Genomic DNA, 40,859 nt, shown 5'->3' with positions numbered 1-40,859 from the left:
GATCGCGACCAGCATGCGTTGCGCCTGTTCACCATCCGGCAGGCCGTTGGTCGAGGTGAGCGAATCCACATGGCCCGCAGTGGTGAACGCGATCATGTAGACGATCGCGGCCACCGGTTTCCACAGCATGAATGCGATGATCCAGCCGATCAGCTTCTGGTACGACTGTTTTCCGACATTCATCCCGGAGGCGGCCGCGGCGAGCGGCAGCACACCGGCTGCGATGATCAGCAGACCCTGGCGCACGATGGCCAGCACGATCTGGGCGAGCGCGCCGAGCAGTCCGACGATCGCGATGATCAGCACCAGGCCGGGCGAAAACGCCTGCAACTTACTGGTTTTCACCATCAGCTCGGCCAGGTCCTTGGCGTTGCCGTTGGTCGAGTCGTTGATGATCCACTCGGAGAAGCGATCCGAGGCCTGGGTGCCCGCGACGATCACCGCGCCGAGCATCCAGGAACTGAACACCACCCGGGCGAACATCCGGAACGACTCGGCCGCCTCGTTCATCGTGGCCCCGCGTCTGGCCTCGGCGAGCCGGGCACCGGACAGGATCACCGAGGCTATCAAGAGCAATATCTGAGCTTGATAGGTGTAATCGTTGATCTTGGTGAACAGCGAGCCGGAGTCGCTGGCCGCCTCGTTGGGCACCTTCATCCAGAAGGTCAACGCCAGGATGATGGCCTCGCCGAGGCCGTTCATCAGCGAGTCGACCACCTTGCCGAAGGTCGAATCCCAGGCCTTGTCCTTCACGGCGGTGGCGGCCTGGCCGGGGTGCGAGGCGGCGTTGCCCGCCTTGCACGCGGCCGAGGCGGCGTCGCCGAGCGAGATGCCCGGCAGACCGACGTTGTCGAGCGTGTCGTGGATTTCGTTGCACGTCTCGTCGAAGCCGTAGGTCTGCCCGTACGCGACCGTCGGCGTCGCGACCATCACCGTGAAGATGACCGCGAAAATCGTGAGTATTCGCCTCACCATTGTGTGCACCCCTCGCTGCTGCGCTGGTCGGCCGTCAAGTGTTTCCCGCGCCTTTCTCACCGTGCTCACCATTTCGTCCACCCACCGAGCGACTCGACGTACTCGGTCTGCGGGGTGTTGGACGTCGAGGGCTTGAGCCGCCAGTCGCCGGCGTCCCAGACCATGACCAGGCGGACCGCCGCCCACAGTTGTTTGCCGTCCACCACCGGCCCGCGCGTGGCGAGCCGGACGATGGCCAGATCGTCGGCGTAGTCGTCGACCTTGAACGCGTCGGAGGCGACGAAGTACTTGGTCACCTTCTCCGGCTGCTGCTCGGGCAGCTTGTCCGCCGCGAGCGCCCGGTCGTAGGCCGCGATCTGGGCCGCCGAGACCCGCACCTGCCGCACGTACAGGTCCCGGAAGGCCGGTCTCGCGTTGAGCCGGTAGGTGATCTGCGCCGCGGCCAGCACCGCGCCCTGTGGCGTGTGCGAATAGCCCACGGCCAGATTGTCTTCGATGCGGGTCGGCCCGTCGGAGGTGGAGAACGGCACCGACGCGCCGTAGACCCGCTGCCAGCCGTGCGGGGCGGTGGTGCCCTCGGGCGCCGCGGTCAGCCAGTCGCCGTCGTCGGGTTTGCGCTGACGGGTCGGATCCTGCGGAAGTATCTGGCCCGCAGCGTTGTTCGGGACATCGACGCGCCGGCCGAGAATATCGACCTCGGGGTTGCCGAAGCCCGAGCCGCCGGCCGATTCCGCGGCCGCGGGGCCGGTCGCCGCCGCGCCGCCGTCGTCGTCGCGGCTGACATACACGATGATTCCCACGATCACGATGAGCGCCAGCACGGCGGCGGACGCTACGGCACCGAAGGAGACGCGATCGCGCGCGTACGACTCCTTCTCACTCATGACTGCGGTGCCTCCAATTTCACGGTGTCGGGGGGTAATACGTCGATCGGATCGATCGGTCTGGCCATGGTGCCCGGATCGGGCAGGCGTAACCGCCAGTCCTGGCCGAACCATTCGACGGTGGTGTGATTCACCGCCTTGGAGCTGTCGGAGTATTCGGTGTGCACATCGACGGTGCTGCGTTCGTCGGTGTAACCGGTGATCTTGTAGCCGAGCACTCTCGGCGCGTACTCGGGCGCGGCCGGGCCGGTGATCGAGAGCTGGAACCGGTTGATCGCCCACTCGTCCTTGGCCGGGCCCGGAACGAGTTCGCGCGCCGCGACTTTCGCCCATTGGCTGTCGGCGGCCACCGCGAGCCGCACCGCGTGCGTGATCGCGGCGACGCCCGCGCCGCGCGGCGAATGCTCGAAACCCGTTGCGGCGCCGTCGGCGACCGACTCTGGCCCTTGATCGGTATGCGGCAACGCCACGCCCTGGAACGGCTGCCAGCGCACACCGGTCGGCGGCGCGGACAGGTCGGGTCCGGTCTGTTCGTCACCGCCACCGCAGCCCACCGTGGCGAGCAGCAGCGCGGCGCCGAAGGCCCCCGCCGTGGTCCCCCTGCGCTCGCTCACGTCGGCAGGAACGCCAAGGCGATCCCCGACGCTGTGCTGGCCACCGTCGCTCCGAGCAGACTCATCAGCACCCCGTGCGAGGCGTCGTTCATCGCCAGATCGCTGCGAAACGCGATCCACAGCCGGCCCGCCGAGACGATCATCCACGCCAGGCACACCAGCAGGACGAACCAGAGCAGCCAGTTCAGCAGCTGCATCAGCGGTTGCAGTACCTCGGAGGGCATCTGCTTGTAGGCCAGCAGCTCGACTGCCGACGCGCGCACGGTTCCCATCGCGGACATCAGGTTCCGATGACGGCGTTCATGATGGTGCCCGCGCTGGTCGCGACGACGCCGCCGATCATGGCTCCCGCCACCATCTTCGGCGACTCCAGCCCGCCACCGGTCCACTTCTCCCACGCGAATTTGCCGCCCGCGTAGGTGATTCCGCAGATGCCGGAGAGCAGCACGAACCAGGTCAGGTAGCGCACCAACTGCAGGATCTTCTCCGAGCCCGGAGGCGCCTCGGGGGTCGGATTACCGACCTGCGCAAGGACGGTGCCGTACGTCTCCTGCACGGCGAGGAGAATCGTGCTCATCGGGTGCCTTTCTCGAAAGTAGTTGGGTCGTCGCCGATTCCATGCGTGAGGTCACTGATCGGGCGGCTTGCGGCCGCCCCGGTGCTGCGCCGGATCGTCGAGTTCCGCCTCCTCCAGTGCCGTACGTGCCGCCGCGACGATGTCGGCGCCGAGCTCTCGGACATCGAGCGGTACCTCCTCCAGCGGGTCGATCTTGCGCTTCTTCGGTGGCATCGGGTCGCCCGGCGTCCACACCGGCAACTTCTCCGGTTCTACCAGCGTCCACTCCTCGTACCACGGGACCTGCCACAACTGGCCGGCCAGCGAACCGACCACGTCGCGGTAGCGGCGGATCTCGGCGGGCAACCGGCCGGGCCGGGCCGCGACGGTGATCAGCCCGAGCACCTCGCAGGAACCCGCGAAACCCGAATGATGTTGGCGCAGTAGATCGTGCGCGCGGGTAAGCCCCGAGATGGTCTCCCTGGCCACCAGCACGACGAAGGGGGACTCGCGATCGAAGACGCCGGGCCAGCGCCGACTCGAATCCGCCGCGGGCGCAAGCACGTGCGCGAGGCTGCTGGCGCCCGCGCCGCCGTGTACGCCGAGCAGCCAGACCAGCGGTGCGCGGCCGATCCCGGGCACCGGACGGTCCCAGATCGGGGCGCGCCGCGATTCCGGCGGGGCGACGACACCGACGGGCGCGGATTCGGGTTGTTGACGTCGAAAACTCATGGCGGCGGTCATGATGCCACCCCGGCGAGCAGGCGCCCATAAGCCCGGCGCGTCTCGATGGCCAACGAGGCGTGGCGGACCAGCTCGCCTCTGGCCAGGTGCGGGTCGTAGGGAATCTCGCGGATATCGCGCACCCAGCCCGACAGATGCTCACGCAAATGCTCGGCAACGCGCGATTCGGTGCCGGGATGCTGGTGCGAGATGACGATGGTGGTGTCGCCGACGATGCCGCCGCCCTGCCCCTCCGCGGAGTCCCCGAACTGGTCGTCCAACCATTCCAGGGTGACCCGGAGTCGGTTCGCGGCGTCGGCGCGCGCCGGAATGGCAAGTACCAGAGCGACATCCGCGTCATCGAGCAGTGGCCGCAGCTGTCGTCCGGCAATCGGGCTGCCGCCGTCGTACACCGCGGTATGCCCCGAGTCGTACACCGCGCGCGCGACCGTGAGGTAGGTCGCACGCCGGCGCAGCGGCGCCGAGTCCCGCCACAGCAGACCGATGCCCGAGGTCGCCCGGGACAGGCATTCCTTCAGCGGCGCGGGTTCGTCGTCGCCGCGGCCGTATAGCCAGGACTGCAGGCTGATCGGGTGCAGGTGCTCGTCCGCGCCGCGCAGCGCGAGGTCGCTGCCCGCCTGCGTCGCGTCCACCGCGACCGTGGGGGTACCCGCCATGCCGAGCTCACCGGCGATGCCGAGCGCCGTGGTGGTGGTGCCCGCGCCCCCGCAGCCGCCGACCACCAGGATCGGACGTTGTAACGGTTGGTCCGCGCCGGAACCACCACCCTTGCCGCGCCGCAATCGCACCACCGGAGCCTTGGAGCGCCCAGGCTTGCCCGACGATTCACCCGCTTCGGGTGCCTCGTCGAGCCAGCGGCTCCAGTCCTCTCCCATCGCTTCCTGCTCTCCTCTACCCGGCCGCGATGCCCGTGATCAGGGTGCGGCCGTCGATCACCGCGGTGGTGACCGTCTGCTTGTTGTACGTGGCGGGCACGCCGCCGGGGCGATACTCGGTGACCTCCACCGAGTACCGGTTGTCCGCGATGGTCACGATCCGCACGCAGTGGGTGGTTCCGGCGGGGATCGTATCGATGCCGCGTTGGATGGTCGCGGCGGGTGACACGGTCGCGTCGTCGGCGACCGCCTGCCTGGCCCGTTCGCCGGACCGCTCGACGTAGTAGGCGTACTGGAACGCCATGATGGCGTCGGGACCCGTTGCGGTGCTGCCCTTTTCGGCACCGCGCACGATGGTCGCCGCGTGTTCGGTGGGGCAGGCGCCGTTCGGGCGGTGGGTGGACACACCCGCCTGCGACCGGCTGAGCAAGCTGTCGGTGCTCACGCCCGCCTGCACGCTGCCCGCGGTGAACTGCACCGAGGCGGCCGGCGTCGGCGTCCTGGGCGCGGCCCGGTGGCTCGCCGAATTCACCAGGAACAGCACACCCGCGGCCGCCGCGCCGAGCAGCAGCACGGCGATGACCAGGACCACGAACACCCGGGTCCGGCGCGACCCGCGCGCCCGCGCCTGCGCGCGCAGCGCACCGGACGAGCGCCGGCGCGGCTCGTCGAAGTGGTCGTAGTCGTCCTCGTCGGGCCACGGGAAGCGCACCAGGTCGGCGTCGCGCGGGGTGTAGTCGTCGTCCGGGCCGGGCGCGCGCCCCACCCAATCCGACCAGCCGCCGGTGAATTCGCTGCGCTGGGCGGCGAGTTCGGCCGGCACCTCGGGCGCGGGTTCGTCCCGGATGTAGTGCGGGTACCGGGCCGGGCCGTCGTCGTCGAGCTGTACCGGGTCCGTCTCGTCCCGGTGCACCGGGGCGGTTTCCGGCTCCAGTGCGCCGTACCATCGCGACAGATCTTTGTACGACTTCAACATTCCCCCATTCCCGCTGAGCGAGACGCATGATGCAGCATCGTCGGACCCTCTCGGCGATCAGTTCGTGGAGAACGGGTAGGTGTTGGCGGTGCCGGGTCGATCGGTGGGCGGAATCGACGTCGCGCCGCCGGATGAGGCGCCATCGGCTCCTGTCCCGAACGGAAATTGTCCCGTACCGGACGAATTCGGCGTAGTCGACGCGCCGGATTGCTCGCCGAAGAATCCCGTCGGTGGCTTATCTGCGCCACCGCGTGGACTGCCGTTCGCGCCGAATGCACCGGCGATATCGCGGGCGATCGCGGCTAACCAATCGGCCACGAATGTCGTGGGTGTGTCACCGTTCGCGGCGACCGTCGCGGTGTTGTACGCGTGATGGCGCTGCACGGTGTCCCAATATCGCACCCAGGTGGTGGTATCGAGTAATTCGCTGTTGTCGGTGATGTTCTGCACGACCGCGTCGAAGGCCTGGTTCACCAATCGAACACCCGTGGTCGGCGGCACGAGCTGAGTCAGCGCGCCCGCGAGTTTGGTTCCGAGCGAGAGCAGCGCGGCCGGCGGATCGGACAGCCCAGCGGTGGCCAACTCGCTGATGGCGGCCGGGTTGAGCACCGTCTTCACCACCGCGACGACCGCGTTCAACCCGATCGTGCCGACCTTCACCAGCGCCTGCAGCGCGGCGGGCAGGTCCAGCGGGGTCCGCGGGTCGGCGGCGTCGGCGAGCCGCTCGGAGATCGACTTCTTGGGCGAGAGCGACAGCGTGGCGAGCGAATTGCCCTGCACGTCCTCGTTGACCACCTTGGTCGCGGTCTTGATCGAGGTGTACGCCAGCGCCTGGGCGATGGAGACCAGCGAGGTGATCGGGTCGCCCCCGCTGAGCTTGGACTGACCGACGACGTTGGTGACCGCCTTCAGAATCGGCGCGCCCTGCGGTGCGTCGCACGCCAGGTCGCCCGCGGCACAGAAACTCGCCACGCGGCCGGTGAGCGCCCCGAAATTGGCCGCCCGGTCCCGGTCCGGGCCGATGCCGCCGCCGGTGGCCGGCGTCAGCGGCAGCGCAGTGAGTTCGGCCAACCGATCGCCCGCGGTGCCCGGCGCGGGATCGGGCGTCGCCTTACCCGGCGAGCCGGGGAACAGCGGGGCGCCCGCGTTGCGGGTCGGGTCGCCGAACAGGGCCACCGCGGCGACCTTGTCGGCGGGCAGCACCCCGTTCCCCTGCCCGACCTCCTGGGCGAAGACCGAAGCAACGTGCGCGCCCTGCGAGTAGCCGACCACCGCGAATCGGGTGTCGGCGCACCGGTCGGCGACGTTCTTGGCCATCGTCCGCAGCCGGACCAGGCCGCCGGTGACCGATTCCGAGTACGGCACCGCGGCGCCGGCGGTTGCGCCGCCGAAACTGGATTCGTAGGGCACATAGGCGCGATCCACCAGACCCGCGTCCGCCGCCTTGGCCAGCATCGGCCGGAAGACGGTGGACAGCATTCCGGTATCGGTGGACGGCGCGGCGTCCGGCGACGATTCGCCGGTACCTTGAATTCCCAAGGCGTACAGTGCCGGACAAGCGCTGAGCGCGATGTTCGTCGACGGGCCCGCGGGTTTCGGCGGATCGGCTACGGCGATTCCCGCGGTAGCCACGGTCACGGCGAGTGCTGTCAGCACCCCCGTGACACCTGCCGAATAGTTAGTCATAGCGATCCGCAATCAATCCGTGTTGCCGCAGCTATCATCAACGCCATGAAACGCAATAGACCGTAACAGATTCCGGCTATTGCTGTGGCATCGCCGAAAAGTTTGCATGAACTGCCGAAAGCACTCTGACACATTCCGGCGTGCCGTCAATAACCCTCCGGCAACTTTCCGATGGTCCGAAAACGAGAGCAACTGGTCGGCGACCCACCCGCGACGCGAAATGCCCACCGCGACGCCAACTTCCGGCCGCGCGAGGGTGCCGGCATTCGGACAGAAACCACCGATCCGGCAAATGGATTGCCCAAATGTTGCCAATGCCAAAGCGAATGACACGTCAAGGGGAGCTGACCAGCAACTCGGATATCAGGCGGCGGAGGTAACGCGGTAGACGTCGTAGACGCCCTCCACATTGCGGACCACGTTCAGCAGATGGCCCAGATGCTTCGGATCGCCCATCTCGAAGGTGAACTTGCTGATCGCCACCCGATCGCCGTGCGTGGCCACCGACGCGGACAGGATGTTCACCTTCTCGTCGGCGAGCACCTTCGTCACGTCGGAAAGCAACCGGGTGCGGTCGAGCGCCTCGATCTGGATGGCCACCAGGAACACCGACGACGGCGACGGCGCCCAGGCCACCTCGATGATGCGTTCGGCCTGATCCTGCAACGATCCGGCGTTGGTGCAGTCGGTGCGGTGCACGCTGACCGCGCCGCCACGCGTCACGAAGCCCATGATCTCGTCGCCCGGCACCGGCGTACAGCACTTGGCCAGCTTGGCCACCGTGCCCGGCGCGCCGGGAATCAGCACGCCCGCGTCGCCGGTGGTCCGCTGCCGCGCCGGGGTGGTCGACGGGGTGGACCGCTCGGCCAGCTCGTTCTCCACGTCACCGATGCCGCCCAGCTGCGCCATCAGGCGCTGCACCACGTGATGCGCGGAGACCTGGTGTTCCCCGACCGCGGTGTACAGCGTGGAGATATCGGTGTAGTGCAGTTCGTGCGCGACCGCGGTCATCGCGTCGACGCTCATCAACCGCTGCAGCGGCAGACCGACCCGGCGGACCTCCTTGGAGATCTGCTCCTTGCCGTTCTCCAGGGCCTCCTCGCGGCGCTCCTTGGCGAACCACTGCCGGATCTTGGCCTTGGCGCGCGGCGAGACCACGAAGTTCTGCCAGTCCCGGCTCGGCCCGGCGTTCTGCGCCTTCGAGGTGAACACCTCGACGACCTCACCGTTCTCCAGCTGTCGCTCCAGCGCGACCAACCTGCCGTTCACCCGGGCGCCGATACACTTGTGCCCGACCTCGGTATGCACCGCGTACGCGAAATCGACCGGGGTCGACTTCTGCGGCAGCGTGATCACGTCGCCCTTCGGGGTGAACACGAAGATCTCCGGCGACTTCAGGTCGAACCGCAGCGACTCCAGGAACTCGGCCGGGTCGGCCGCCTCCCGCTGCCAGTCGAGCAGCTGACGCATCCACGCCATGTCGTCGACTTCGGTGCTGTCGTTGGAGTGCTTGCCGCGGGTCTCCTTGTAGCGCCAGTGCGCGGCGATGCCGAACTCCGCGGTGCGGTGCATGTCCTGGGTGCGGATCTGCACCTCCAGCGGCTTGCCGTCCGGACCGACCACGGTGGTGTGCAGCGACTGGTAGACGCCGTAGCGCGGCTGGGCGATGTAGTCCTTGAACCGGCCCGCCATCGGCTGCCACAGCGAGTGCACCACGCCGACCGCGGCGTAGCAGTCACGGACCTCGTCGCAGAGGATGCGGATGCCGACCAGGTCGTGGATGTCGTCGAAGTCCTTCCCCTTGACGATCATCTTCTGGTAGATCGACCAGTAGTGCTTCGGGCGGCCCTCGACGATCGCGTTGATCCGGGAGGCCGCGAGGGTATTGACGATCTCGGCGCGCACCTTGGCCAGGTAGGTGTCGCGCGAGGGCGCCCGGTCGGCGACCAGACGCACGATCTCGTCGTACTTCTTCGGGTGCAGGATGGCGAACGCGAGGTCCTCCAGCTCCCACTTGACCGTCGCCATACCGAGGCGATGGGCAAGCGGCGCAATGACTTCGAGCGTTTCCTTGGCCTTCTTCGCCTGCTTCTCCGGCGGCAGGAAGCGCATGGTGCGCATGTTGTGCAGCCGGTCGGCGACCTTGATCACCAGCACGCGCGGATCGCGCGCCATCGCGATGATCATCTTGCGGATCGTCTCGGCCTCGGCGGCCGCGCCGAGATTGACCTTGTCCAGCTTGGTGACGCCGTCCACCAGGTGCGCGACCTCGGGACCGAAGTCCAGGGTCAGCTGCTCGAGCGAGTAGCCGGTGTCCTCGACCGTGTCGTGCAGCAGCGCGGCCACCAGCGTGGTGGTGTCCATGCCCAGCTCGGCCAGGATGTTGGCCACCGCGAGCGGGTGCGTGATGTACGGATCGCCGGATTTGCGGAACTGATGCTTGTGCCGCTCGTCGGCCACGTCGAAGGCGCGCTGCAACAGCGTCAGGTTCGCCTTCGGATACAGCTCACGATGCACGCTGGCCAACGGTTCCAGCACCGGCTTCACCGCGGCGATACCGCGCTGACCGGTCATCCGGCGGGCGAGCCTGGCGCGCACCCGGCGCGAGGCCGAGGTCGGCACCGCCGCGGTCGCGCCGGCCTGCCGGGCGGGGGTACCGGGTTTGGGCGGTTCTCCCCCGGTGGCGGCACCGTTCGACTGCGGGGCTCCTGCCGATTGCTCGACATTCGCCTCGCCCAAGTGCTGAGTCATGCCACCACCTCTCAGTGCCCACTGGCGGCGCGCACGGACCCTCCGTGGTTACGCAGGCTGCCGCCTCCGGGCCTGTCGTTCGCGCCGCGTGCCTCGATCGGACCACCCTATCCGACCGCTGCAACCGCCCAGACCACCAACTTTAGTCCCGACGGCGCAGTGCTGTCCGGCGCGCGACGACGGGGGTGCGGTATGGGGTCTCGGGCCGAGTGACACGAGGTTCGCCGAGGACTCCGAGGCGTACGGGAAAGCGTGACATATCAGGCGTCGCGCGGAGGCGTTTGTCGCCGGAATGATCGCTAGCGAATAGTGGCCACGTCGGTGGGCGGGCGGGTGATCATCGACCGGCCGTCGAAATCCGGACTCGCCGCGACGCCCAAAAGATCAACCACGGTGGGGGTGATGTCGACCAGGGTGAACCGTGAGGTGGTGCTGCCCGCGGCGAAGTCCGGGCCCCGGGCGATGACGAAATTCGTTGTCTCGTCCGCGGATTGGCCGCCGTGACCGCCCTTCGGGGTGTGCCCGTGATCCGCGGTGACCAGGATGGTCCAGCGCTCGCCCGGATTGGCCTGCGCTCGCGCGTCCACCGCGGCGGCGATCCGGCCTACCTGCGCATCGATGCGGCGGACGGCGTCGAGGTACTCGCCGGACGCGCCGCCGTCCTGGTGACCGGCGTGATCGACCTGGTCCAGGTGCGTGAAAAGGAAGTCGGGCGCGAACTTGGTGACGGCGGTGACCACGGCGGTGGCGGTGGCCGCGTCGGTCTTCGCCTCGTCGGGGTCGTCCGGCACGGGTGGGGTGGAGACGACCACGTCGGCGCGCGGATCGCCGCTGCCCGACATGGTCGCGATCTGATCCCAGGTGGCGATGGACTGGGTCTTGAGCGCCGGATCGGCCCGTTCTAGCTGGGTGAACACCGTCGGGTAGGCCGCGAACGGTGCGGCGGTGAAATCGTTGTTCGCGATACCGTGCTTGCGGTCCCACACGCCGGTCAGCACCGACGCCCAGGACGGACCGGAGATGGTGATGTGCGGCGCGATCGAGGAACGGCTGAGCAGACCTTCGGCGCTGAGCCGCAACAGATTCGGGGCCTGTACCTGCTTCACTTTGTCGAACATCAGGCCGTCCAGCCCGATCACGACGACCTTGTCCACGCGGGTGTCCGCCTGCGCCGTACCGGCGACCACGGTCAGTGGCAGCGCGGTCGCGGCGGCGACGGCGAGGGCCTTGGCAACGAGGCGCATACCCCGAACCATGCGGGGCGCACCGGCCGCGCGGATAGCCTCCGCGAGGAGTGTTCACTGATGCTTCATCGCTCGCGGCAGTGCCCGTTCCCTCGCTGAACACGGGTTGAACTTTCCATAGCCGAAAGCTATTCGGCAAGCTCACGTGTGGGTAGCGGCCGGGTGAACGCCGGATTTCGGTTGACACCCGCGGCACCGGTGTGGCTGGCTGACGCCATGTCAGCCGATTCCGCGCGGCCCGGGGTGCGGGTCGCGGCCGTCGCGGACACCCATCTGCGCCCCGCCGTAGCCGGACGTTTTCGTCCGGCGTTCCGCCGCCTGGCCGAGCAGGCGGACGTGCTGCTGCTCGCGGGCGATCTCACCGACGGCGGCACGCTCGCCGAGACCGACCTGCTCTGCGCCGAAATCGCCGACCTGCCCGTGCCGGTCGTCGCGGTGCTCGGCAACCACGATCACGACCGGCGGCTCGGCTATCGCATCGCCGCCCGGCTCACCGCGGCCGGCGTGCATATGCTCGACGGAACCGCGATCACCCTCGAGCTGAACGATTTCCGGCTCGGCATCGCGGGCGTCATGGGCGGCAGCGGTGGCTTCCCCGACTACCCCGGCAGCCCGGACACCGGCACCGTGGAGCACCGCGAACGGATGCGCCGCGGCCCGCTGGACGCGCTGCGGTTACAGCAGGCCCTCGACACCCTGGACACCGAGATCCGCATCGCCCTCATGCATTTCGCGCCCACCGTCGACACCCTGACAGGCGAACCACCCAAGATCTACCCCGGCCTCGGCTGCGCCGACCTCGGCCGGGCCGTCGACGCAGGCAGAGCCACACTCGCCATCCACGGCCACGCCCACGCCGGGACCGAAATCGGTTGCACACCAGGCGGTATCCCGGTCCGCAACGTCTCCTACCCCGTCCTGGGCCGCCCCTACGCCGTCTACACCCTCACCCCCACCTCGCCCTGGAAACCTGACACCCCGGCTCGCCGCCGAAACCCCCTCACCCAGCAACCGCCAAAACTCCCCCAACACCACACGCGACCCATCACAACACTCCCTGATCAGCCGCGTCGCAAACACCACTTGAATCCGCCCCCTTCTGGGCGGCCAAACCTGTTGCAATTGCTGCCCCGAGCCCGCCCTGCGGCGGCGAACTGCCGCAGCCAACCGCCAATGCGGGTCGGATCGCGAGCCACACGCCCGCGATGGCATCCCCACCCCACACCCGGCCCGGTCCCCTACGAGCGCGCAGCAACCCTGCGCTCAGGCAACTCGCCCCGCGAACCGCAAGCCAGTCGCGAACACGGCACACCGGCCGCTCGGTCTCCGGCCACGCCGCCGGACGCGTGCGAACAATCGAGCAGGCATGCCCCACTATGCAACTCGCCCGCGAACCGCACGCCAGTCGCGAACACGGCGCACAGGCCGCTCCGGTCTCCGGCCCCGCCTCCGGGCGCGGGCGAACAATCGAGCGGGCGTGCGCCACTATGCAATTCGCCCCGCGAACCGCGCGCCAGTGGCGAACACGGCGCGCAGGCCGCTCGGTCTCCGGCCACACCCCGGACGCGGGCGAACAATCGGCAGCTTTGCGCCACCAGGCAACTCGCCCTGAGAAGGGCGAAATGTGGCTTATTCCGTGGGGGGCTCGGGGGCGAAGGCCCAGATGGCGGCGGGGCGGCCGGTGGGTTTGACGCGGCGGCGTTCGGTGGTGCGGGCCAGGCCGGGGAGGGTGGCGAGGGTGCGGTTGAGGTTGGCAGGGTCGGGGCGGGCGCCGGCCAGGGCGGTGGTGGCTGCGACGGCGCGGGTGGCGGGGAACTCGTCGCCGATCAGGGCGCGGGTGAAGGGCAGGTCCTTCCACAGCAGGCCGGCGAGCAGCCCGCGGGCGGCCTCGACGATTCGGTTGTGGTCGAAGGCCAGCTCGGGCACCCCGCCGAACTCGACCCAGTGCGCGGGGCCCTCGTGCGGACCGACCACCGCCCACATGGCGATCGAGAGCGTCGGTCCGCGGGGATCACGATTGGGTTCGTCGAAGGTCACCAGCTGACCGACCGCACCGATCGCCGCCTGCGGTACACCGAGTTTCGTGTGTACGGCCCGGCGCGCGGCCTCAGCCAACCGCTCCCCCCGCCCGAGCAGCACACCCGGCAAGGCCAGCTCACCGGCGAACGGATCCAGCGCCCGCGACGCCACCCCCAAGCGCACCTCGGCGTCGTCACCCCAGAACCGCAACGTCACCACGTCCACCGAAACCACAGACTGCTCCACGCCGCCCAATCCTGCCCCACCCCAGCCACCCCGCCCCACGCGGCACATCATGTCGGCGTCACCGATTTCCACCGGACCGGTCGGCGCACGGACAAGGCCCCCGCTAGGCCCGCGCCAACGCACACCCACTGGTCCGCGATACAACGCCACCCGGCAATCAACTCTGTCAGGTCGGCTGTCGAGGTCGCGGCGCGCTTCATCGGCCGACCTCGCGCTGACCGCCCCGCTGCCGAAGTCACGCCCGGTCGCATCCCGAGGCCCGCTTCGCGCACCGTCTGATGAGCAGACGCACCCCTTTCGTGTTCGCGCACCTGCTGGGGCGTGTGTGATGTGACAGGACATTGCTGACAGTTGGTGACAGGACATCCCGGACGGTTATGGGTTGTAGTTGAGGGTAGGTCGGTGTGGTCCGCGGCGGGGGCGGATGGGGTTTTGGCGTCTGCGGGTGCGGTCGAGGGTGAGTTCGCGGACGAGTTGTTCGCGGTAGAAGATCAGGACGTCGTCGTCGCGGACGAAGGCGGTGACTTTGCGGCCGGCGTATTCGGTGCCGAGGGGGATGGCGGCGCCTGTGATGTTGACCAGTCCGCGGCTGGTGACGGTGGCGTCGCGGGCTAGCAGGTAGGGGGTCGCGAGGTTGGTGTGTGGGGTGTGGCGGCGTCCGGTGAGGCGGGTTTGGTCTGGGGTTGCGCCGTGCAGGGCTTGGTGGGGGCGGGTGTTGTAGAGGGGCCGGTAGTCATCGAGCAGGGTTTGCAGCTCGCGGATGCTGGTTGCTGCCGGGGGTTGGGCGGTGAGCCATTGACGCAGGGTGCGGTGGGCGCGTTCGTTCTTTCCGTTGGTTTGGGGGTGCCGGGGTGCGGTGGTGATGAGTTTGATGCCCAGGCGGGCGAGGTTGCGTTCGAAGGACACCATGATGCCGATGTGTTTGCCGGTGAATGATAATCCGTTGTCCGACAGGATCATTCGTGGTTGTCCGTAGCGTTCGATCGCGGTCGAGACGCATCGCCAGGCGCCTTCGGTGTCCTCGCGGGGCCAGGCCAGATCGGTGAGTTCGTAGCGGGAATGGTCATCGGTGAGCTGAAAGATCACTACCACGGTCGCAGCGTTGTCAGCGAGAGTGTGTTCGAAAGCGTCGATATGCCAGCAGTCGTCGGTGGCGGGGAACACAAACCGGCGATAAGTGGCACGGGGTCGTTTACGGGGTTCGGGCTCGACCATTCCCGCTCGGACCAGGACCCGGTGGATCGTGCGAGCACAAGGGGCATCCAGGACGCCGTCGTGGAGCAGCCGGGCCCGGATCGAGAGTCCGCCGTTGTCCCAGCCCTCACGTTCGAGCTCTTTGCGGGCCGCCACGATCAACCCGGTCATCAACTCCCCGGTGCGAGTCGGGCTGGACTTGGGTGCTCGCGAACGCGGCACCAGACCAGCCAGCCCCTCCTCGGCGAAGCGGCGCCGATACACATAAAACCTGTCCCGGCTGATCCCCAGCTCGGCACACACTCCAACGACCGTGGCCCGCCCAGCAGCAACCTCGGCGAACACAGCAGCAAGCCTCTGCTCCATCGTGACTACCTTCTGGCCCATCAATGAACACTCACCGATCGACCGATCAGCGTCCGGGATGTCCTGTCACCGAAGTGTCAGGGAAGTGCTGTCAGTTGAGACCCGCTGTGCCATGCCGCAGCGGGTGCGCGAACACGAAAGGGGTGCGGGAACCGCTCCCGCTTGGTATGGAGCGGGCTGCTCCGCGCTCCGGGGACGCGGCCGTGAGCGCAGGTCAGCCCTGGTGGTCTCGCCTCAACCGATTGTCCGCACACGCGGTGGGAGACCGAATGGCCGGAAAGCCGCGTTCGCCGTGACCCCCGGTTGTGTTCGGCCCCCAGGGGTTGTTTGACCCGGAAGTCGGCGCGCATCGAGCGAGTGCTGCTGTACCCCAATGGGTTTCACAGACCTTCCGTACAGTTCACAGGGACTGTAGCCCTTGTGAACTGTACGAGCGCCCTGTGAGGCCACGCCCTATCACGCCGCAGTGGCGAAGGCCGGGGTGCGGTAGGCGCGGGTGGGGCCGTCGGAGGTGAGGGCTACGGGGGTGCCCAGCTGCTGTTCCAGCCAGGGCACTACGTCGGCGGGGAGCTCGGTGAGCACTGGATCGGCGTCGGTCAGGAGGTCGGTCAACCGTTGCTGGTGGTCGAGGTCTTGCCAGTCGCCGGGCGGCAGTTCAGTGCGGACGCCGCGGTCGGTACGGTATCCCGTTGCCGCATAACGGGTTCCCGGCACATCCAGGTGGGTTACGGCCAGCGCATCGATTCCGCCGCATACCGCGATGGCGTAGCGCAGCAGGATCGGGTCCAGGTGTCCGCGGCGGAACTCACCCTGGTAGCGGCCGGTGGTGTTGTGCCGTTCCGGCAGGTCGAGGGCGGGGTCCTCGGTGGGAAACGGACCTGCTCCGTGTCTGGTCAGGTAAGTGCGGGTGACCCCGAGTACGTCGCAGGTCGCGCCGATCTCGGCGAGCAGGGCGCGGGCGTTGCGGGGTTCGACGGTGGACCAGGTGGTGTGCGGGTGAAAGCCGCGCCATTCGTCGAGCAGCACCCCCTGTGCTCCTTCGAAGACGAGCCGGCCGCGGCGCGCGAACCCGGCCAGCTGTTCGCCGCCGACGATGCGGACGGCCGCGGCGAACTCCCGATACATCTCGACCAGATCGTCGATCGGCTCGTATCGGTGTTCGCTGCTCGCGATCAACGCATCGTAGTGCGCGGCGAGACTCCCGAGCTTCTCCCGAAGCACTTCGGGGCGCAGGCAATCCGCTACGGTCGGCGCCGCGTGCTCGAGCGCGTAGGCCGCCGTCTCGCCGATACCCCGCCCGCAGGAACCGTGCCGCGAGGAACCCCTCGCGTCCTCGCGCGCACGGTTCGCGGCGATATGGATCGGTGTGGTCAGCCGGGCCCGCCCGTCGATGCGCAACAGCGACAACGGATCTCGCAGGCCCAGCACGGCGAGCTGTTCGGCCTCGCCGGCCAGCGCGATCGGCTCGACCAGCATGTGCCGGGACAGCAAGGTCGGCACACCGGAGAACGTGCCGGACCCGAACTGCGCGAAGGTGTGGTGCCGCCCCTCGGCGATCACGTTGTGCGCCGCCTGCGCTCCCCCGTTGAACCGCACCACGGCCGCCACCCCGAGCCCCGCCTCGGCCGAGCACAGCCAGTCGACCGTCGCGCCTTTCCCCGCGTCCCCGAACCCCAGGTCGACAACGACGATGTGCGATCGAAACATGCTCGGCTCCTGTCTATTCCACACCGGACCAGCCGGATTCAGCGGCGTCCGCTGGGCAGCGCCCGCATCCGCGGACCGGTGGCCGCCAACGCCTTACCGACCGATGCCGCCTCGGCCGCCGACCCGATGTCTCGCAGGTCCGCCAGCCCGGCGTCCACATCGACGCGGTTCTCCGCCACTCCGATGGTCAGCGCGATGAGTTCGCAGACCGCGGCCGGCTCGTCCAGCTTCATGAAGTGCTGGCCGAGCAGTCCGCGCCAGTGCTCGGCGATTTCCGGATCGTCGTAGTAGTTCGACTGATTCGGCAGGATGTAGTAGACGTGCCAGCGCTCGGCGAGTTCGCGGTAGATGGATTCCACCGAGATGTCGCGGCGCACACTGTCGCCGATCACGCTGCGGATGTGCCGCGACGCCAGCTTCGGCTTGTTCAGCTCGTCGCCGATCAGGAACAGGTAGCCCTTCTTGCCGCGCTTCTCCCAGGCGTCGGTCACAATGTGGGTGGCCATGAAATAGGCTGCCAGCTCGTAACTTTCGGACTTCTGTCCACCGCCGCCGCCTTCGAGCAGGATGGCGCGCAGTTGCTCGTCCATCCGGTTGTCCGACTCGAACTGCCCGACCTGCAACGGCACTCGGTCGGTGTCGGCATCGCCGATGGCGCCGAACAGGATCTGCGGATCGTCGGCGTAGCCCTTGCGCTGCAGCAGACCGTGCAGTGTGCCGAGCTTCTGCTGCATGATCCGCGGCACCCGGCCCATCGAGCCGGTGACATCGAACAGCACCGCGATGGGCAGCGAGTTGTCGTGGTCGGCGGAGTCGCGGCATTCCCGCACCGTGACCCCGAACGGGTCGAGGGTCGGATGCGCCTGCCAGCTGTCGTAGGGCACGCCCTGCATCTCGGCGGTGTATCCGAAGTCGTCGAGCCCCCGGCTGGCACGGAAGGTCTTGGCCGCCCGGTAGGCGGTGTCGTCCCAGTTCCCGTATCCCATGTGATCACTTCCTCTCGTGAACTCGTTTTAGTGTATTCGACCAAAACTATCTCGGTCAAGCCTTTCTCGTGAATCCCGTTGCCTGGCAAGATCGACGGGGTGGAGCTCGAACCGCGCAACCCGACCGACGGCGTCTACGCCGCGACCGACGACTACGTGCACGCGATGGAGGTGCGGGGCGCCGAACGCCTGCTGTTCATCTCGGGCACGATGGGCTTGGATCCCGACGGGAAACCCGGCGCGACCCTCGCCGAACAACTCGACCTGATCTGGTCGAACCTGCGCGCCATCCTCGCCTCGGCGGGCATGACCGTCGACAACATCGTCCGGCTCACCAGCTACCTGCGCGACCCGGCCTACGCCGACGCGAACGCCGCGGCCCGGGTCGCCGCGCTGCAGGGCCGCCGTGCCGACCACCGCGATCGTGGTGCAGACGCTGGTCAGCGAGTGGCTCGTCGAGATCGAGGTCGTCGCCGCGGGCTGAGCGGCCGCCGGACAGTCGCGGAATTCCGCCGCGCGGGAATCCGCGGCACCCGCGACGAGTTGGCTCGACTCGACACCTTCGCACTTCGAGGAGATCCGACATGTCTTCGTCCGTGGCCGTTTTCGGCGCCTACGGCCACACCGGCCGCTTCATCGTCGCCGAACTGGTGCGGCGCGGCTGGACGCCGATCCTGTCCGGTCGCGACGAAGTTCGGCTGCGCGAACTCGCGGATGCACATCCCGGGCCGGCGGTCCGGCCCGCGACCATCGATGACCCCGCGGCGCTCGATCGCGCCCTCGCGGGCAGTGTGGCCGTGATCAACGCGGCCGGGCCGTTCGGCGATACGGTCCCGGCAGTGGTCGAGGCCGCCCTGCGCGCGGGCGTGCACTATGTCGACGTCGCCGCCGAGGTAGAGGTGGTCGCCAAAACCGTTGCGGCCTATCAGGATCGCGCCACCGAGGCGGGTATCGTGATCGCGCCCGCGATCGCTTTCTACGGCGGGCTCGGCGACCTGCTCGCCAGCGCCGCCATGGCCGACCTGCCCGCGGCCGACGAGATCGAACTCGCCTTCGCCCTCGACAGCTGGGTGCCCACGAAAGGCACGAGAGAGGCCGGGGTCGCCTCGCGTGGGCGGCGTAACGGACAGCGACTCGTCTACCGCGACGGCGCATTCGGCCTCCGCGACGACGCGGCTCCGGTGTCGGAGCGGGCCTTTCCCGCGCCGTTCGGAAAGCAAACCGTCGTCGGCGATTTCACCACCGCCGACAGCGTCACCATCCCGTATCACCTGAAAACCACTGCCCTGCACACCTATATGACCGCCGCTCCCCTGCGCGACCTCGCTTCCCCCGATCTCGCACCACCGCAGCCCGCCGACGAATCCGGCCGATCCGCTCAGCAGTTCTTGGTCGAGGTCGTGGTCCGATCCGGTTCGCTGCGACGCCACGCCGTCGTCGCCGGGCGCGACATCTACGCGGTCACCGCGCCGATCGCGGTAGAAGCGTTGTCGCACATCACTTCCGGCGGACGCTCCGGCGTGCGCACCGCCGGTCAGCTCGGCGACCCCGGCGCGATCCTGCGCGCCCTGCTGCCCGCCCACCTGGACCGGCTGGAATTCAACGCCGGCTGACCCGGCGACGCCGAAAATCAGCGGCCGACCGCGACGACCGCGGTTAGTATCCCGGCATGGACGAGATCGCCGCGAAACCGACCGTGCTCGCCGTCGAGGCCGCGCTGCGCGCCGCCGGGATCACCCCGCAGATCCGGGTCCTGCCGGAGACCGCCCCGACCGCGGTCGCCGCCGCCGAGCAGCTCGGCTGCCCGGTCGCGGCCATCGCGAACAGCCTGATCTTCGACGCGGCGGGCGCGCCGCTGCTGGTCCTCACCAGTGGCGCGCACCGGGTCGACACCGGCAAGGTGGCCGCCCACCTCGGTCTCGCGAAACTCACCCGCGCCACCGCCGAATTCGTCCGCGCCCACACCGGCCAGGCGATCGGCGGTGTCGCGCCGCTCGGCCATCCCGCCCCGATCCGGACGTTGATCGACGAGAGCTTGGCAGCCCACGACGAGATCTGGGCCGCGGCCGGTCACCCGCACACCGTGTTCTGCACGACGTACCCCGAATTACTCGAAGCCACTGGGGCAGAAGCGGTCTCGGTCAACTGAGGACGTCACGGCGACATGTGATCGCCGATGAGCATCGTCCCCGGCCCGCGGTGCGCGCCGGGGCCGTGCGCGAATCGGACGTTGTCCGCGGTCAATTCCGCGCCGCATTCCCGGCACACCACCACGCCTGCGGTCACCTTGCCGCAGTCCTCGTGCACGACCAGCGCGGGCGGACCTTCCGGCCCGGCCAGCCAGGTATCGCCCCACGCGACGAGCATGGTCAGCGCCGGGTACAGCTCGCGCCCCTTGGGCGTGAGCAGGTACTCGTGCCGGACCGGATTCGACTGATATTCAACGGCTTCCACGATGCCGTGCGCTTGCAGCGTGGCCAGGCGGGCGGCGAGCACATTGGAGGCGATGCCGAGGTCGCGCCGGAGGTCCTCGAATCGGGACAGCCCGACGAACAGGTCGCGTAACACCAGCGGGGTCCACCGCTCGCCGATCACGTCGAGGGTGCGCGCGATCGAGCACACCATGTCGGAGAGATCAGCTTTGGGCACCAGGCCAGTCTAGTCCATTGCTTTTTGCAAGTGACTCGGGCTAGGTTGGCGACATGGACACAGTGCACGATCAGGCAGCCGCGACCGACGTCGTGGCCGCGTTCCGCACGGCAACCACCACCGCCGATTTCGACACCCTGATGGACCTGCTCACCGAGGACGCGACGTTGACCTCGCCACTGTCCGGACGCATGGTCTTTCGCGGCAAAGCGGACCTGCGCGTGCTGCTCACCGCCGCTTACGGCGGGCTCTCCGGATTGCGCTGGACCGACGAGATCGGCGACGGGAATCGACGGGTGCTGCTCGCGGAAGCGTCCGTCGGCCGGTTCCGGCTCACCGAGGCGTTGGTGCTCGACCTCGCCGACGACGGCCGTATTCGCGGCCTCCGGCCGCACCTGCGCCCCTGGCTCACTCTCACCGTCGTTGCCGTTCGGCTCGCGCCGGGCTTGTTCAAACATCCCGGGGTGCTGCGTCGTGCGATGCGCGGAGCCGCGACGCCGTAGACTCCGGCTATGGACCCGTTGCCACGGATCCGCGCGATCTGTCTGGACCTACCGGAGTGCAGCGAACGGCTGAGCCACGGCTGCCCCACCTTCTTCGTGCGCACCAAGAAGTCGTTCGTGAAGTACATCCCCAGCGGGTACGACGAGCCCGGCCCGACGATCTGGTGCCCCGCCCCCGAGGGCGTGCAAGGCGAGTTGGTGGATGCCGAGCCCACCCGATTCTTCGTGCCGCCGTACGTCGGGCACAGCGGTTGGATCGGCGTCCGCCTCGACATCGACCCCGACTGGGGCGAATTCACGGAGATCATCCGTGACGCCTACCGCAAGGTCGCCCCGAAAAAGCTGGTGGCGGAACTGGATTGACGCGGATCGCGCCGCAACTCTTGCCCCGATGTCATGAAAGAGACGGCATCAAGCCAGTGGCGGGCCACCGTGATCGAGCACTGTACCGAGCCGCGGCAGCACACATCGTTTCCAGCTGCGTTCTACGGCGTTGCGCACCATCCGCTGCCGACGATCTTCGATGTCGAATCCCGTCTGCCTCAGCAATAGTCGGGTGCCGGACCCCTGCGGCTGCAACGTCCAGCCGACAATCCAGCTGACGGGATACGTGGCCTGCGAATACACCCAGCTGTAGGTCAGCTGCTCGTACGGGTCGGCCACCAGCACCTCGCAGGCGATCTGGTCGAGGGCAGCACCCGGAGCGGTGAATCGGAAGCGTGCCCCGGCGGTGGCGGGGAACGGGGTCGGTCGCAACAGCCACCGCTGCAACAGATCCGGCTCCGTCAACGCACGCCATACCACCGTCGGTGACCGCCGATAGAAGTTGCCCAGCTCGACGGCTGCCGGATCCAACTGTGTGTCAGCGATCATCGGCGGGGTGCGCTCCACAGCGTGCCCGGCTGCTCGAGGGCCCTCAATTCGCCTGTCCTTCCTGCAATTTCGTCGAGATCTCGGCGGCGAGTCGAGGCTGTTCGGATTCCATCTTCTGGACGTAGATCACCGCATCGCCGACTGTGCGCAGTCCGGCCAAGTCCTCGTCGGGGATCTTCACCTCGTACTTGTCCTCCAGCTGTACGGCGATCTCCACCAGGGACAGCGAGTCGATTTCCAGATCGTCGATGAAAGACTTCTCGATCGACACTTCCGCCGCCTCGATGCCGGTCACCTCCTCGATGATCTCCGCGATACCGGCGACGATGTCTTCCTGCGTAACAGTCATGAATAACTCCCTCGTTCGGCTGTCCGCGTCGGCTGAGGGCCAGGTGCCTCGATGGAGCCGAGCGGCAGTGCGATTACGCTAAGAGCTCCAGCGGGGTGGAGGTTCAAGAGCTTGTGACAGAGGACACACGAGTCGGCGGGCTGGTGAGCATTGGGGAATTGGCACGCCGAACCGGGTTTTCGGTGCGCACCATCCGGTTCTACTGCGACGAAGGCATTCTCGAACCCCAGCGCAGCGCCGGTGGGCATCGGATGTTCGACGCCGACGACGCCACCGAACGATTGCTGCTGGTACGGCAATTGCGCGCATTCGGGCTCGGACTCGATTCGATCACCGGTGTGCTGCACGAGCAACGGTCGCTGACCGAGGTGATCGCCGCCGAAAGTGCGCGCCTGGACGACGAATTGCGGACCCTCGCGTGGCGGCGGGCCTCATTGCGGGCCATCGAAACGACCACTGCCGCACAGCGAACCGAGCGGCTCGCGCTGCTGGCCGTCGCCCAGGACGGCACGGCGCTCCACGAATCCCTCGTCCGATTCTGGCAGCGGGTCCTCGCGCCGCTCCCCCGAGCCGCCAGCGATCCGTGGATCTACTGGAATGTGCCGGAACCACCCGCCGCCCCGTCCGTCGACGAGGTGGTCGCGTACGCCGAATTGATCGCACTCACGGCCGCTCCGGGCATGAGCAGTGCTGTGCGACGGCAATATTGGCGGCAACGACCAGAACTGATCCGCGATCCGTACGCCTTATACCGCGAGATGGGCGAGCTGATGGTCGAAGTCGTCCATCGCGTCGCGGAGGGAGCACCCCCACAGCCGGGCGCTGAACTCGACCGATTCGTCACCGCCCACGCCCGAGCCCGCGGCGAAAAGGACTCAACCATCTTCCGACAGCAATTACTCACCGACGCAACCGATTCCGACGCCCGAATCCACCACTACTGGACCCTGACCGCCCACCTCCTCGACTCCCGCGTCACCATCGGCCAAGCCCACAACTGGCTATACAACGCCCTCACCCAGTCCACCTGACATCCCGCGCAGGCCAGCGGCAGCAAAGGTCAACGCGCACGATGGCATTGTGCGCGAGCAAGATCCGACACCGGACGAACAGCGATTCTTCAACGTCCTGAGAACGCAAGTGCCCGAGATCGATGATTGGTACCACGTGGACCAAGACGGCACGCTGTGGGTGACGGGGCTGATCCAGTATCAGCGGCCGGTCCCCGGGTTCGTCGACGGGGAGGGCCACTCGATCTGGACACGGTGCGCCGGGTTCCTTTCGGCGTTCAGCCGATGCCAGACCGAGAGCTCGAGCTGACCGCGTCGAAGCCGTTCCCCTCGACCAACTTCAGCGCGTTATCGCCGACACCGGTGGCGCCCATCGAGATCACGTCGTCCGGCCCGAGCCAAGAACGTGAAAGGGCTGACCACTGATAGGTCCACCTCACCTCGTGCTGGGGAAACGCTCTACTCAGGGCAACCCATTGGACCACCAGGCCCGAGGCCGTGCCGAGCCCCGTTGTCCCTGCCGTGAAGAAGCTGCGCTCGCCCCTGCGGCGAAATTCGATATCGGACCGCGACCGTCGGTATTCCTGCGTAGCCGCGACTCTTTCGCGAAACGTGTCGAGCACCGCCGCGGTCTGCTCGGCCGACGCCTCCTCGGCCAACACGACGATCGTCCTGGAATTCTCGTCGACCTCGCTCGACACCCGATGGACTCCCGGCATCCCGCTGAGCGCGCCTTCGATCTCTCTCGATACCGGGTCCTCGTAGGGATGGCTTCGCAGATACAACCCGATCGCCACCTCGGAACCGAGCGCAGGGGTTCCGGATTGGCGAAAGCCAAGAACTGCAACTATCGTAGTTGCAGTTCTTGTCGGCGAGGAGGGTGTGGTGGGGGTCAGTAGTCGGACGGCGGTTGCGATTCATGCGCTGACGATGCTGGCGTGTTGGGGAGATCGGTCGCTGACCTCCGGGGAGATCGCGAACAGTTTGGCGAGCAACGCTGTTCTGGTGCGGCGCATACTCGGTGGGCTGCGCGAGGCGGGGCTGGTGTCGTCCACGGAGGGACGCGGCGGCGGCTGGTCGCTCGCGCGGGCTCCGCACGAGATCACGCTCTATGACGTGTACACCGCCGTCGAAGAAGGTCCGATTCTGTCGCGGCATCCACATCCGCCCAATGCCGAGTGCGAAGTGGGTCGCCATATGCGGGGACTACTCGAGACCGAGTTCTGCGCCGCCGAACAGGCTTTGGCCGAACGGCTCGGCCGAACCTCCATCGCCGACCTGGCCGGGCACGTGACGACGATCGAACGCGAAGTCGCGCAACGGGATCGTTGAGCTCACTCGACAGCGGACGCGGAGAGAAGCCGAGATGACAACGGAGAGTTCGAGATGACAGCGCGAACCCCCGAAGACCTCCTGCCGATGATCACCGACGCGATCAACGCCGGCGATCCGAGTGCGGTCGTACGGTATTTCGACGAGGATGCGTGTTTCGTCCAGGCGGATGGCGTGCTCGTACGCGGACACGCCGCTTTGCTGGCGATGTACGAACAGCGCCTAGCCCTGCGACCCGAGATATCGACGCACGCAGCGAAGATCATCCGGGCCGGCGACGTGGCGCTGGTGACGAATGTGTGGACCACCCGCCTTCGAAATGGCGAGATCGGCGGGCAGGATCGGTTCGAAGGGGTCGCGACCATGGTGTTGCGCCGCCAGGATGATGACAGCTGGCGCATCCTCGTAGACGACTCCGACAGTTGATGCTTCGGTAGCTAGCCTTGGCATCGGGACAGCCGATAGACGGGGGAAGCTGATGGGTGCGGTCGTCGCGCGAGCATGGGCGGGGTGGGTTCGATTCCAGGAGGCGCGCTTTCGGATCGCGGTGTGGCTGGCGATCCCCGGCGCACTCCTGTGGGCCGTGCAGGCTCTCGGCGCGTGGATCCAGTCGCAGGAAGGCAAATGGCAGGACAAGGACTATCTATCGATCGGCGGCTCGACGATCACCGCAGATAACCTGCTGACGATGCTGGCACTGGCGTTCCTGCTCATCACGGGCCTCCTCACCGCCGGCGCGATATACCTCCTGCGCGGCAACAGGTCCGGGCGATATCTGTTGCTGACCGGTGCGTGTTTGGTGGTTCTCGGCCAGTTGTTCGCGGGTGTGCTCGCGGCGATCCCGATCGATGCCTTCTATTACTCCGCCCCCGCCAACGTCGTCTTCGTGACACCGCTGGCGATCTTCCCCCTGCTGACGATCCTGTGCCTGACGCCAGCCGCGCAATCCCCTGCCCCACGGGCGGTTCAGGACTCGTAGCTGAGTCAGGTACCCACCGCCTCTGCTCCGAACCGACGGCCGCAGGAACATTTGTCCAAGCCAGCGGCGCCGTCCGGCGGGGACAGTGCACCTATGACTGTTTCCGAGGACAAATCATATGCCGAATCGCTGAGTCTGGACGGCGGCGCGATACACGTATATCAGGACGGCCCGCACGACGCCCCCGTCCTCCTGCTCATCCACGGCACCGCCGCGTCGGCCGCATCGTGGGAGCCGATGGTTCCGCTGCTGACCGGATCGCATCGCGTCGTCCGGATCGATCTGCCCGGCTGTGGTCGCTCGGCCCACCCGGCCGACGGGAGCTATGCCGTCCCAGACCAGGCTCGCCGAGCGGCGGCCGTGCTGGACCGGCTCGGTATCGAACGCGCCTGTGTGATCGGGCATTCCAGTGGCGGCGTCGTCGCCACCGCCCTGACCGAGCAACGACCCGATCTGGTGCGCGCCGTCGTGCTGATCGGCACCGGTCCCGACATGTCTGCCTACCTCGGACAGGAAGGCGGCATCGACCCGCGTGCGTGGCCGCATATCACCGACGAGCAGTTGCGGCAGGCGGCCGCCTCCGCCTTCGCGCCGGGGTACCGGATCCCGCATACCTTGCTGGATCAGTTGCGCGACATGGACTTACAGGTGTTCGCCGCAACCTCGCAGGCCGTCCCGGCCTACCTGAACGAGCGCGGCCTTCCCGAACGCCTCGCACACCTCGGTAAGCCGCTGCTAGTTCTGTTCGGCGAGCAGGACCAGCGGTGGCGGCCCTCCGCCGCACCCGAGTACCGTGTCGTTCCCGGTGCGCTGGTGGTGATCATGCCGGAGGTCGGCCATTCGCCACCGATCGAGGACCCGACCCGAACCGCGCGAATCCTGCTGTCGTTCACCGGCGTTCACGTGTCCTGAACCGCGGCCGAGGCGTTCGATCACCAGAGCGCCCCTCGATCGAGAATCGAGGGGCGCCCGGGCGCTCTACTAACGGACCAGCGTTTCGCTCAGCCCGTCCGCGGTGAGCTCGAGCTTGCGCGTCACGCCGATCTCGTCGAGGAAGCGCGGATCGTGACTGACCACGATCAGCGCGCCCTCGAATCCGGCCAGCGCCTGGGTGAGATGTTCCAGACTGGGCAGGTCGAGATTGTTGGTCGGCTCATCGAGCAGCAGCAGCTTCGGCGCGGGATCGGCGAGCAGCAGCATCGCCAGCGCCGCCCGCAACCGTTCGCCACCGGACAACGCCGCGGCCGCGACGTCGGCGTCCGCACCGCGGAACAGGAACCGGGCCAACCTGGTCCGGATCTGTTCCGGCAGTGCATGCGGCGCGGCCGCCGCCACATTCTCGAACACCGTCCGTTGCTCGTCGAAGATGTCGAGACGCTGCGGCAGCATCCGCCACGGCACCTTCGGCCCGATCGCCGCGATCTGTTGCAGCAGCGTGGTTTTACCCACACCGTTGCGTCCGGTCAGGGCGATCCGCTCCGGGCCGTTCACCCGTAGTGAGACCGTCGGCCCGCAGGCCAACCGCACCCGGTCCAACTCGATCACATCCTGCCCCGGGTACAGCCGCGTGCCAGGCAGATCCACCCGGATCTCGCGGTCGTCCCGCAGCAGATCCTGGGCATGCTGCAGCTGATCCTTGGCCGTCTCCAGTTTGTCGATGTGGTTGTTGCGCAGCTTGCCCGCCGACACCTGCGCCTGCCGTTTGCGTTCCGCCATAATGATTTTCGGCTCCCGCTTCTGGTCCCACATCTTCTGCCCGTAGCGCATCCTGCGATCCAGTTTGATGTGCGCTTCGACGAGTTCGCGCGCCTGTTTGCGCACATCGCTGCGCGCATCCCGGACCGCCGCCCGCGCGGCCTTCTGCTCGGCCTCGACAACCCGCTCGTAGGCGCTGAAATTGCCGCCGAACAAACGGATCTCGCCTTGCCGCAGCTCTGCGATGGTGGTCATCCGCTCCAGCAGTTCACGGTCGTGACTGACCGTGAGCACTGCGCCGGAGAACTGGGCGACCACATCGTAGAGCCGTTCGCGGGCAACCTGATCCAGATTGTTCGTCGGCTCGTCGAGCAGCAGGATCTGCGGTTCGGCCAGCAGTTCCGCGATCAGCCCGAGCAGCGTCGTCTCACCGCCGGACAGGGTTGCCAACCGGCGATCCAGCTGTGCGGCCGAATCGGCGACATAGTGCAGGCCGAGCCGGCCGAGCAGCGCGATAGCCCGCTCCTCGACGTCCCAGCGGTTGCCGACGAGGTCGAAGTCGGACTCGTCGCCGTCACCGGATTCGATGCGGTGCAACGCTTTCCGGATATCGGCGATACCGAGCACGGCATCCACCCGCTGCCCCGCCGCGAGACCGAGGTCCTGCCGGAGATAGCCGAGGTGGCCGGTGCGGGTGATCGATCCGCGGGCCGGAGTGAGCTCGCCGGCGATCAGCCGCAGCAGTGTCGATTTACCCGCTCCGTTGCTGCCGACCAGGCCGATATGGCCAGGACCGAGCACGCCGTCGAGCCCCTCGAACACAGGTGTGCCATCAGGCCACGAGAAAGTGAGATCGGAAAATGAAATATTGGTCATGGCGACTCCATGAGGTTGCTCCGGAAGACGCGGCACGCGAATGCGGACCGCCCGAGTGGCTACCTCAGAAGATCAACGGCATGACTCCGATCAACGGGAACAAGACTCGCCCAGAATAACCACACCCCCGCGACTCCCGCCAGTGCAATTTCGATCACACACACCTGGCGCACCCGGCCGGGGATGATGTGTGTCGGTGCCGGGAGTTACCGTGAACGGATGATCGAGCGACGCCAATTCGTCTGGGCGGTAACCGAAACCGCAGGGTTCGAGTCGTGCTGGCTCACCGCGAACGGCCTTGCCCTGCACGCCGAAGGCCACGCCGTCGCGCAATCTCCCACGCCCTACTGGCTGTCCTACACGCTCGACACCGACGACCGCGCCGCCACCACGCGCATGACCGTCACCGCGATCACCGGCTCCACCCGCCACGAGTTGGACCTCCGTCGCACCGGGTCACAATGGACGTTCGACGGCGTCGCGCGCCCGGATCTCGACGATGCCCTCGACTGCGATCTGGCCTTCTCGCCGCTCACCAACACCATGCCCATCCTGCGCACCGACCTGCATCGCAGCCCTGGGCACGCGGACTTCCACATGGCGTTCATCGAGGTCCCCAGCCTCGAAGTCACGCTGTCCCTGCAGAGCTACACCCACCTGACCACCACGCCCGATGGCGCGTCCGTCCGGTTCACGTCCGGCACCTACACCCAGGATCTGCTCGTCGACCTCGACGCCATGGTCGTCACGTATCCGACCATGGCGCAACGTGTTTCGCCCAGGTCGTGACCGCTCGTTCGGGTTTGTCGGGTTTCCTTGCGTTTGGGCTTGTCGGCTGGCTTCCGAAGTGTGACTACCCAGTTTTGTGTACCTGCCGCGGGAGTTACCGGGATAGTGCTGAGCACGCCGTGTGCCGTACCCGGCTGTAGGTGCACGTCAGATGCGTGGGGCGGGGTTCCGGCGTGGTCGTCTGGGTTGTGTGGCGAAACCGGCTGGTCTGTACCAAGCGACAGATAGGTGGGGGCTCACAGAGGTTTCGTACTGTTCGCAGGGGCTGTAGCTGCTGTGAACAGTATGGAAAGTCTGTGAGCCCCCACCTCACAGCGCGTCGGCACCGTGAAACCCGCCGAGGCACAAGGCGGGTACCGCCTACGCCTCCGAGCCGATGAAGGTCCGGACTCGGTCGACCAACCCGGCGTTGTCGCGAATCCAGGCGTAATGCGGATTGCGGTGTGCCGCATCGCCGAAACCCAGGTCGATGCGGGTGATGGCGGCGTGGGTGAGTTTTTCGCTCAGGGCGCGGACGCCGTGGGCGGTTGCCATGTTGTCGCCTTCGATGGTGACTACGAGTACCGGCAGGGTCACTCGGGAGAGGTCGGATTCGAAGTCGAGGGGTGAGGAGGGGACACGGTAACGGCCGGAACGGATTTGGGCGGCGAAGTCGCGCATGAGGCGGGTCGAGTCGTTGCCGAGGATGCCCAGACGTCGGCCGGGGAAGTAGCCGACAACCGACCCGATACCGACGGCAAGGTGGGCCGCTGCGAAGATTCCGAGGTTTCGGGGGAACGGCCAGCCGCGGTGGTGGCAGGACGGTGCGCCGATCAGGATCGCCCCGGCGGCCTGGTGCGGCTGTTGCCCCAGGTAGAGCGCGCCGAGTTGCCCACCTAGGCTGTGCCCGAGCAGGTATCGCGGAGCCTCGGGGAAGGCCGCTGCGACCGCCTCGAACAGGGCGGGGTAGTCGAAGGTCACGATCTCGTGGTAGCCGTAGCGCACGCCGCGCCGCGGCCGCACGGAACTCGTTCCCTGCCCGCGCAATTCGCCGAGCACCACTTGAAAACCGGCCTGGAACAACGCCTCCGCCAGCGGCACATAGCCGGCGGCGGGGGTTGCCATGGCGGGCATGCAGATCACGACCGGCGCGGATGGATCCGCGGCTTGCCGGTACATCCGGACCTCGGTGGTCGCACCGTCTGCGGCGCGCACGGTCTCGGTGGTGGCCTCGGCAGCTGGGATCAACGGTCCTCCTCGTTCATGATCATCCTCGACACGCGGTGTGCCCGCTGTCAACGAGGAGCGGCCGGGTCACCGCCGCTTCGGCGTGCAGGTCGCGATCACCACCCCGAGACCGACGATTCCGGCGCCCATGAAACGCAGCGCCGAGCTTTCCGAAACCCCGAGCAGGATCCCGGTGAGCAACGCGCACACCGGCACCACTCCCGCGAACGCGCCGGCCGTCTCGACCGGGATCCGATCCAGCGCGGCGTACCACATGAGGAAGGCACCGGCCGAGGCCACGACGGCCAGGTAGCCGATCGCCGCCGACTCCCCTGCCGTGGGCCAGCGCAGCGCGGGCAGATCGACCGGCACCGCGACGATCGCGCACAGGATCGCCCCGGCTGCGGCCGCATACGCCGCTGTGGCCTGCGCCCCGATCTCGCGCACCAGCGGGATCGCCACCAGCGAGAACGCACATTCACCGGCGAGCGCGCCGGTCGCCAGCAAGAGTCCGACCGGATCGCCCGCGCTGCCGGTCCACTGCACGACGACCGCGCCGGTCGTCACGATCCCGGCGGCCAGCACCGCCTTCGCCGACGGTGAGCGTCCGGCCATGAGCGGACCCGCGATCGCCAGCACCACCGGCACCGCACCGACCACCGCGCCGACGACGCCCGCGTCCACGCGTTGCAGCGCAGTCACGAGGCAGATGTTGAAGCCCGCCAGGCCGGTCGCCCCGAGCACCCCGATCCGGACCAGCTGCGGCGTGCTGACCCGCGGCAACCTTCCGCGGAAGCAGACGACCATGAGCACGGCGGCGATGCCGTATCTGATCGCCTGTCCCGTCAGGATCGGAAATTCCGTCAATGCCGTCGTCGCCGCGATCGCGGACCCGACCGCGACACTGGACCCGAGTGCCAGCAGCGCACCGAACCAGATGCCGGACCCGCGCTGCGCCGCTACTTCGAGGCTCATCCGTGCTCGTTCGGAACGGCCGGACGCAGTGCGGGCACCGGACAGGTCCGCGCGCATCCCGGCACCAGCGCGCCACGCCCGCCGTCCGCCAGATGACGAGATCGCAGCTCCGTCAACCGTTCCGGCGCGAGCACATCCTGCACGACGGACGGATGACAACCGCGCCGCGCGAACACGAAACCGTCGCAGTGATGCGCCTTCTGGTACGAGGGCACCGCTTGCAGCGTCCGGTGCAACCGGCGAATTCGATAGTGCGGCACGGCCGGGTAGAGGTGATGCGCCAGATGCCAGTTGGAATTGTGCGGGGCGAGGAATTGCCGGACGAGCCAGGACGCGTCCCAGCTGCGCGTCGACTGCCAAGGGTCGTCGGAGCGCAATCCGGCGTGGTCGGCGATATCACTCCAGTAACGCAGAATTTGATAGACCGTCGCGTACGGCACCACCCACAGCAGCAGAAAGTCCAGACCGAATCCGGCGACGAAGAATCCCGCGGAGACGACCACGAGGAAAACAAAACGAAGTCGCGTTTCCCGACGATCCTCGTCTCGCCCGATGAGGTCCGCCACGACTTGGAACGGCGCGTGCACCATAAGCAGCGGTTTCAAGAGGTGTTTACCGGCGAATTGCTTCATGTCCCGCGGGTTCACCAATCCCAGGCGCAGGTAGCCGAGCAGTTTCGGATCACGGCGGTCGTCCCACAGATGGCGGTGGTGTTCGCAATGCGCGCAGGTGTACGCGGACAAACCGGAGAACAGCGGCCAGGCGATGAACACCCGGCCCAGCCAGAGATTGAGCGGACCGTGCCGGGTGAGTTTCGCGTGACTCGCCTCGTGCATCAGGCTGCGCAGCGCACGCTGTCTACCTCCCACGATGAGCACGCCGGCCAGGTAGACGAGGGGTTGATAGTCACACAGCACGACGACGACGGCGACGCCGGCGACGACCAGCCAGTCGATGCAGAGACCCAGCGGCCCGTGCCAGTTGTCCCTGCTGTTGTGGATATCTTTGACGGCTTCTTTGGTCTCCGGTGAAAGTTCCCGTTTGAATCCACCGACCTTCGGCTTCGATGCCCGGCAACGTTGCCGAACCCGGTCTTCGTGCTGAATCAATTCACTGTTTTGCGACATGGCTGTATCCCCAACGGTCCGGACTCCGCAAATTCCGAGCAGCAAGAAAAAGACTTCTGATGAATTACCCGCGTATCCCCCTGCACCACCCGACAGAATTATCGAGCTCAGCCTACGTCAGCACCCGAGGACTGGGGAAGCCGTGACAACTGGGGGTAATTCTCATGAACCGTCCGGTCGGAACTGGCCACGTCAACTCGAGGACCGCCGGGAATATACCGGTGGGGCCGGATATTCACACCGGCCCCGCCGAAATTCGTGCTGCCTTTGTCACTCCACCGCTGCCGCCACCGCGATCTCCGTCGGCGGCTGCGCCCGCACCGCCTTCGGCAGGACCAGCGTGCCGATGACGGCCCCGGCGGCGAGCAGACCGGCGGCCAGGCACAGCGACGTGGTGTAACCGTCCGCCAAGGACGCTCTGCTGCTGTCGTTTCCGATGACCTGGGCGGAGATCGTCACCAGGACGGCCAGGCCGAGCGAACCGCCGAGCTGGCGGACGCTGTTGAGCACGCCCGACGCGAGCCCGGACTGTTCGGCGGGCACGCCCGCGACCGCGGCGGTACCCATCGCGACCACCGACGCACCGATCCCGATGCTGCCCACCAGCGACGGACCGAGCAGGCCGGTCAGGAAAGTGGTCGACGGATCCGCGAAGCCGAACCACAGCAGCCCGAGCGCACCGACCAGCCCGCCGACCAGCAGCACCGGACGCGGACCCCACTTCGGGGTCACCACCATCGCGATCCGCAGGCCGATCACGACGCCCACGCAGAACGGCAGGAACGCCACCCCGGTGAGCGTCGGACTGTACCCGAGCACCCGCTGCAGGAACTGGGCGACGAAGTAGAAGCTGGCGATCTGCCCGGACGTGAGCATGAACCCGAACAGCGTGGCGCCGAGCAGCGAGCGCCGCCGCAGGAATTCGAGCGGCACCAGCGGATCCGCGGCTCTTGTTTCGGCCCAGGCGAATCCGGCGAGCAGGACCGCGCCCGCGGCGAACCAGCCGAGCACCCGCAGCGAACCCCACGAATGGCTTTCCGTGGCGATCACCCCGAGCACCAGGGCCGTCGTGCCGAAGGTGACCAGTGCCGCGCCGAGCACGTCGGGGCGGCCGCGCCGCGCGGCCACCCGGTTGTCGGTGCCGCGCTGCACCGCCACCGCGGCCGCGATGACGAACACCAGGTTCACCCACATCACCCAGCGCCAGCCGAGATGATCGGTCAGCACGCCGCTGAGCACCACGCCGACCGCGCCGCCGGCAGCTCCCGCCCCGCCCCACACCGACATGGATTTCGTGCGCTCGGGCCCCTCCGGGAATTCCGAGGTCGCCAGCGCCAACGTCATCGGCGCCAGCACCGCGGCGCCGACGCCTTGCAGCGCCCGCGCCGCGAGCAACTCCCAACCGTGCTGCGCCGCCCCACCCCACGCGCTGGCGAGCGCGAACAGACCGAGGCTCGCGAGCAGCAGCGTGCGCTTGCCGGTGAGGTCGGCCAGCCTGCCGCCGAGCAGCATGAGCCCGGCGAAGGTGAGCAGGTAGGCGTTGATCACCCAGCTGAGCCCGGACGGACCGAAATTCAACGTCTCGTCGATCGCGGGCAGTGCCACGTTCACGATCGAAAGATCCAGGGAGACAAGGAACATCACGAGGAATACGACGCCGAGCGCCCACCCCTTGCGTGCGCCGGTTCGCTCTGTCACGACAAACCTCCATAATTAAGTAACGCGTGTGTTTAATATAGTTAGCACAGCCTTACCTGAGTGTCGAGAGCCTCGATCCGCAGAATGAGAGGGTGAGCAGCAACGTGACCCGCAGGCGCGGCCGACCGATCCGGGTGCACCGCGACGACGTCGTGACCGTCACCACGCGGCTGCTCACCACAGGCGGGGCGCAAGCCTTCAGCATGCGTAAGCTCGCCGACGAACTCGGCGTCAGCACCGCCGCCGTCTATCACCACTTCCCCACCAAGGCGGCACTGATGATCGCCGTCCTCAGCGCCCGCGCGGACGAACTGGATCGCCCGGACCTGCCCGCCGACCCCCGGGACCGGCTCGTCGCGATCGTCGCCTACCTGATCGACGTCCTACATCAAATGCCTTGGGTCGCCGATATTCTCGTCAGCGGCGAATCCTTCGGCCGCGCGGCGATGTGGATTCTCGACGAATTCGTCGACACCGCGACCCGGCTCGGCGCCACCGACGACTACGCCGGCTACATGTACTCCGCCATCTGGCGTTTCGTACTCGGCGAACTCATGATGCGCCGCGCCGAAGCCGAACGCGCCGAAGCCGCGCATCGCGGCGACCCCCGCCCCGCTGGACCGATCAGGCCGACCACGAGATCCTGGCCGAGTTCCCCACCACCGTACGCATGCTCCCGAAATGGGCGACCATCCGCGACGCATACCGCACCACCACCGCGATCGGCCACCTGATCGACGGACTGGTCGCCGGAATCCCTTCCTGAACAACCACTTCCGCCCGGAACCTCAGGTGTTCGCGGCGCGCCGGGCGCGGAAGGCCGCGGTCTTGGCGCGGTTCTGGCAGGCGGTGCTGCAGAAGCGTTTGGTGCCGTTGCGGGAGGTGTCGAGGTAGGCGCGGTCGCAGTTGCCGGCCGAGCACAGGCCGATGCGGTCGGCGTGCTCGCTGCCGAGGACGTAGGCGAGGCCGACGGCGCACGCGGCGGCGATGCCGGGCACCAGCGCGGCGTCTGGGGCGTGGAAGTGCAGATGCCACGGCTGGGTGCCGTGCCGGATCAGGGTCGGTCGCGCACCGTACTCGGTGATCATCGAATTGATCTGGGCGGCAGCGGAATCCATGTCGTCGGCGGTGACCGCGTCGAAGACCTGCCGCAACTGCGCAGCCGCGCGGGCCAGGCCGGGGGCGTCCTCGGGTTGCGCGTGCACGCCGAACAGGGTCGAGACCACGCCGTCCATCCGCGCGTGCAGTTCCGCGTCGTCGGCGGCCGGCGGGTAGGGCTTGCCGCGGCGCTCACCGGGGACCGCGGCGTTGATCAACGCGACACCGTCTTCGACCACACCCAACGCGTGACTGTCTAAATGCACTTGATCAGTCACCTCACTCTCGCTACAGTCGTCACTGTCGTTGATGCTTATGACAGTAACGGAGTTACTCATGTCGTTGACACCCACCCTCGCCCATGCCTGGATCGATCGCTGGGATCGCCAGCAGGAGGGGTACCTGCCCGATCGCGAACTCATGTTCGCGGTGATCGCCGATGCGGTGGCCGCCAACGCGGACCGCCCCGACCCGGTGGTGCTCGACGTGGCATGCGGCCCCGGCTCACTCGGCGCCCGCATCCGGGAACGGCTGCCCCAGGCCCGCGTCATCGGTATCGACGCCGACCCGGTGCTGCTCGAATTGGCGCGCACGGCATACGGATTCGAGCTCGTCGACCACAATCTCGCGGATCCGGCCTGGGCGGCCGGACTGCCCGCCGGTCAGATCGACGCGATCGTCAGCACCACCGCCCTGCACTGGCTCTACTCCGATCAGCTCGCCGCGCTCTACCGCCAAGCGGCGCAACTGCTCCGCCCCGGCGGCATCCTGCTCAACGGCGACGATATGGCCACGCACGCAACGGATATCGACCAGCTACACGAGGCCATCGGCACCCGGCAGCTGGAACGGGAAGGCGTCACGGATCGCGAGAACTGGGCCGACTGGTGGAGCGCCATCACCGCTGAACCGGAACTGGCCACGGCCGTCGCCGAACGCGAAGTCCGCCGCTGGGAGCACCCGTCCGACAGTGGCACCACCTATGAGGAGCACCTGAACCTGTTGCGGGCGGCGGGTTTCCGAACGGCCGGATCGATCTGGCAGTACGGCCGCCGCCACATCGTCGCCGCGGTCAACTGACCCCGGGCTCGCCCACCCAGGACAGCGTCAGACCTGAACGATGGACGTCACCGGGTAATCACCCTGACGCTCCCGGCCGTTGAGGAAGGTGAGTTCCAGAACCACGGCGGCCGCGACGATCTCGGCGCCGGCCTGCCGGAACAGGTCGGCGGCCGCGGCCAGGGTGCCGCCGGTGGCGAGCACGTCGTCGAGCAGCAACACCCGGCGGCCCGCGAGCGGGACGCCGTCGGCGGGGATCTCGAGCGCGGCGGTGCCGTATTCGAGTTCGTATTCGCGCTCGAGGACCGGCGGTGGCAGTTTGCCCGCCTTGCGGACGGCGATCACGCCGGTGCCGAGGCTGGCGGCCACGCCGGCGCCGATCAGGAAGCCGCGGGCGTCGACGCCGGCCACCAGGTCGGCGTCGGGCGCGATGTGCGCGAGGCAATCGATGACGGTGCGGAAACCCTCGGCATCCGCGAACACCGGGGTCAGATCGGCGAAACGGACTCCCGGGGTGGGGAAGTCGTCACGCCAGCGGGTCAAACGCTCGACCGCGTCCGCGGCCAGGCTGGTCCGCTGGGCGGCTAGCTCGTCGGACTCGATCGCCGCGTGCTTACTCATCGACACCTCTCCATCATCACTGCACCCACAGCACCTGTCACCGCTTCAACACCCAGCGGTCCATGTTCCACCCGGTTCCGGCCTGGCTGGGCGCGGGTATCCCGTTCTGCAGGCCGCCGCCGAACGCGATGGTGCGCGGGGTGGCAAACAGGGGGATGCTCGGCAACTCCGCCCACAGCAGGTTCTCGACTTCGGTGAGCAGATTCAGCTGTGTGGTCGAGTTGTCGTCGACCGCAAGCTGATCGGTGATCGCATCGTAACGGCCGTTGCCGAATCGCCCGAAATTGAGCCCGCTACCGGTGCGCAACGAACTGGCCGCGACGACGCCGCTCAGCGACCCGGCCGGCCCGGGCGCGGCCGCGGTACTGGCCAGGATCGCGTCGACCTTACCCTCGCTGAGCTGGGTGGGAACGAAATCCGAGGCACCGGCGTCGACGATCGTGAGGCCCGCCGGTTTGCACGCCTCCGTGATCATCGCCACGGTCTGCGCGCGCCGGTCGTCCGGGCGCAGATAACCGATCCGGATGGTCGGGTTCTGCGCCTTGGACGCCGCGACGGCCTGCGTGGCACCACCCGCGTCGCCGCCGCCGAACTTGCTTCCCGCGCCCGCCGCCGGGCCGTAGTACAGCGAATCCTGTTGCACGATATGGGTGTTCAGCGGCCCAGAACCGAGACCGGTTTTCGGCGCGTCCTTGACCTGTCCCAGCTTCTCGAACAGCGCCTGGCGTGGCACGCACAGGGCCAGCGCCCGGCGCAGTTCCGCGGAGCCCAGCACGCCCCCGGTGGCGAGCACCAACTGCTCGGCGCCGCGCCCGGGCAGGTTCTCCACCCGGAATCCGTCCAGATTCAGGTCTTTCACCGATCCCGCGCCGATATCGATGACGCCCATCGCGCTGTCACCGACCTTGGATTTCAGGTCGACGTTCTTGGGCCACACCAGGATCCGGCCGGTCGCGGGCGTGCGACCCCACCACCGCTCGTTCGACACCAGCACCAAACCGTCCTTCTCGCTGAAGGATTCGATCCGGTACGGCCCGGAGGAGGGGAACCGCGTCAGGTCCAGCTTGCCCGGCTTCAGATTCCAGCCGGTGTTCCAGAACTCGGCGATCCGCCCGATGGCGTTCCCGTCGCCGGATTGCACCGCCGACACGATGTTCGGCACGTTCGCCGCCTGCGCCGCGATGTGCGCGGGCAACACCTCCCCGGCCGCGAACAGCGTGCGCCAGGCGGCGTAGCGCCGATCCGGCCGGAACACCACGAGGGCGTCGCGGGAACCGGGCTGGCAGTCCACCCGCTCGATATCGGCGTAGCCCGCGGTGCTCGCCGCGTCGAACGCCGGAATCGGGCCCCGGTCACCGGGTTTGGTGAACCGGCCGCTGCGCGCCGCCCAGGTGAGCACCAGGTCGTCGCAGGAGGTCGGCACGCCGTCGGAGTACACCCCGTCGGGATTGAGCCGGTACTGGATGGTCTGCTGCTCGGCGGGCGTCTCCTTGGCGGTGCCGAAATCGGTGTCGGCGACCTGCTGACCGTCCGGCCCGGTGTAGAAGAACCCGGTGAGCACCCGGCCGAACACGGCGGCAGCACCGGAGCTCACGCCGAGCGTGCTGCCGCCGTTGTAGGTGGCGATGGTGGCATCCACGGCATAACCGATGGACGGCACCTGGTTCTTGCTCGAGCACCCGGCCGCCAGTCCGGCGGCGGTGACGCCCGCGGCCAGTACCGCGAGCAGGCGGACCGTCCGGCTGCGTGGCTTTCGCATGAACTCCCCTGCCTGTGTCAGTGCCGCCGCTTCTGCCGTTTGCCGCTCGGGCGCGCGCCCGGTCGGGGAGCCTGGCCGGGATCACGGGGCCTGCGCGGCTCGTCGTCGCCGAAGGACCGGCCGGTCGCGGCGGTGACCCGGCGATCGGCCTCATAAGCCGCCCGCGCGCCGGCCGCACCGGCCCGCTTGTTGAGCACCTTCTTGGTGTGCGCGGCGACCGGACCCCAGCGTTCCTTGATCGACACCAGCAGCGGAACCGCAAGGAAGATCGACGAATACGCGCCGACGACCATGCCGACCAGCTGCACCAGCGCCAGGTCCTTCAGGGTGCCGACACCCAGCAGCCAGACCGCGATCACCAACATGCCGATGATCGGCAGGATGCCGATGACGGTGGTGTTGATCGAGCGCATCAGGGTCTGGTTGGCCGCCAGGTTCGCCTGCTCGGCGTAGGTGCGCTTGCTCAGATGCAGCACACCGCGGGTGTTCTCCTCGACCTTGTCGAACACCACGACGTTGTCGTAGAGCACGTAGCCGAGAATGGTGAGCAGACCGATCACCGCGGCGGGCGTCACCTCGAAACCGACCAGCGAATAGATGCCACCGGTGACGATCATGTTGAAGAACAGGGATCCGATGGCCGCGATGGACATGTCCCGTTCGAACCGGATCGCGATGTAGAGCATCGTCAGCAACACGAAGACGATGAGCGCGATCACCGCCTTCTTGGTGATCTCACCGCCCCAGGTCTCGCTGATCTCGGCGACGCTGATCGCGTTGCGCGATTCCGCGCCGCTGCGGTCCTTCGGATGGAAGGCGTTGAACAGCGCGGTCTGCAACTCGTCGGCCTGGCTGGTGCTCAGCGTGTCGGAGCGGACCTGAATGGTCGCCGCCGCACCGGAACCCACCTTCTGCACCGACACCGGCTTGTGCCCGAACGTCGCCGCGTAGACGTCCTCGACCTTCGAGGTGGTGACATTGTCCGCGGCCGGGATGCCGATCCGCGATCCGCCCGCGAAGTCGATGCCGAGGGTGAACCCGCGAACGCCGATGCTCAGCAACGAGATCAGCAGGAACACCGCGGTCAGCCCGTAGTAGAAACGGCGCCGGCTGACGATCTTGAAACCGCCGGTGCCGGTGTAGAGCCGCTCGAAGATGCTGTGCTTGGGGGCATTCGCGTCGTCGATCTCGTCCGCGAAACTCGGCTCCAGGGTAGGGCTCGAATTGTTCATCGTGACGCCTCCCGCACCAGTGCGCCGGTGCTCGCCTTACGTTCCCTGGCTATTTCCTGTACCGCTCCGAGGCCGTTGACCGACGGTTTCGCCCAGTAGGACGAGCGCGAGGCCATCATCATCAGCGGCGCGGTGACCAGGTACAGCACGATCACGTCGAGGACCGTGGTGATGCCGAGGGTGAACGCGAAGCCCTTCACCTGACCGGCCGCGAGGATGTAGAGCACGGCGGAGGCGATGAGGCTCACCGTCTTACCGGAGAGGTTGGTGCGCTGGGCGCGGGCCCAGCCGCGCGGCACGGCCGAACGGAAGCTGCGGCCCTCGCGCATCTCGTCCTTGATGCGTTCGAAGAACACCACGAACGAGTCGGCGGTCAGGCCGATACCGATGATCAGACCGGCGATACCGGCGAGGTCCAGGGTGAAGTTGATCCACCGGCCCAGCAGGATGATCAGGCCGTATACCGCGACGCCGGAGGCGAGCAGCGAGAACCCGGCGAGGAAGCCGAGCATCCGGTAGTAGAGCAGGCAGTACACCAGCACCACCGCCAGGCCGATCGCGCCCGCGAGCAGACCGGCCCGCAGCGACGAGAGGCCGAGCGTCGCCGACACGGTCTCGGCTTCGGAGGTCTCGAACGACAGCGGCAGCGAGCCGTACTTCAGGGTGTTCGCCAGTTCCTTGGCCGAGGCCGCGGTGAAGCTACCGCTGATCTCGCTGGTGCCGTCGGTCTGCACGCCCTGCACGGTCGGGGCGGTGATGACCTTGGTGTCGAGGGTGATCGCGACCTGCTTGTACAGCATGTCCTTGGTGAGCTGGGCCCACTGCTCGGCACCGGTCGACTTGAACTTCAGCTGCACCACGTTCATCGCGCGCCGCGAGTCGAAAGCCGAAGTGGCGTCGGAGATTTCCTGGCCGTCGAGCCTGCTCTTGTCCAGCAGGTAGACGTTGCCGTCCGAACCACAGGTCACCAGCGGCAGATTCGGGTCGTCGTTGCCCGCGAGCGGATCCGGCTTGCCGCAGTCGATCGCGGCCATCGCGGCCTGCTGCACGGTGGGATCGGCGCTCTGCCTGGTCGCCCTGGCCTGCTGGATGTCCTTCTGGGTCTGCTCGCGCGAGGTGAGCGACGGGTCCGGCGCGGGGTTCGGCGTAGTGGGCGCCTGGGCCGGGAACACGCGGTTCTGCGGGGCGGGCGCCTGCGGCTCCGCC

Annotated in this window: 41 protein-coding genes and 2 pseudogenes; 14 read left to right on the top strand and 29 right to left on the bottom strand. The window is 67.7% G+C overall.

Going from position 1 to position 40,859, the window contains the following annotated elements:
* From TY25_RS30080 to TY25_RS30030, 11 genes are all read right to left on the bottom strand, one after another.
* A partial coding sequence (locus TY25_RS30080) for a TrbL/VirB6 family protein (RefSeq protein WP_042261695.1) occupies nucleotides 1-975 on the bottom strand: 975 nt, incomplete at its 3' end.
* Nucleotides 976-1,040: 65 nt separating this feature from the next.
* The gene (locus tag TY25_RS30075; RefSeq protein WP_042261693.1) at nucleotides 1,041-1,859 is read right to left on the bottom strand and encodes a DUF8175 domain-containg protein; all 819 of its coding nucleotides are present in this window, start codon (nucleotides 1,857-1,859) and stop codon (nucleotides 1,041-1,043) included.
* Nucleotides 1,856-2,473, bottom strand: coding sequence for a DUF8175 domain-containg protein (locus tag TY25_RS30070; RefSeq protein ID WP_052383276.1), 618 nt, complete (start codon nucleotides 2,471-2,473; stop codon nucleotides 1,856-1,858). Before TY25_RS30070 ends, TY25_RS30075 begins: the two co-directional genes overlap by 4 nt.
* Nucleotides 2,470-2,754, bottom strand: a complete 285-nt coding sequence (locus tag TY25_RS30065; RefSeq protein WP_014986527.1) for a hypothetical protein — start codon at nucleotides 2,752-2,754, stop codon at nucleotides 2,470-2,472. Before TY25_RS30065 ends, TY25_RS30070 begins: the two co-directional genes overlap by 4 nt.
* Nucleotides 2,754-3,050: a hypothetical protein gene (locus tag TY25_RS30060; protein WP_014986528.1), complete on the bottom strand. Its 297-nt coding sequence runs from the start codon at nucleotides 3,048-3,050 to the stop codon at nucleotides 2,754-2,756. The genes TY25_RS30065 and TY25_RS30060 overlap by 1 nt, the downstream gene beginning before the upstream one ends.
* Before the next feature lie 51 nt (nucleotides 3,051-3,101).
* Nucleotides 3,102-3,773: a DUF6668 family protein gene (locus TY25_RS30055; protein ID WP_042261691.1), complete on the bottom strand. Its 672-nt coding sequence runs from the start codon at nucleotides 3,771-3,773 to the stop codon at nucleotides 3,102-3,104.
* The gene (locus TY25_RS30050) at nucleotides 3,770-4,648 is read right to left on the bottom strand and encodes a MinD/ParA family ATP-binding protein (protein WP_042261689.1); all 879 of its coding nucleotides are present in this window, start codon (nucleotides 4,646-4,648) and stop codon (nucleotides 3,770-3,772) included. Before TY25_RS30050 ends, TY25_RS30055 begins: the two co-directional genes overlap by 4 nt.
* 16 nt (nucleotides 4,649-4,664) lie before the next feature.
* Entirely contained in the window at nucleotides 4,665-5,624 is a 960-nt protein-coding gene (locus TY25_RS30045; protein WP_042261687.1) for a DUF8176 domain-containing protein, read from the bottom strand.
* 57 nt (nucleotides 5,625-5,681) lie between these two features.
* Nucleotides 5,682-7,310, bottom strand: coding sequence for a cutinase family protein (locus tag TY25_RS30040; RefSeq protein ID WP_042261684.1), 1,629 nt, complete (start codon nucleotides 7,308-7,310; stop codon nucleotides 5,682-5,684).
* Between the two features lie 363 nt (nucleotides 7,311-7,673).
* The gene (locus tag TY25_RS30035; protein ID WP_014986533.1) at nucleotides 7,674-10,061 is read right to left on the bottom strand and encodes a RelA/SpoT family protein; all 2,388 of its coding nucleotides are present in this window, start codon (nucleotides 10,059-10,061) and stop codon (nucleotides 7,674-7,676) included.
* Nucleotides 10,062-10,360: 299 nt separating this feature from the next.
* A complete protein-coding gene (locus tag TY25_RS30030; RefSeq protein ID WP_042261682.1) occupies nucleotides 10,361-11,305 on the bottom strand; it encodes an alkaline phosphatase family protein in 945 nt (314 codons plus the stop codon).
* A gap of 216 nt (nucleotides 11,306-11,521) precedes the next feature.
* Here TY25_RS30030 and TY25_RS42020 point away from each other — a divergent pair.
* Nucleotides 11,522-12,103 (top strand): annotated as a pseudogene (locus TY25_RS42020) (metallophosphoesterase family protein); the annotation flags it as partial.
* An 831-nt stretch (nucleotides 12,104-12,934) separates the two neighbouring features.
* Here TY25_RS42020 and TY25_RS30015 read toward each other — a convergent pair.
* From TY25_RS30015 to TY25_RS30000, 4 genes are all read right to left on the bottom strand, one after another.
* Entirely contained in the window at nucleotides 12,935-13,570 is a 636-nt protein-coding gene (locus TY25_RS30015; protein ID WP_081869195.1) for an NUDIX hydrolase, read from the bottom strand.
* A gap of 375 nt (nucleotides 13,571-13,945) precedes the next feature.
* Complete coding sequence (locus tag TY25_RS30010) at nucleotides 13,946-15,130, bottom strand: IS481 family transposase (protein WP_063602773.1); 1,185 nt, start codon at nucleotides 15,128-15,130, stop codon at nucleotides 13,946-13,948.
* A 456-nt stretch (nucleotides 15,131-15,586) separates the two neighbouring features.
* Nucleotides 15,587-16,837 (bottom strand): adenylosuccinate synthetase, encoded by a 1,251-nt coding sequence (locus TY25_RS30005; RefSeq protein WP_042261674.1) that lies wholly within the window; start codon nucleotides 16,835-16,837, stop codon nucleotides 15,587-15,589.
* A 38-nt stretch (nucleotides 16,838-16,875) separates the two neighbouring features.
* On the bottom strand, nucleotides 16,876-17,823 hold the full coding sequence (locus tag TY25_RS30000; RefSeq protein WP_042261672.1) for a hypothetical protein: 948 nt from the start codon (nucleotides 17,821-17,823) through the stop codon (nucleotides 16,876-16,878).
* A gap of 165 nt (nucleotides 17,824-17,988) precedes the next feature.
* Here TY25_RS30000 and TY25_RS44260 point away from each other — a divergent pair.
* The 3 genes and pseudogenes from TY25_RS44260 to TY25_RS29985 form a co-directional block, all read left to right on the top strand.
* Nucleotides 17,989-18,141, top strand: a pseudogene (locus tag TY25_RS44260) (RidA family protein); the annotation flags it as partial.
* Between the two features lie 266 nt (nucleotides 18,142-18,407).
* Entirely contained in the window at nucleotides 18,408-19,436 is a 1,029-nt protein-coding gene (locus TY25_RS29990) for a saccharopine dehydrogenase family protein (protein ID WP_042261670.1), read from the top strand.
* A gap of 56 nt (nucleotides 19,437-19,492) precedes the next feature.
* Nucleotides 19,493-19,972: a YbaK/EbsC family protein gene (locus TY25_RS29985; protein WP_042261667.1), complete on the top strand. Its 480-nt coding sequence runs from the start codon at nucleotides 19,493-19,495 to the stop codon at nucleotides 19,970-19,972.
* A 5-nt stretch (nucleotides 19,973-19,977) separates the two neighbouring features.
* On the opposite strand, the gene TY25_RS29980 is transcribed toward TY25_RS29985, so the two are convergent.
* Nucleotides 19,978-20,472 (bottom strand): winged helix-turn-helix transcriptional regulator, encoded by a 495-nt coding sequence (locus TY25_RS29980; RefSeq protein WP_226887256.1) that lies wholly within the window; start codon nucleotides 20,470-20,472, stop codon nucleotides 19,978-19,980.
* Between the two features lie 53 nt (nucleotides 20,473-20,525).
* Between TY25_RS29980 and TY25_RS29975 the strand changes: the two genes are divergently transcribed.
* Together TY25_RS29975 and TY25_RS29970 are read left to right on the top strand one after the other, a co-directional pair.
* Nucleotides 20,526-20,975, top strand: coding sequence for a nuclear transport factor 2 family protein (locus TY25_RS29975; RefSeq protein ID WP_081869192.1), 450 nt, complete (start codon nucleotides 20,526-20,528; stop codon nucleotides 20,973-20,975).
* Nucleotides 20,976-20,984: 9 nt separating this feature from the next.
* The gene (locus TY25_RS29970; protein WP_042261662.1) at nucleotides 20,985-21,338 is read left to right on the top strand and encodes an MmcQ/YjbR family DNA-binding protein; all 354 of its coding nucleotides are present in this window, start codon (nucleotides 20,985-20,987) and stop codon (nucleotides 21,336-21,338) included.
* Between the two features lie 48 nt (nucleotides 21,339-21,386).
* On the opposite strand, the gene TY25_RS29965 is transcribed toward TY25_RS29970, so the two are convergent.
* Together TY25_RS29965 and acpM are read right to left on the bottom strand one after the other, a co-directional pair.
* Nucleotides 21,387-21,848 carry an SRPBCC family protein gene (locus TY25_RS29965; protein ID WP_052383278.1) on the bottom strand — a complete coding sequence of 154 codons (462 nt, stop codon included), beginning with the start codon at nucleotides 21,846-21,848 and terminating at the stop codon, nucleotides 21,387-21,389.
* 43 nt (nucleotides 21,849-21,891) lie between these two features.
* Entirely contained in the window at nucleotides 21,892-22,197 is a 306-nt protein-coding gene (gene acpM / locus TY25_RS29960) for a meromycolate extension acyl carrier protein AcpM (RefSeq protein ID WP_042261659.1), read from the bottom strand.
* A gap of 158 nt (nucleotides 22,198-22,355) precedes the next feature.
* On the opposite strand from acpM, the gene TY25_RS29955 reads away from it, so the two are divergent.
* Nucleotides 22,356-23,228, top strand: a complete 873-nt coding sequence (locus TY25_RS29955; RefSeq protein ID WP_042261656.1) for a MerR family transcriptional regulator — start codon at nucleotides 22,356-22,358, stop codon at nucleotides 23,226-23,228.
* Nucleotides 23,229-23,485: 257 nt separating this feature from the next.
* On the opposite strand, the gene TY25_RS29945 is transcribed toward TY25_RS29955, so the two are convergent.
* On the bottom strand, nucleotides 23,486-24,004 hold the full coding sequence (locus tag TY25_RS29945; RefSeq protein ID WP_042261651.1) for a hypothetical protein: 519 nt from the start codon (nucleotides 24,002-24,004) through the stop codon (nucleotides 23,486-23,488).
* 88 nt (nucleotides 24,005-24,092) lie between these two features.
* Between TY25_RS29945 and TY25_RS29940 the strand changes: the two genes are divergently transcribed.
* The 4 genes from TY25_RS29940 (at nucleotide 24,093) to TY25_RS29925 (ending at nucleotide 26,430) form a co-directional block, all read left to right on the top strand.
* Entirely contained in the window at nucleotides 24,093-24,539 is a 447-nt protein-coding gene (locus TY25_RS29940; protein ID WP_226887255.1) for an RrF2 family transcriptional regulator, read from the top strand.
* A gap of 87 nt (nucleotides 24,540-24,626) precedes the next feature.
* Entirely contained in the window at nucleotides 24,627-24,965 is a 339-nt protein-coding gene (locus TY25_RS29935; RefSeq protein WP_162184238.1) for a YybH family protein, read from the top strand.
* Nucleotides 24,966-25,017: 52 nt separating this feature from the next.
* Nucleotides 25,018-25,518: a hypothetical protein gene (locus tag TY25_RS29930; RefSeq protein ID WP_042261644.1), complete on the top strand. Its 501-nt coding sequence runs from the start codon at nucleotides 25,018-25,020 to the stop codon at nucleotides 25,516-25,518.
* 93 nt (nucleotides 25,519-25,611) lie between these two features.
* Nucleotides 25,612-26,430, top strand: a complete 819-nt coding sequence (locus TY25_RS29925; protein WP_042261642.1) for an alpha/beta fold hydrolase — start codon at nucleotides 25,612-25,614, stop codon at nucleotides 26,428-26,430.
* A 69-nt stretch (nucleotides 26,431-26,499) separates the two neighbouring features.
* Here the strand turns inward: TY25_RS29925 and TY25_RS29920 are convergent, their stop codons facing one another.
* Nucleotides 26,500-28,089, bottom strand: coding sequence for an ABC-F family ATP-binding cassette domain-containing protein (locus TY25_RS29920; protein WP_042261639.1), 1,590 nt, complete (start codon nucleotides 28,087-28,089; stop codon nucleotides 26,500-26,502).
* 219 nt (nucleotides 28,090-28,308) lie between these two features.
* Here TY25_RS29920 and TY25_RS29915 point away from each other — a divergent pair, with 219 nt between their 5' ends.
* A complete protein-coding gene (locus tag TY25_RS29915) occupies nucleotides 28,309-28,878 on the top strand; it encodes a putative glycolipid-binding domain-containing protein (protein WP_042261699.1) in 570 nt (189 codons plus the stop codon).
* Between the two features lie 360 nt (nucleotides 28,879-29,238).
* On the opposite strand, the gene TY25_RS29910 is transcribed toward TY25_RS29915, so the two are convergent.
* From TY25_RS29910 to TY25_RS29895, 4 genes are all read right to left on the bottom strand, one after another.
* Nucleotides 29,239-30,105, bottom strand: coding sequence for an alpha/beta hydrolase family protein (locus TY25_RS29910; protein WP_042261636.1), 867 nt, complete (start codon nucleotides 30,103-30,105; stop codon nucleotides 29,239-29,241).
* 66 nt (nucleotides 30,106-30,171) lie between these two features.
* Nucleotides 30,172-31,059, bottom strand: a complete 888-nt coding sequence (locus TY25_RS29905; protein ID WP_042261634.1) for a DMT family transporter — start codon at nucleotides 31,057-31,059, stop codon at nucleotides 30,172-30,174.
* Entirely contained in the window at nucleotides 31,056-32,186 is a 1,131-nt protein-coding gene (locus TY25_RS29900; protein ID WP_042261632.1) for a fatty acid desaturase family protein, read from the bottom strand. The genes TY25_RS29905 and TY25_RS29900 overlap by 4 nt, the downstream gene beginning before the upstream one ends.
* Before the next feature lie 270 nt (nucleotides 32,187-32,456).
* Complete coding sequence (locus TY25_RS29895; RefSeq protein ID WP_042261630.1) at nucleotides 32,457-33,884, bottom strand: MFS transporter; 1,428 nt, start codon at nucleotides 33,882-33,884, stop codon at nucleotides 32,457-32,459.
* 92 nt (nucleotides 33,885-33,976) lie between these two features.
* Here TY25_RS29895 and TY25_RS29890 point away from each other — a divergent pair, with 92 nt between their 5' ends.
* Complete coding sequence (locus TY25_RS29890) at nucleotides 33,977-34,618, top strand: TetR/AcrR family transcriptional regulator (RefSeq protein WP_052383273.1); 642 nt, start codon at nucleotides 33,977-33,979, stop codon at nucleotides 34,616-34,618.
* Nucleotides 34,619-34,672: 54 nt separating this feature from the next.
* Here the strand turns inward: TY25_RS29890 and TY25_RS29885 are convergent, their stop codons facing one another.
* A complete protein-coding gene (locus TY25_RS29885; RefSeq protein ID WP_042261627.1) occupies nucleotides 34,673-35,248 on the bottom strand; it encodes a CGNR zinc finger domain-containing protein in 576 nt (191 codons plus the stop codon).
* A gap of 70 nt (nucleotides 35,249-35,318) precedes the next feature.
* Between TY25_RS29885 and TY25_RS29880 the strand changes: the two genes are divergently transcribed.
* A complete protein-coding gene (locus TY25_RS29880; RefSeq protein ID WP_052383272.1) occupies nucleotides 35,319-36,062 on the top strand; it encodes a class I SAM-dependent methyltransferase in 744 nt (247 codons plus the stop codon).
* A gap of 27 nt (nucleotides 36,063-36,089) precedes the next feature.
* Here the strand turns inward: TY25_RS29880 and TY25_RS29875 are convergent, their stop codons facing one another.
* The 4 genes from TY25_RS29875 to secD form a co-directional block, all read right to left on the bottom strand.
* On the bottom strand, nucleotides 36,090-36,662 hold the full coding sequence (locus tag TY25_RS29875) for an adenine phosphoribosyltransferase (RefSeq protein WP_014986561.1): 573 nt from the start codon (nucleotides 36,660-36,662) through the stop codon (nucleotides 36,090-36,092).
* Between the two features lie 37 nt (nucleotides 36,663-36,699).
* A complete protein-coding gene (locus TY25_RS29870; RefSeq protein WP_042261623.1) occupies nucleotides 36,700-38,421 on the bottom strand; it encodes an ABC transporter substrate-binding protein in 1,722 nt (573 codons plus the stop codon).
* Nucleotides 38,422-38,438: 17 nt separating this feature from the next.
* Nucleotides 38,439-39,653 carry a protein translocase subunit SecF gene (gene secF / locus TY25_RS29865; RefSeq protein ID WP_042261621.1) on the bottom strand — a complete coding sequence of 405 codons (1,215 nt, stop codon included), beginning with the start codon at nucleotides 39,651-39,653 and terminating at the stop codon, nucleotides 38,439-38,441.
* The coding region (gene secD, locus TY25_RS29860) for a protein translocase subunit SecD (RefSeq protein WP_042261618.1) at nucleotides 39,650-40,859 on the bottom strand (1,210 nt) is incomplete at its 5' end. The genes secF and secD, both read right to left, overlap by 4 nt.

The organism is Nocardia brasiliensis NBRC 14402 (genome assembly GCF_000308475.2).
In the GTDB taxonomy this organism is placed as follows: domain Bacteria; phylum Actinomycetota; class Actinomycetes; order Mycobacteriales; family Mycobacteriaceae; genus Nocardia; species Nocardia brasiliensis.
The sequence above is the reverse complement of the archived record's forward strand: the minus strand, read 5'-3'. Positions and strand labels throughout refer to the sequence as shown.

Coding starts and splice junctions, on each gene's coding strand:
- TY25_RS30075 (WP_042261693.1), bottom strand. CDS start 1,859: ATGAGTGAGAAGGAGTCGTACGCGCGCGATCGCGTCTCCTTCGGTGCC.
- TY25_RS30065 (WP_014986527.1), bottom strand. CDS start 2,754: ATGTCCGCGATGGGAACCGTGCGCGCGTCGGCAGTCGAGCTGCTGGCC.
- TY25_RS30060 (WP_014986528.1), bottom strand. CDS start 3,050: ATGAGCACGATTCTCCTCGCCGTGCAGGAGACGTACGGCACCGTCCTT.
- TY25_RS30055 (WP_042261691.1), bottom strand. CDS start 3,773: ATGACCGCCGCCATGAGTTTTCGACGTCAACAACCCGAATCCGCGCCC.
- TY25_RS30050 (WP_042261689.1), bottom strand. CDS start 4,648: ATGGGAGAGGACTGGAGCCGCTGGCTCGACGAGGCACCCGAAGCGGGT.
- TY25_RS30045 (WP_042261687.1), bottom strand. CDS start 5,624: ATGTTGAAGTCGTACAAAGATCTGTCGCGATGGTACGGCGCACTGGAG.
- TY25_RS30040 (WP_042261684.1), bottom strand. CDS start 7,310: ATGACTAACTATTCGGCAGGTGTCACGGGGGTGCTGACAGCACTCGCC.
- TY25_RS30035 (WP_014986533.1), bottom strand. CDS start 10,061: ATGACTCAGCACTTGGGCGAGGCGAATGTCGAGCAATCGGCAGGAGCC.
- TY25_RS30030 (WP_042261682.1), bottom strand. CDS start 11,305: ATGCGCCTCGTTGCCAAGGCCCTCGCCGTCGCCGCCGCGACCGCGCTG.
- TY25_RS30010 (WP_063602773.1), bottom strand. CDS start 15,130: ATGGAGCAGAGGCTTGCTGCTGTGTTCGCCGAGGTTGCTGCTGGGCGG.
- TY25_RS30005 (WP_042261674.1), bottom strand. CDS start 16,837: ATGTTTCGATCGCACATCGTCGTTGTCGACCTGGGGTTCGGGGACGCG.
- TY25_RS30000 (WP_042261672.1), bottom strand. CDS start 17,823: ATGGGATACGGGAACTGGGACGACACCGCCTACCGGGCGGCCAAGACC.
- TY25_RS29990 (WP_042261670.1), top strand. CDS start 18,408: ATGTCTTCGTCCGTGGCCGTTTTCGGCGCCTACGGCCACACCGGCCGC.
- TY25_RS29985 (WP_042261667.1), top strand. CDS start 19,493: ATGGACGAGATCGCCGCGAAACCGACCGTGCTCGCCGTCGAGGCCGCG.
- TY25_RS29975 (WP_081869192.1), top strand. CDS start 20,526: ATGGACACAGTGCACGATCAGGCAGCCGCGACCGACGTCGTGGCCGCG.
- TY25_RS29970 (WP_042261662.1), top strand. CDS start 20,985: ATGGACCCGTTGCCACGGATCCGCGCGATCTGTCTGGACCTACCGGAG.
- TY25_RS29965 (WP_052383278.1), bottom strand. CDS start 21,848: ATGATCGCTGACACACAGTTGGATCCGGCAGCCGTCGAGCTGGGCAAC.
- acpM (WP_042261659.1), bottom strand. CDS start 22,197: ATGACTGTTACGCAGGAAGACATCGTCGCCGGTATCGCGGAGATCATC.
- TY25_RS29935 (WP_162184238.1), top strand. CDS start 24,627: ATGATCACCGACGCGATCAACGCCGGCGATCCGAGTGCGGTCGTACGG.
- TY25_RS29930 (WP_042261644.1), top strand. CDS start 25,018: ATGGGTGCGGTCGTCGCGCGAGCATGGGCGGGGTGGGTTCGATTCCAG.
- TY25_RS29925 (WP_042261642.1), top strand. CDS start 25,612: ATGACTGTTTCCGAGGACAAATCATATGCCGAATCGCTGAGTCTGGAC.
- TY25_RS29920 (WP_042261639.1), bottom strand. CDS start 28,089: ATGACCAATATTTCATTTTCCGATCTCACTTTCTCGTGGCCTGATGGC.
- TY25_RS29915 (WP_042261699.1), top strand. CDS start 28,309: ATGATCGAGCGACGCCAATTCGTCTGGGCGGTAACCGAAACCGCAGGG.
- TY25_RS29905 (WP_042261634.1), bottom strand. CDS start 31,059: ATGAGCCTCGAAGTAGCGGCGCAGCGCGGGTCCGGCATCTGGTTCGGT.
- TY25_RS29900 (WP_042261632.1), bottom strand. CDS start 32,186: ATGTCGCAAAACAGTGAATTGATTCAGCACGAAGACCGGGTTCGGCAA.
- TY25_RS29880 (WP_052383272.1), top strand. CDS start 35,319: ATGTCGTTGACACCCACCCTCGCCCATGCCTGGATCGATCGCTGGGAT.
- TY25_RS29875 (WP_014986561.1), bottom strand. CDS start 36,662: ATGAGTAAGCACGCGGCGATCGAGTCCGACGAGCTAGCCGCCCAGCGG.
- TY25_RS29870 (WP_042261623.1), bottom strand. CDS start 38,421: ATGCGAAAGCCACGCAGCCGGACGGTCCGCCTGCTCGCGGTACTGGCC.
- secF (WP_042261621.1), bottom strand. CDS start 39,653: ATGAACAATTCGAGCCCTACCCTGGAGCCGAGTTTCGCGGACGAGATC.